This window comes from Nocardioides mangrovicus, assembly GCF_003674065.1.
GTDB lineage: Bacteria > Actinomycetota > Actinomycetes > Propionibacteriales > Nocardioidaceae > Marmoricola > Marmoricola mangrovicus.
The window spans coordinates 31,829-87,834 of sequence record NZ_RDBE01000002.1 but is presented as its reverse complement, the minus strand read 5'-3'; the positions used below and the strand labels follow the sequence as shown (position 1 = coordinate 87,834).

The window sequence follows — 56,006 nt, the reverse complement described above, 5'->3', positions numbered from 1 at the left end:
CGAGGCGCAACGACTCCAAGAAGAGCACGACGCTGGCGGCTACCGATCGGTGCGAGACGTCGTTGAGCACGTCGTGACGACCGCCCTCGACGGCCCGCACCCGTACGTGGTCGGCGTCGAGGAAGGGCGTCAGGGCGGCGGCGACCGGCGTGACCGGGTCGGCGGTGCCGTGCAGCACCAGCGCGGGCACCGCGACGGCGAGGTCGACCTCGGCCCAGGGCAGCGCGTCGGCGAGCCGGCCGCGCTCGAAGCCGGCGTCGGCGCCGATGACCGAACGGTGCACCGGACAGGCCGAGCGCGCCTCGATCTCGGCCTCCCAGGACTGCGGCGCGTCCGAGTCCGGCACCAGTCCAGGCAGGGCCAGGCCGGCGAGCACCACGGCGTCCACGCCCGCGACACCCGAGAGCAGCGCGGCCAGGGTGGCGCCGCTGTCGGCGCCCACCAGCACCTTCGGCGAGGGCAGCGACTCGTCGGCCAGCACCGCCTCGATCTGCGCGCGGGTGGCGTCGAGGTCGGCCAGGTCGACGGGGACCAGGCGCACCTTGTAGGCGTCGCCGGAGAGCCGGCGGCCGAAGCGCTCGTAGGCGACGACCGTCTCGCCGCGGCCCGGCAGCACGATGAGCGTGCCGCGGGCGGTGGCGCCGGCGGGCTCGTCCCAGGTGGCGATGGAGGTCGTCATCGGGTTGCTCCTTCGACGGTGGTGGGAGCGGGCGCCCAGCTGGAGGTGCACCAGTGGACGGCGCCGGTGCTCGGGTCGTAGGAGCGGCGCGGCAGCGTGCCGATGTCGGCGCCGTAGACGTGGAGGCCGACGACCGGGTGGTCGCCGCCGCAGCGGACCTGGTGCACGTCGTCGTCGGTGGTGCAGCAGATGGTCACCTGCCCGGCCGACCACTCCTCGGTGCCCAGCGCCAGCAGGGGTACGTCGGGCTCGGCGGGCTTGGCGAAGCGGGTCTCCACCTCGACGCCGGAGTGGATGCCCACCACGCCCCAGGTCTCGTGCCCGTGCACCGGGGTGCCCTGACCGACGTCCCACACGGCGCTGGCGATCGAGAACGAGCCGTCCTCGGCCACGTGCAGCGGATACATCACGTAGCGCTCCGGGTCGGGCCGGGTGGCCCACGCGGGCAGGTCGATCCCCTCGGCCAGGGCGGCGCTGAGCGCGTCGCGTACGGCTGTGGTGACGGCGACCTCGTCGGCGCTCTCGCGCACGATGGCCTCGAGGCTGTCGGTGAGGCGGGCGAGCTGGGTCATGCGGTCTCCTTCAACGAGGCGGCGTGGGCGGCGACGCGGTCGCGCAGGCCGGGAACGGCCAACGAGCGGGCCAGGGCGGCCAGGGCGGCGTCGGGGTCGACGGCGCGGGCCGAGCGGGCGGCACCGAGCAGGGCAGGACGGGCGGCGGGGTCGGTGCGAGCCCAGTCGCGCAGCACCCGCTCGAGCCGGTCGGGCGTGCCGGTGACCAGGCCGCCGGCCTCGGTGGCCGGCACGCGGCGCCCGCCGCAGAGCGCGGGTCCGCCGGTCAGAGCGGCCAGTCGTGCGGTGCCCAGCACCACGCCGAACCGCGAGCCCGGGAAGGCGAACGTGGCACCCGGCGCGGCGAGGCGGTGGTCGCAGGCGGCCACCAGGTCGGCGCCGGCGCCCACCGCGACCCCCTCGACGACGGCGACGGTGAGGAAGGGGGCGGCGGCCACCCGCTCGAGCAGCAGACCCAGCCGCAGGAACCGCAGCGCCAGCGAGGCGTCGGACTCGGTAGCGAGCTCGGAGAGGTCGAACCCGGCGGCGAAGTGGCGCTCGTTGCCGCGCAGCACCACCGCGACGGGCCGGACCGACTCGGCCTCGGCCAGGGCGTCGCGCAGCGCCTCGACCAGCCCGGCGGACAACGCGTTGGCCCGCTCGGGGCGGTCGAGGGTGAGCGTCCAGACCTCGCCCCGCTCGACGCGCAGGCTCACGCGACACCCCACTCGGCGTAGACGTCGGCGTCGGCGCCCAGGCGTGGGGCACCGCGGTCCAGGCGGGCGTCCTGGCCCTCGATGCGGGCCGGGAAGACGACGGTGGGGGTGGGCCCGGCGACCGGTACGTCCACGGTGCCGACCAGTCCGGTGGCCTCGACGTGGGCGTCGTCGAGGATCTCGCCGAAGGTGTTGACCGGCCCGCAGGGCACTCCGCGGGCGCGCAGCTCGGTGAGCCAGTGGTCGCGCTTCTCCCGGCCGAACCGCTCCTGCAGCAGCGCCTGCAGCTCGTGCTGGTGGGCCACGCGGTCGAGCTGGGCGACGAAGCGCGGGTCGGCGACCAGCTCGGGTCGGCCGACCACCTCGGCCACCGCCGCCCAGAGCCGGTCGTTGCCGGCGGCCACGGTGAAGTCGGCGTCGGCGGCCGAGAACCCCTGGTACGGGGCGTTGCGCGGGTGGGCGGTGCCCAGCCGCTGCGGCTCGCACCCAGATCCCCAGTACTCGCTGGTCTGCAGGGCCGAGATGCCGAGCAGGCAGTCGAGCATCGGGCAGTCCACGCGCACCGACGTGCCGCTCCCGCGCACCTGCGGCAGCAGCGCCGCCACGGTGTACGCGGCGTAGAGGCCGGCGGCGAAGTCACCGACCGGCACCCCGGCCTTCACCGGTCCGCCGTCGGGTTCGCCGGTGACGCTCATCAGCCCCGACATGGCCTGGATGACCACGTCGTAGGCGCCGTGGTCGGCGTAGGGGCTGGTCAGCCCGTAGCCCGAGATCGAGCAGTAGACCAGCCCGCGGTGGCCCTCGCGCACCGACTCATAACCCAGGCCCAGCCGGTCGAGCACGCCCGGTCGGTAGTTCTCCACGACGATGTCGGCCGCGGCCACGAGCCCATGCACCCGCGCCAGGTCGTCGGCGTCCTTGAGGTCGGCCACCACCGAGCGCTTGTTGCGGTTCACCGAGGCGAAGTTGTGGCTGAACCGCTCCTCGCCGTCGTCGGCGAAGGGTGGCCAGGCTCGCATCTGGTCGCCGGCCGGCGGCTCGACCTTGACGACGTCGGCGCCGAGGTCGGCGAGCAGCATGCCGGCGAACGGGCCGGCGGCGACGTGGGCGAGCTCGACGACGCGGACCCCGTGGAGAGGTCGCATCCTCAGCCGGCCACGCTCGCGGCCGGGGTGCGCCGGGTCGCGGCGCGGTGGGCCAGCTCCTGGCGCACCAGCGGCAGCAGGTCGCGGCCGTAGTCGATGGCGTCCTGCAGCGGGTCGTAGCCGCGGATCAGCACCGTGTCGACGCCGATCTCGACGTAGTCCAGGATCGCCGCGGCCACCGTCTCGGGCGAGCCGACCAGTGCGGTGGAGTTGCCGCCGCCGCCCACCGCCTTCGTGGTGGGGGTCCACAGGCAGCGGTCGTGCAGCTCGCCCTTGTCGGCCACGGCGAGCAGCCGCTGCGAGCCGGCGTTCTCGGGGGCCTTGCCCTCGGGGTGCAGCCGGCTGTGCCGGTCCTTGAACTGCTGGCCCACGGCGCCGTTGATCGTGTCGAGGATGCCGTGGGCGCGCTCCCAGGCCTCGGCGTCGGTGCGGCCCAGCACGGGGCGGAACGAGACCGAGACCCGCGGCCGCTGCGCACGGCCGGCAGCACCGGCCTGCTCGGCGATGGTGTCGATCTGGCCGCTGGTCTCGGCCAGCGGCTCGCCCCAGAGCATGTAGGTGTCGGCGTGCTTGGCGCCCACGACGTACGCCGCCGGCGAGCTGCCGCCGAAGAACAGCTCGAGGTGCCGGTCCTGGTAGGGGAACACCTGCGGGGTCGCGCCCTCGAAGCGGTAGTAGGAGCCCTCGAAGTCACGCGGCCCCGTGGTGTCCCAGGCCGAGCGGAGGATCTGCAGGTACTCGTCGGTGCGGGCGTAGCGCTCGTCGTGGGGCACGTAGTCGCCCTCGCGGCGCTGCTCGGCGTTCGTGCTGCCGGTGACGATGTTGAGCGCCACGCGGCCGTGGCTGAACTGGTCGAGGGTGGTGAAGGTGCGCGCGGCCAGCGTCGGGTGCACGACGCCGGGACGGTGCGCCACCAACAGCCCGAGGCGCTCGGTGTGCGCCGCCGCGAAGGCCGCCACCTGGGTGCCCTCGGCCCAGCCGGAGCCGTAGCCGATGAGCACGCGGTCGAAGCCGCCCTCCTCGTGGGCGCGGGCGAAGCGGGCGGTGTACTCGGGGTCGATCACGGGTCCGCTGGCGGGGCGGATCTCCGAGGCATCGGCGGTGCCGATCATGCCGAGGATCTCGACGTCGTCGTAGCTCATGGGTGGCTCTCCTTCGTAGGTGGTCGGGTCAGGCCGGCTGGGTCGACTGGGTCGACTGGGGCTGGGTCGGCTGGGTCGGCTGGGTCGGCTGGGCCGGCTGGTCCCAGCGGCCGGCGACGTAGCAGGCGGCGGTACGGGTGGGTCCGAGCGGCAGGACGTCCGGCTGCACGCGGCAGGCGTCGTGGGCGAAGCGGCACCGCGCGGCGAAGACGCAGCCGCCGTCGGCGGTCCAGGCCGCGCGCTCGTCGTCCACCGGCACGCATACGTCGTCGGGCCGCAGCCGGTGGTGCCGCGTGACGCTGGGGGCCGAGGCGGTCAGCAGCGCGGTGTAGGGGTGGGCCGGACTCTCGAGCACCTCGCGGATCGGGCCCTGCTCCACCAGCCGGCTGCGGTAGAAGACCGCCACCCGGTCGGCGATGCCGGCCAGCGAGGACAGGTCGTGGGCGATGATCACCACCGCGAGGTCGAGGTCGCGGCGCAGCCGGTCGAGCAGGTTGAGCACCAGGTTGCGGTTGGAGACGTCCAGGGCGCTGACCGGCTCGTCGCACAGCAGCAGGTCGGGGCGGGTCACGATCGCGCGGGCCAGCGCCACGCGCTGTCGCTGGCCGCCGGAGAGCTGCCCCGGCCGGCGCCGTAGGACGGCGCCGGGCTCCAGGCCCACCTCCTGCAGCGCCTCGTCGACGCGCTGCGAGCGATCGGCCGCCGACAGCCCGCCGGCGATGTCGAGCGGCTCGGCCACCAGGGCGGCCACGTCGAGGTCGGGGTCGAGCGAGCGCAGCGAGTCCTGGAAGACCAGCTGCACCCGGCCGCGACGCCGGAAGTCGCGCAGGGCGCGACCTCGCAGCGAGCCCAGGTCGGTGCCGTCGAACTCGATGGTGCCGCGCGCGGGGCTCACCAGGCCGACGGTGGCGCGAGCCAGCGTGGTCTTGCCCGAGCCGGTCTCGCCGACGATGCCGACGATCTCGCCGCGGCGCACCTCGAGCTCCGCGCCGTCGAGCGCGGCTCCGGTGCCCAGGTGCGTACCCCGGCGGGGCGCGGCGTAGCTGACGGCGAGATCGGTGATGCGCAGCAGCGGCGCGGTGTCGGTGGTAGCGGGGCTCGTCGTAACGCTCATGCCGGCACCGCCACCTTCACGCACCGGGCGGCACGCTGGTCCCCCAGCTCGACCACGGGCACCGGCGCGGCCGTGCACTCCGCGGCGGCCAGCGGGCAGCGCGGCGCGAAGCGGCACCCGGGCAGCTCCTCGCCGGGCGCCGGCGGCTGGCCCGCGATGGTCTCCAGCGTGCGGCGCGACCAGTCGCCGATCGAGGCCACCCGCATCAACGCCTGCGTGTAGGGGTGCTGCGGGTCGTTGAGCACCTGCTCGGTGGGGCCGCTCTCGACGATCTCACCGCCGTACATCACCAGCACCCGGTCGCAGCTCTCGGCCACCACGGCCAGGTCGTGGGTCACCAGCAGCAGGCTCAGCCGGTGGCTGCGGCGCAACCGGCCGACCAGGTCGAGGATCTCGGCCTGCACCACGGTGTCGAGCGCGGTGGTGGCCTCGTCGGCGATGAGGAGGTCGGGGTTCAGCGAGACGGCGATGGCGATGAGGACGCGCTGCAACATGCCGCCGGAGAGCTGGAAGGGGTACTGGTGGTAGACGGTGGCGGCGTCGTGGATGCCCACCTCGAGCAGCAGCTCGAGGGTGCGGGTGCGGGCCTCGGCGCGGGCCAGGCCGCCGCGCACGCGCAGCTGCTCGTCGACCTGGTGGCCGATGGTCAGCGAGGGGTTGAGGTAGGAGGCGGGGTCCTGGAACACCGCCGCCAGCCGCGTGCCCCGCACCTGGTTCCAGGTACGCCGCCCGGCACCGGTGAGCTCGACCGCGGTCGGGCCCTCGCCGAGCTCTACTCGCCCGGCCTCGACCCGCACCCCGCCGGGCAGCAGCCCGAGCACGGCGCGGCAGGTCAGCGTCTTGCCCGAGCCGGACTCCCCGACCAGGCCGACCGACTCGCCGGGGGCGATGTCGAAGGAGACGTCGCGCACGGCGGTCTGCCCGTGGGCGACGCTCACGCGCAGGTCGGTGACGCCCAGGGTCGACCCGGTGGTCTCAGGCTGCGGCACGGCCGGCCTCCTCGTCGCGATCGGGGGCCGGGTCGGCGCCGCCGAGCAGGCCGAAGGGCGCTCGGGGGCGGCCCGGCAGGGCTCGCGCCGCGAGGCCGCGGCGACGCCGGACCTCGCCGGTGCTCGCCTCGCGGATGCAGTCGGCCAGGATGTTGAGGGAGCCGACGGTGAGCATCATCAGCACGCCCGGGAAGAGCGGCGCCCAGGCCTGCTGCTGCAAGAAGCCGAGGTCGGCCGACAACATGCCGCCCCACGTGGGCGTGGGCGGGATGATGCCCAGCCCGAGGAAGGCGAGCGCGGCCACCACCAGCAGCGCCGAGCCCATCGCCTGCGCCGAGGCGACCGCGATGTTGGGCACCACCTTCGACCAGACGTGGGTCCGCAGCACCCACAGCCGCGAGGCGCCCATCAGCTCGGCGGACTCGACGTACTGGGTGCGCCGCAGGCCCAGCGCAACGGCGCGGGTGATGCGGAAGAACACCGGGCTGGTGAGCACGCCGACGGCGCCCATGGCCTGGTGCAGGCCGTTGCCCAGGGTGCCCGCCACCGCGATCGCGAAGACCGTGAAGGGCAGGATCATCAGCGTCTCGGAGGCCCGCAGCGCGAGCCACTCGCCCAGCCGGCCGGCCCATACCGAGGCCAGGCCCGTGGGCACGCCGAGCACGAGCCCGATGAGCACCGCCTCGAGCGCGCCCACCACCGAGAGCCGGGTGCCGGCCAGCAGCCGGCTGAGCACGTCGCGGCCCACGTAGTCGGTGCCGAGCAGGTGGTGGCCGCTGGGGCCGGCGAGCACGTCGCCGAACTGGTGCAGCGGGTCGTAGGGGGCCAGCTGGCCGCCCAGCACGGCGAGCAGCGCGACCACCGCGAGGATGCCCAGGGCCACCCGGGCGGCGGGGATGCGGACGAGGTTGCGCAGCAGTCTCATGCTCGGCTCCCCGAGGCGGCGCCGCGCCGGGCGGCGGGGTCGAGCAGCACCTGCGCCGCGTTGATCACCAGGCTGCCGGCCAGCACCAGCACGGCGGTGATCAGCAGCGTCCCGAGCACCACCGGCACGTCGCCGCGCTGGGCGGACTGCAGCGCCAGCTGGGCGATGCCGGGCAGGTTGAACAGCTTCTCGGTCATCACCGCGCCGCCGACGATGAGGGGCAGCGCCATGCCGATGACCGCAAGGGTGGGGGCCACGGCGTTGCGCAGCACGTGGCCGAACAGCACGCGTCGGCGCGAGTAGCCGCGCATCTGGGCGCCCACCGCGTAGTTCTCCTCCAACGCGGCGACCAGCGTCGTGCGCAGCTGACGGGCGATGTTGGCCGCCACCTCCAGGCTCAGCGCCAGGGCGGGCAGGATCGAGAACCGCAGCCACTGCACCGGGTCGCTGCCGAACGACACGTAGCCGCCGGCCGGCAGCAGCCGGGCCTTCACCGAGAGCAGCACGATCAGGCCGATGCCGATGACGAAGGGGGGCAGCGTGGCCAGCACCGAGCAGACGACGGTGACCGCGCGGTCGAAGAGCCCGCCGGCGCGCACCGCCGCCCCGATGCCGGCCGCCGTGCCGATGCCGACGGCCAGCACCAGCGCCAGCGCCGCGATCGACAGGTCCACCGGCAGCGCCTGCCGCACCGAGCTCGAGACCGGCACCGTGGTGAACCAGGAGCGACCGAGGTCGCCGTGCAGCGCGTCGCCCAGCCAGGCCAGGTAGCGCGGCACCAGCGGCCGGTCGAGACCGAACTGGTGGTTCAGCGTGGCGATGTCCTTCGCGGTGGCGGTCTCCCCCAGCACCGCCGCGGCCGGGTTGCTCTTGCTCAGCGCGCCGAGACCGAAGGTGATGACCGAGGCCAGGAACAGCACCACCCCGGTGGTGAGCACCAGCCGGCCCAGCGGGGCGGCCGCTGCGAGCAGCCGACCCGACGCGGGCCGCGCCGGCGACCGCGTGAGCGCGGGTGAGGTGGTGGCGGTCGCCATCAAGCGGAGATCCCCTCGAAGCGTCGCAGGCTCGGGTGCTGCTTGAGGGCCGTGACCCTCTTCCGGCGGGCGATCACGAACGGCGCCTCGTAGAGGAAGGTGTTCGGGTAGGTCGTGACCGCGGTCTTCGTCGCGGCCTGCAGCAGCGCCGGGTAGGACGGGTCGTCGGTGGGCGTCGCCTTCACCTTGGCGATCTGGGCCTGCAGGCTCTCGTCGTCCTGGCGGGCCGGGTTCATCAGGCCGGTGCTGCTGAAGAGCACCTGGAAGGCCTGCACCGGCGACTCGCGGCCGGCGAACCCGTCGTAGCCCAGCGCCTTGGAGTGGTTGAGGTACACGACCTGGGTCCAGGTGCTGGCCGGGATGGTCTCGATCGTCAGGTCGATGCCGATGGCCTTGAGCTGGGCCTGGATCTGCTCCACCGCCGGCGCGGCCGGCGCCGGCACGGTGAAGGTGCCCTTGACGCCGCCCGAGAGGCCGGCGTCGGCGAGGATCTTCTTCGCCTTGGCGGGGTCGTAGGAGTAGAGGTTCTCCAGCTCCTCGTTGTAGCCGACGTAGCCCTTCGGGAACGGCTGGTAGCAGACGTCGCCGACGCCGAAGTTGGAGACCTTCTTGATCGTCTCGCGGTCGATGCCGTACTTCATGGCCTCCACCACGGCCGGCTTGTCGAAGGGCGCCATCGAGGCGTTCACGTCGAGCACGCTGACGAAGGTGGAGTCGAGCACCTGCACCTCGAGGCCGGCCGCCTTGGCCGCCTTGATGTCCGAGGCCGGGATCCGCACGATGTTGTACTGCCCCGACGTGGCCGAGGCGACCGCCGTGGTCGGGTCGGGCTGCGGGTAGAGCTTGAAGCTGCCCACCTCGATCTGGTCGGCGAGGTGGAAGTGCGGGTTCTTCTTCAGCTCGGCGTGGTCGTTCTGCACGTACGAGGTGAGCGAGAACGGCCCGGAGCCGGCGGGCTTGGTGGCCAGCGCGTCGGCGTCCTTCTCGAACGCCTTCGGGTTGACCACCATGCCGGTCTTGCCGGCGAAGAGCAGCGGGTACTGGTAGTTGGTGCCGCTGAGCTGCACGACGACGTCGAGGTCCCCGTCGGCGGTGACCTTGGTGATGTCGGTCATCTGGGGTGCGATGAGCGAGCCGGTCTGTGTGCGGCCGCGGTCGATGGACTTCGCCACGGCGGCGGCGTCCAGCGCCGAGCCGTCGGAGAAGGTCAGCCCCTTGCGCAGCGTGAAAGTGACCTGGTCGCCCTTGTCGTTGTAGGCCCACTTCTCGGCCAGCCAGCCGACGGCGTTGCCGGAGTCGTCGAGGGCGGTGAGCGCGTCGTAGGTCAGCGCCAGCATCTGCACGTCGGAGCCGGCCGAGGAGGTCACCGGGTCCCAGGTGGTGGGCAGCTGCCAGGCCCAGGTGATGGTGCCGGCGCCGCCTCCGCCGCCGAAGCTGGGGTCGGCACCGCCGGTGCCGCAGGCCTCCAGCACGAAGAGGGCGCCGGCCCCGAGCCCGATCCCGAGCAGGTGGCGGCGGGAGAGGGCGACGGGACGGGCGGAGTCCGAACGCTGGGTCCAGATGGGCGCGCTGGGCATGGTGGGGCCTCGGTCTTCTCGAGCGGGTGGGCGGATGGGTCAGCCGGCGGTGGCCGCAGCGGCGGCGTACCGGTTGGCGGGGACGGGCAGCCCGAGATGGCCACGCAGGGTGGTGGAGTCGTAGTCGGTGCGGAACGCGCCGCGCTCCTGCAGCGCAGGCACGAGCTCGTCGACGACGCGGCGGAAGTTGGCCGGGTGGTCGATGCCGATGTTGAAGCCGTCGCAGGCGCGCGCCTGCCACCACTCGACCAGGGCGTCGGCCACCGTGCTCGCGGTGCCCACGAACGGGCTCTTGCGGAACTGCCGGGTGGCCTCGACGGCCTGGCGCAGCGTCCAGCCGCTGGCCTGCGCCCGCTCGGTGATCTCCTTGGCGCGGGTGTAGAACGAGCGCTCGCCGTAGCGCAGCGCCTCGGCCGGGAACGGCGCGTCGAGGTCGTAGCGGGTGAAGTCGTGCCAGCCGAACGGACGGCCGAACTCCTCCAGCGCGGCGGTGAAGGTGTGGTCGCGCTCGTTGTCGGTGGCCTCGATCTCGCGGGCCTCCTCGTCGGTGTCGCCGAGCACGACCTTGATGCCCGGCATGATCACCAGGTGGTCGGGGTTGCGGCCGAACCTGCGCTGCGCGCGGGTCTTGATGTCGTCGTAGAAGGCCTGGCCGCTGGGGATGTCGGGGGCATGGGTGAAGATCCCCTCGCCGACGCTGGCGCCCAGGTCGCGGCCCTGGTCGGAGTCGCCGGCCTGGAAGACCACCGGGTGCCCCTGCGGCGAGCGCTGCAGGTTGAGCGGGCCGCGCACCTTGAAGTAGGTGCCCTCGTGGTCGAGCACGTGCTGCTTGCTGCGGTCGAAGAAGACCCCGCTCTCACGGTCGCGCACGAACGCGTCGTCCTCGTAGGAGTCCCACAGCGCCCGGGCCAGCTCGACGTACTCCTGCGCGCGCCCGTAGCGGGTGTCGTAGTCGAAGTGCTCGTCGAGCCCGTAGTTGCCGGCCGTGCCGGCGTCGCCGGTGGTGACGACGTTCCACCCGGCGCGGCCGTGGCTGATCAGGTCCAGGCTGCCCAGCCGCCGCACCAGGTTGAACGGGCTGTTGAAGGAGGTCGTGGCCGTGCCCACCAGGCCGATGCGGCTGGTCTGGGTGGCCAGCGCGCTGAGCAGGGTCAGCGGCTCGAGGCGGTTGAGGTAATGGGGCGGGGAGTAGGGAGTGATGAACTGGCTGTCGACGATGAAGACCAGGTCGAACAGCCCGCGCTCGGCCAGCTGGGCCATCTCGACGAACCAGTCGACGTCCACGCTGGCGTCACCGGGGATCTCCGGGTCCAACCACAGGGTGTGGCTGCCCGGGCCGCCGGTGCCGTAGGGCACCGCGCCCAAGTGCATCTGGCGCTGCTGGGTCTGGCGCTGGTGGGTCTGGCGCGGCGAGCCCATCGATCCCTCTTCCCGGTTGCCGTGCTTGCCTATGTCCAGCAACTTACAAGACTTAGCCGTCCAGACTCCAACGCCGCTTTCTGATGAGACCCATCGCGCCGCGTGATCGCTCGTCGGGTTAAGTGCACTAACCTGATCGACATGAGCAAGGTGTTGGACATCGCGCCGCTGCGCAGCCTGGTGGCCGTGGCCGACTGCGGTGGGTTCCAGCGGGCGGCCACCTCGCTGCACCTGAGCCAGGCCGGCGTCAGCCAGCACATCCGGCGCCTCGAGGCCGCCACCGGCCGGGCGCTGGTCGAGCGCCACGGCCGCGGCTCACGGTTCACCGCCGACGGCGACCGGCTCCTGGTGCAGGCGCGCCGGATCCTGGACCTGCACGACGACACCCTGCGCAGCTTCGCCGCCCCGGCCGAGCCGACGGTGACCATCGGGTCCACCGAGCACGCCGCCTCGCAGCTGCTGCCCGCCCTGGCCGCCGCGCTCGAGGTCAGCGCCCCCGGCCACCGCTTCCGGTTCCGCATCGACCGCGGCACCCGGCTGCGCGAGGCACTGGCCGCCGGCACTCTCGACCTCGCCCTGCTGCTGCACCCCGGCGATCCCGCCGCCGCGCCCGTGGGCGAGCTGGCGCTGACCTGGTTCTCCTCCCCCACCTGGAGCCCTCCGACCGGCCCGGCGCCGGTGCCGGTGGTCGCCTTCGACGAGCCGTGCGCGCTGCGCAGCCGCGCCCTGGAGACGCTGTCGGACCACGCGATCGCGGCCGTCGTGGGAGCCGAGGCCACCCAGCTGGCCGGCGTCCAGGCCGGCGTCGGCGCCGGACTCGGCGTGGCACTGATGGCCACGATGGGCCAGACCCCGCAGGGACTCGTGCCCCGCACCGACCTGCCCGAGGCCGCGCCGCTGCCGCTCTACGTCTGCGCCCGGCCGGGGTTCGACGAGCGCGTGCGCCGGCTCACCGCAAAGACCGTGGCCCCACTGCTGCCCCGCCGGCTGGCCACGATGGAGGCGGCGTCGTGAACCAGGAGCAACCAGCCGGCACCGACGGCACACCGGACGGCACACCGGATGGCATGGTGCGCACCGCGAGCGGAGTGCTCGTGCCGGCCGACATCGACCCCTTCCACCGGGTGCTGCACCACGTGGCCCCGGCCGGGCTGGTCGGCGACACCACCCAGACCAGCGGCATGCGGCGGCTGGAGGCCATCAGCGGCAAGACCGTCGGCTCCTCGTCGCTGTGGATGGGTCAGACCCACGTGCCCGCGGAGACGGCCTCGGCCAACCACCACCACGGTGCGTCGGAGACCGCCATCTACGTCGTCTCGGGCCACCCGGTGTTCGTCTTCCTCGAGGTCGACGGCGACCAGCCCGTCGAGACCCACGTCGAGACCTCCCCGGGCGACTACGTCTTCGTACCGCCGTGGGTCCCGCACCGCGAGGAGAACCCCGACCCCGCCGACGAGGCGGTGGTGGTGATCGCCCGCACCACCCAGGAGGCGATCGTGGTCAACCTGGCCGGCCTGGACTGGCGCGAGGTCGAGCGCACGCGTCGCTGATCGGAGGTCACCGGCGCCCTGAGAGAGTGGCGCCCGTGGAGGTGTGGCCGCTCGACCGCGAGCCCGACGAGCGCTACCGGCCGCTGCCCGAGCTGGTGGCGGGCGGGCTGGCCGAGCGGATCTGCGGGCGGCTCGGCGGCGCGCCGCTGCGGGTGGGGCAGTCGGCGGTGGTGATGGGCGTGGCCTCGCGGCTGTGGTCGGTGCTGCTGGTGCCGGCCGCCCGCGACGGCGTGCTCGTCGACGTCGCGGACCTGGTGGCCCGCGACGACGACGGCGCGCTGGTGCTGGGGATGAGTCGGTGGCGCACCCGGGCGGCCCCGAGCGTCGACGACGTCGACGCCGCCGCGCGCTCGGTGCTGGCACCGGTAGTGGACCTGCTGCCGCTCGCACCACGGCTGCTGTGGGCCAACGCCGCGGCCAGCCTGCGGGCGGTGCCTCGAGTGCACGAGCTCCCCGAGGCCGAGCCGCTGGTGGCCGCGCTGCTCGCGCGGCCCCCGTATGCGGGCGAGCTCGACCCCGACGGCCGACGCCGGACCTGCTGCCTGTTCTACGAGGTGACCGGCGCGGGGCTCTGCGGCGACTGCGTCTTCGACGCGGTGCCCGGGGGCTGAAGCAGCCGCTCGGCCAGGGGCGCGAACACCAGTCCGATGGTGGTCCACAAGATCAGCTGCGCGCCGACCGAGTAGAGCCGGAACCGGTAGAGCAGGTCCGCGTTGAAGCCGGGGAACACGATCCGGCCGGTGCCGTCGCGCAGTGGCAGCGGCGTCTCGGTGCGGTGGCGGCCGTACTCGACCACGTTGTCGTGCAGGTGACCCAGCGGGGGCAGCACGAGCATCACCACCGCCATCAGCACGACGAACCCTGCGCCGGCGAGCAGGGTGGCCCGCCAGCTGCCCCACCTCGCGGCCAGCTTCTGGCCGACGTAGACGGCCAGGAAGCCGAAGAGCACCGAGCAGAACACGGTGACGATGTAGAGCTCGCTGCGCGCCCGGATGGTCTCTTCGTGCCCGATGGCCGGCGGGTTGGCCGGGTACTTCACGAACGGCACGAGGTAGAGCAGCACGAACCCGGCGGCGGCCACCAGCAGCGCCAGCTGACGCGGCCGCACCCGGCCGGTGCGGCCCAGGCACACGGCATAAGCGACCGCGAAGAGCGCCCCCATGGCCGCGCCGAAGAGCACCAGGCCGGCGCCGATGCCGACCCAGCCCTGGATCGTGCGCGTGAAGATCTCGTGGCCCTCGTGGGCCACCGGGAGGCCTTGGGCGAGGTCGAGCTTGTGCTGAGCGGCGTCGCGGCCGCTCTCGTAGTCGATCGCCTGGCCGATCACCGGTTCGGCGAAGATGCGGGCGAAGACGTAGGCCAGTAGTCCGCCGAGGGCTCCTGCGAGCACACCTCGGCCGATGAGCTTGAGCTCCATCAGCTGCAGGTCAGCAGGTGATCAGTGGCAGGGGAAGCCGAGGAAGTGGCGGCCGTCGTGGAAGAACTCGTGGATGACCATGCTCTTGCCGAACACCGACCAGGCGCCCTGGTCGATGCCGATGAAGTAGTAGACGCCGAAGGCGATCAGCGCGGTGGCGAGCAGGATGGCGATCGACTTGGTCTGGGCCGTGACGACCGGGACCGTGACGGCCTGGGGGTGGGTCTGGGCGGCGGCGTTGCTCATGTGAACTCCTCCGGGAATCTCGCGTTCCCTGTGTGCGGATGGACGACGCCGGCCGATGACCTGACTCGCAGCTCGCGCTGCTCACAGTGGCGGGACCGTGCTGGAGTTGCACCAGCTTCCTCGCTCCGACGTCGGGTCGGACTCTAGTACGTGCCGCGCACCGGCGCAGCCCCTCGGCCGTAGGCTGATCGCCACAGGTCGCACGGTGCAGGAACCCGGTGCCAGCACACCCGCTGAAGTCCGGGGCGGTTCCGCCACTGTGAGGCGTCGACGAGGAACTGTCGGCGCCCAGCCAGACACTGGCCGTGCGACACCCACCGACGAGGGGCGCGAACCCCGAGGAGGACCCCCATGACCCGCATCGCGCTGTTGTCGACGTCCGACACCGACCTGCTCTCCGCCCGCGCCTGCGGCGCGGACTACCTGTTCGCCAACCCCGCCCGCCCCGGGCACCAGTCGATGGCCGAGGCGATCGAGGCCGCCGACCTCGTGGTCGGTCGTATCCTCGGCTCGCCGCAGGACCTGTGCGAGGGCTTCCGGCGGATCCGCGCCACCGGCAAGCCGATGGTGGTGCTGGGCGGCGAGCAGCAGCCCAGCGCCGAGCTGATGGAGCTCTCCAGCGTGCCCATCGGCATCGCGGCCGAGGCCCACCGCTACCTGGCCGAGGGCGGCCCGGGCAACCTCGCCCAGCTGCACGCGTTCCTCTCCGACACCGTCCTGCTCACCGGCGAGGGCTTCGAGCCGCCGGCCCAGGTGCCGGCCTGGGGTTGGGCGGAGCGTGACGCGGTGGAGGGCGACCTCCCTCGCGTGGGCGTGCTGTTCTACCGGGCGCACCAGATGAGCGGCAACGACGCCTTCGCCCATGCCCTGGCCGACGCCATCGACGCCACCGGCCAGGCGGTCGGCCGGCCGATCTTCAGCTCCTCGCTGCGCTCGGCCCCCGACGACCTCTACGACGCGCTCGGCACCCTCGACGCGCTGGTGGTCACCGTGCTCGCCGCGGGAGGCAGCACACCGGCCGGCGCGAGCGCCGGCGGCGACGACGAGGCGTGGGACGTCGAGCGCATGGCCGCCCTCGACATCCCTGTGCTGCAAGGGCTCTGCCTCACCAGCAGCCGCGCCGAGTGGGAGGCCTCCGACGACGGAGTCACCCCGCTCGACTCGGCCACCCAGATCGCCATCCCCGAGTTCGACGGCCGGATCATCACCGCGCCGTTCTCGTTCAAGGAGGTCGACGCCGACGGTCTGCCCCGCTACGTGGCCGACCCCGAGCGCTGCGCACGCGTGGCCGGCATCGCGGTGGCCCACGCCCGGTTGCGGCGTACGCAGCCCGCCGAGCGGCGCGTGGCCCTGATGCTCAGCGCCTACCCCACCAAGCACTCCCGCGTGGGCAACGCGGTCGGTCTCGACACCCCCGTCTCCACGGTCCGACTGCTGCGCCGGATGCGCGAGGCGGGCTACGACCTCGGCGCACCGGGTGAGATCCCGGGCCTGGACCTTGCGGACGACACCGAGGCCGGCGACGCGCTCATCCACGCCCTCATCGACGCCGGCGGCCAGGACGAGGAGTGGCTCACCCAGGCGCAGCTCACCGACGCGCACGTGCGCATCACCCGGGAGCAGTACCTCGACTGGACCGCGGGGCTGCCCGCCGAGCTGACCGACGCCGTCCGCGAGGCGTGGGGCGAGGCGCCGGGGTCGCTCTTCGTCAACGAGGCCCAGGAGCTGGTGCTGGCCACGATCCGCGCCGGCAACGTGGTGCTGCTGATCCAGCCGCCGCGCGGGTTCGGCGAGAACCCGGTGGCGATCTACCACGACCCCGACCTGGCGCCGTCGCACCACTACCTGGGGGCCTACCGCTGGATCGAGGGCTCGACCGACTCCGGCGGCTTCGGCGCGCACGCGGTGGTGCACCTGGGCAAGCACGGCTCGATGGAGTGGCTGCCGGGCAAGAACGCGGCGCTCTCGGCCTCCTGCGGCGCCGATGCGGCCATCGGCAACCTGCCGCTGGTCTACCCGTTCCTGGTCAACGACCCCGGCGAGGGTGCGCAGGCCAAGCGTCGGGCGCACGCGACGATCGTCGACCACCTCATCCCGCCGATGGCGCGGGCCGAGACCTACGGCGACATCGCGCGCCTGGAGCAGCTGCTCGACGAGCACGCCAACATCGCGGCCATGGACCCCGCCAAGCTGCCGGCCGTCCGCGCGGAGATCTGGACCCTCATGCACGCCGCGGAGATGCACCGCGACCTCGGGCTCGAGGAACGGCCGGACGACGAGGAGTTCGACGACTTCATCCTCCACGTCGACGGCTGGCTGTGCGAGATCAAGGACGCCCAGATCCGCGACGGGCTGCACGTGCTGGGTCAGGCACCCGACGGCGAGGCCCGCGTCAACCTGGTGCTGGCGATCCTGCGCGCGGCCCAGGTGTGGGGCGGCCAGCAGGCGGCGGTGCCGGGGCTGCGTGCGGCGCTGGGCCTCAAGGAGGGCGCCGAGGCCGCCACGGCCGTCGACGACGCCGAGCGCCAGGCGCGGGCGCTGGTGGAGGGCATGGAGGCGGCCGGCTGGTCGCCCGCGGCGGCGACCACGCTGCACGACGACCCGCAGGTGCAGCGCGTGCTGGCCTTCGCCGCCGAGCAGGTGGTGCCGCGGCTGGGCCGCACCACCGACGAGCTCGACGCCGTGCTCCACGCGCTCGACGGCGGCTTCGTACCGGCCGGGCCGTCGGGCTCGCCGCTGCGCGGTCTGGTCAACGTGCTGCCCACCGGCCGCAACTTCTACACCGTCGACCCGCGGGCGGTGCCGTCGCGGCTGGCCTGGGAGACCGGCCAGGCGATGGCCGACTCGCTGGTGCAGCGCTACCTCGACGACACCGGCGACTACCCGGCGTCGGTGGGGCTGAGCGTGTGGGGCACCAGCGCGATGCGCACCTCGGGCGACGACGTCGCCGAGGTGCTGGCCCTGCTCGGCGTCCGGCCCGAGTGGGACGAGGCCTCGCGCCGCGTGCAGCAGCTGCACGTGGTGCCGCTCGAGGAGCTCGGGCGCCCGCGGATCGACGTGACGGTGCGGATCTCGGGGTTCTTCCGCGACGCCTTCCCGCACGTGGTCGCCATGCTCGACGACGCGGTGCGGCTGGTGGCCGACCTCGAGGAGCCCGACGAGCAGAACTTCGTGCGCGCCCACACCCGCGCCGAGCTGGCCGCGCACGGCGACCAGCGTCGCGCCACCACGCGGATCTTCGGCTCCAAGCCGGGCTCGTACGGTGCGGGGATCCTGCAGGCGGTCGAGTCGGGCAGCTGGCGCGACGACCAGGACCTGGCCGAGGTCTACACCGCCTGGGGCGGCTTCGCCTACGGCCGCGACCTCGACGGCGTCGCCGCGGCCGACGACATGCGCTCGAACTACCGGCGCATCAAGGTGGCGGCCAAGAACATCGACACCCGCGAGCACGACATCGCCGACTCCGACGACTACTACCAGTACCACGGCGGCATGGTCGCCACCGTGCGCGCGCTGACCGGCGCCGACCCGCAGGCCTACGTCGGCGACTCCACCACGCCCGACGCCGTGCGCACCCGGACGCTGCAGGAGGAGACCAACCGCGTCTTCCGCGCCCGCGTGGTCAACCCGCGGTGGATCGGCGCGATGCAGCGGCACGGCTACAAGGGCGCCTTCGAGCTCGCCGCCACGGTGGACTACCTGTTCGGCTTCGACGCCACGACCGGCGTGGTGCACGACTGGATGTACGAGAAGCTCGCGCAGGAGTACGTGCTCGACGAGACCAACCAGGAGTTCATGAAGAAGTCGAACCCCTGGGCGCTGCGCGGCATCGTCGAGAAGCTCCACGAGGCCGTCGACCGCGGCTTGTGGGCCGAGCCCGACGCCGACACGCTCGCCGCCATGCAGCAGGTCTACCTCGACACCGAGGGCGACCTCGAGGACCGCAACGGTGGTTGAGGAGGGCGCCCCGCCCACCCCTGAGGTTGAGGAGGTTGCGCAGCAACCGTCTCGAAACCCCCCGGCCACCCCGGAACCCCCTCGCCGCGTCTGGCTCATCGGAGTCGGCCCCGGCGATCCCGAGCAGGTGACGCTCGAGGCGGTGGCCGCGATGCGGGCGGTGGCCTTCTTCGTGGTCAGCGACAAGTCGCCGCGAGGTGGCATGCCTGACCCGCTGGTCAACGCTCGCGAACGACTGCTGGAGCGCCACCTCGACCGCGAGCCGGTCGTGGTGCGGGTCGAGGACCCCGAGCGCGAGCGGCGTCCGGACCGCACGGCGTCGCAGGCCGAGTACGAGGCGGTGGTGGCGTCCTGGCACGAGGCCCGGGCGGTGGCGTTCGAGCAGGCACTGCTGACCCACGAGGGCGACGCCGGGTTCCTGGTGTGGGGCGATCCCGCCTTCTACGACTCCACGATCCGCGTGGTGGAGCAGGTGTGCGAGCGCGGGAACGTCGCGTTCGAGGTGCGCGTCGTGCCCGGCATCTCCAGCCTCCAGCTGCTGGCCGCTCGGCACGGTGTGGTGCTCCACGAGGTCGGCCAGGCGCTGCACGTGACCACCGGCCGCCGGCTGCGCGAGGCGGTCGAGGCCGGCCAGGACAACATCGTGGTCATGCTCAACCGCACCCTCGACCTGGCCGAGATGGCGGACTGGTCGATCTGGTGGGGGGCCAACCTGGGCACGGCCTCCGAGGAGCTCGTGGCCGGACGAGTGGGTGACGTGCTGGCGCAGATCGAGTCGGCCCGCGTGCGCGCCAAGGAGCGTGCGGGCTGGGTGATGGACGTGTTCCTGGTGCGCAGGTGAGCGCGCTCCTGGTGGCCGGGACCACCTCCGACGCCGGCAAGTCGGTCGTGACCACCGGGCTGTGCCGGGCGGCGTCGCGCCGCGGCATCGCGGTGGCGCCGTTCAAGGCGCAGAACATGTCGAACAACTCGATGGTGGTGCCGTCCGGCTGGGCTGGTGGGGCCGAGATCGGCCGCGCGCAGTGGATCCAGGCCCGGGCGGCGAGGGCCGAGCCCGAGGTCGCGATGAACCCGGTGCTGCTCAAGCCCGGCAGCGACCGGCGCAGCCACGTGGTGCTGATGGGGCAGCCCGCCGGATCGGTCTCGGCCACCGACTTCGTGACCGGTCGGCGCCACCTGGCCGAGGCGGCGTACGCGGCCTTCGACGATCTGCGCAGCCGCTTCGAGCTGGTGGTCGCCGAGGGCGCCGGCAGCCCGGCCGAGATCAACCTGCGGGCTTCCGACTACGTGAACCTGGGGCTCGCCCGGCACGGCGACGTGCCCACCGTCGTGGTCGGCGACATCGACCGCGGCGGGGTGTTCGCGGCGTTCTTCGGCACGGTCGCGCTGCTGGAGCCCGAGGACCAGCGGCTGGTGGCGGGGTTCGTGGTCAACAAGTTCCGGGGCGAGGAGTCGCTGCTGAAGCCCGGGCTCGACCGGCTGGGCGAGCTGACCGGACGCCCGGTCTACGGCGTGCTGCCCTGGCACCCCGACGTCTGGCTGGACTCCGAGGACGCGCTTGACCTGGAGTCGCGCCGCTCCGGCGACGGCACGCTGCGGGTGGCGGTGGTCCGGCTGCCGCGGATCTCCAACTTCACCGACGTCGACGCGCTGGGGCTGGAGCCCTCGCTCGACGTCGTCTTCGCCACCAACCCGCGCGGCATCTCCGACGCCGACCTCGTGGTGCTGCCGGGCACCCGCGCCACGATCGCCGACCTGGCCTGGCTGCGCTCGCGCGGGCTCGACCGGGCGATCCTCGCCCACGCCGAGGCGGGACGTCCGGTGCTCGGCATCTGCGGCGGCTGTCAGATGCTGGGTCGCACCATCGCCGACCCCGCGGGCGTCGAGGGCGCACCGGCGCAGATCGAGGGGCTGGGGCTGCTCGATCTGGTCACCGAGTTCACCGCCGAGAAGGTGCTGCGCACCCACGAGCCGGCCGGCTACGAGATCCACCACGGCCGGGTGAGCGGCACGCGGGTGTCGGGCGCGGTGACCGGCACGATGGTGCACGGTTCGCTCGAGGACGACGCGGCCCGCGACGCCTTCCTGCGCTCGGCCCTGGGGGTCGGCGCTCAGGCGTCGTTCCCGGCGGCGCGCGAGCGGCGGCTCGATCTCCTGGCCGACCTGGTGGAGCAGCACCTCGACGTCGACGCGCTGCTCGGCCTCGCCGAACGGGGCGTGCCCGACCTGCCGGTGCTGGCGGTCGGACCGTGAGCGTACTGGTGCTGGGCGGCACCGGGGAGGCGCGGCAGCTGGCCACGCGACTGGTGGCCGCCGGGCTCGACCCGGTCTCCTCGCTGGCCGGGCGGGTCGCCCGGCCCCGGCTGCCCGAGGGGCGCGTGCGCATCGGCGGCTTCGGCGGGCCGGCCGGGCTGGCGGCGTACCTGCGCAAGGAGCGGCCCGACGCGGTGGTGGACGCGACCCACCCGTTCTCGCCGACGATCTCGGCCCACGCCGCCGCCGCGTGCGCCGAGGTGGGCGTGCGGTCGCTGCGGCTGCAACGCCCCGGTTGGACGCCACGGACGGGCTGGCGCTGGGCCGAGGACCACCACGAGGCGGCGCGGCTGGCGGCCTCGGTCGGCACGCGGCCCTTCCTGACGGTGGGCCGGCAACCGCTGGCGGCCTTCGTCGGACCGCTGGCCGAGGCGGCCGCCCTGGTGCGAGTCGTCGACCCGCCCGACCTGGACCTGCCGGCGACCTGGACGCTGCTCACCAGCCGCGGCCCCTACGACCTGGCCGGCGAGACCGCGACGATGCGCGGGGCCGACGTGCTGGTCACCAAGGACTCCGGCGGCGGGCACACCGTGGCCAAGCTCGACGCCGCCGAGGCCCTGGGCGTGCCCGTCGTGGTGGTGCGACGACCGGCCCCGCCGGCCGGGGTCGCCTGCGTCAGCGACGTCGACGCCGTGCTGCGATGGCTGCGCACGTGAGCACCGCGGCGACGTCCACCCGCCACGCCAGGGCCGTCGCCCGCCGGACGTCCTCGCGCGCGGGCGCGCGGCCGTCGCCGAGCACGGCGCGGTCCTCCACGCCGCTGGCGTAGACGTTGCGGCCGCCCAGCCGCACGCCGAGCGCCCCGGCGAAGGCGGCCTCGACCGGCCCGGCGTTCGGGCTCGGGTGGAGGCGGGCGTCGCGACGCCACGCCCGCCACGCTCCCCGGGGGTCGTCGCCGAGCAGCACCACGAGGGTCGCCGTGAGGCGGGAGCCCGGCAGGTTGAGCACGTCGTCGAGCCGCGCCGAGGCCCAGCCGAACTCGCGGTAGCGCTCGGTACGGTGACCCACCATCGCGTCGAGGGTGTTCGCGGCGCGGTAGGCCAGCAGCCCGGGCACGCCGAGCAGCGCGCCCCACACCAGCGGCGCCACCACGGCGTCGGAGGTGTTCTCGGCCACCGACTCCACCACGGCGCGGGCGACCTCGGCCTCGTCGAGCCGACTGGTGTCGCGCCCGACCAGGTGGGTGAGCCGCTGCCGGGCGGCCGGCAGGTCGTCTGCCTCGAGCAGCTCGGCCACCGCCAGCGCCTCGCGCTCCAGCGACCGGCCCCCGAGCACCACCCAGGTGGCGGCTGCGGTGCCGACGGCGCCGAAACCCCGCACTTGCGCAGTTCTGCGCTCGAACGAACGCCCCACGAGGGCACATAGCGTGACGAGAGTGCACGCAAGTGTGCAGCCGGCGCGTCGGGAGTCGGCGTACAGCACCCGCTCCAGCCGCCCGGCCAGCCACCCGAAACCGGCCACCGGGTGCCATCGGGCAGGATCGCCGCACACCCGGTCGGCGAGGAAGCCGAGCAGCAGTCCCAGCCATCTCATGGGAGGTCCCGATGAAGACCCTCGTCACCGGCGGTGTCCGGTCCGGCAAGTCCCAGCACGCCGAGCAGCTGCTCGACCAGCACCCGCAGGTCACCTACGTCGTGCCCGGCCTGGCCCCGCACGACGACGCCGAGTGGGCCGCGCGCGTGGCCGCGCACCAGGCCCGGCGCCCGCAGCACTGGACGACGCTGGAGACCCCCGACCTGGCGATGGCGGTCATCGAGGCGCCCGGCGCAGTGCTGGTCGACTGCTTGGGCACCTGGGTCACCCGGCTGCTCGACGACGCCGGCGCCTGGCCCGACCGGGAGCAGGCCACCGCGATCGTCGAGGAGCGCACCGACTCCCTCGTCGACGCCCTGGAGACCACCGACGGCGAGTTCGTGCTGGTCACCAACGAGGTCGGGCTGGGCATCGTGCCCGAGCACGCGTCGGGGCGGCTGTTCCGCGACCTGGTCGGCGTGGTCAACCAGCGGGTGGCGGCGGTGTGCCAGGAGGTGCACCTGGTGGTCGTCGGTCGGGTGCTGCATCTCTAACCGAGCCGTACATAGCTGCCGACGTAGACCGTGTTCAGACCACCGGCCAGACCGGCCAGGACGATCGCGAGGCAGACCTCGATCGCGGCGCCGTAGACGTCGCCGGTGACTCCGCCGAACCTCCGGCGCGCGCGCAGGACCAGCAGCCCCACCGCGATCACCGCCAGCACGGCCGTCAGGGCACCACGTCCGACCGAGCCGCCGAGCCACCGCGCGAGCACCACGACCACCACGACCACCACGACGGGCATCGCGACGGCGACCGGTCGAGGCACCGAGCCCACGAAAGGCGTCCCCAGACCGTCGGCCCGCGCACCCGGCACGCCGGCGGCGCAGGTCAACCAGAGCGCCGTGCGCGAGAGGCACACCGCCGCGCCGGCCACGACCGGTCCGTGCGGCAGCTCGAGCAGCTGGCCCGCCGCGAGCACCTGCAGCAGCAGCACCAGCACGACGGCGGCCACGCCGGCCGGGCCCGACGTACCCGACTTCATCACCGCGAGCGAACGCTCGCGGTCGTAGGAGGAGGCGAGGCCGTCGGCGGTGTCGGCCAGACCGTCGAGGTGGAAGGCCCGGGTCCCGAGCACCACCACCGCGATGGCCGCCACCCCCGTGGCCGGTGAGCCGGCGTCGAAGCGCTGGAACAGCCAGCCCACCAGCCACACCGCGACACCCAGCGGCAGCACCGCGACCGGCGCGAGCAGCATCGCCCCGCGCGCCGTACGCCGGTCGACGCTCGCCGGCGGCCGGACCGGCAGCGCCGTCAGCGTGCCGACGGCGAGCCGCCAGGCGTCGAGGATCACGGCATCAGCTCGCTGAGCAGCGCGACGTCGCTCATCACGGCGATGGCCTCGCGCAGCACCGGCACGGCGGCCACGGCGCCGCTGCCCTCGCCCAGCCGCAGGCCGAGGTCGAGCACGGGCTCCAGGCCGAGCTTGGCCAGCGCCAGGGTCTGGGCCGGCTCGGTGGAGCGGTGGCCGGCGGCGAACCAGGCCGCACAGCCCGGCTCGATCCGGTCGGCGGTGACCGCGCAGGCGACCGAGATCAGTCCGTCGAGCAGCACGGGCACGCCGGAGCGCGCGGCCTCGAGCAGGTAGCCGACGGTGGCGGCGAGGTCGGCGCTGCCGAGCGCGGTCAGGGTGTCGACCGGGTCGTCGGTGCGGGCCCCGGCCCGCGCCAGGGCGGAGTCGATGACGCTCTCCTTGCGGCGCAGGCCCTCGTCGTCCACCCCGGTGCCGCGACCGACCACCTCGGAGGCGGGCAGCCCCAGGGCGGCCGCGACCAGCGCCGCACTGGGCGTGGTGTTGCCGATGCCCATGTCGCCGGAGAGCAGCAGCTGGGCGCCGTCGGCGATCGCCTGGCCCGCGACGGCGGCACCGACCTCCAGCGCGCGGGCGGTCTCCTCGCCGGTGAGAGCGTCCTCGAGGTGGATGGCCCCCGACCCGCGCCGCACCTTGTGGGCGGTGACCTCGGCGGGGACGCCGGCCAGGTCGTCGTCGACGCCGAGGTCGAGCACGCGGACGTCGACGCCGTTCGCCGCGGCGAGCGCGCTGACACCGGCGCGACCGGTGAGGAAGGTGCGGACCATGGCGGGCGTGATCTCGGCCGGGTAGGCCGAGACGCCGTGCGCGGCGACGCCGTGGTCGCCGGCGAAGATCACCAGCCGCACGTCGGTGAGCGGCGCGGGCGGCACCTGTCCCTGCACGGCACACAGCCATACGCCGAGGTCGCCGAGGCGACCGAGCGCACCGGCCGGCGTGGCCAGCGCGGCGAGTCGCTCGCGGGCCTCGGTCTGGATCTGCTGCGAGGGCAGGGCGATGGTCATCGGATCTCCTTCAGGGCGGTGAGCAGGCGGTGGGTGACGTCGGGCGGGCGGGCGGCGATGCGCACCCAGTCGGGGCCGAGGCCCGGGAACGTGTCGCAGCGGCGCACGGCGATCCCGGCGCGACGCAGGCTCGCGTGGACGCCGTCGCCCACGCGGGCGAGCACGAAGGGGGCCGACGACGACACGACCTCGACGCCGAGGTCCGCCAGCCCCTTCTCCAGCGCCTCGCGCCAGGCCCGCTGCTCGATCGCCCGCTCGGTCGGATCGGCGCTCGCGCACGCGAGCAGCGCGGCCGCGGCGACGCCGGAGACCGACCACAGCGGCTGCGTGCGACGCAGCTCGGCGACGAGGTCGTCGGGCCCGACCAGATAGCCGGCGCGCACACCCGGGATCCCCCAGATCTTGGTGAGGCTGCGCGTCACGACCACGCCGGGCTCGCCGGTCAGGGTCTCAGGCTCGTGGGGGACGGCGTCCATGAACGCCTCGTCGACCACCACCGTGCGCCCCGGCCGCGCGAGAGCAGTGATCTCAGCGCGAGGATGGAGCACGCCGGTCGGGTTGGTGGGGTTGCCGACGACGACCAGGTCGGCGTCGTCGGGCACCGCGGGCAGTCCGAACCCGTCGCCGCAGAGCACGGTGGTGACGTCGTGGCCGGCCTCTCGCAGGGCGGCGTGCGGCTCGGTGAACTGCGGGTGCACCACCACCGGCCGCCGCCACGGCCGCCGGGCCAGCAGCGTGAACGCCTCCGCCGCCCCGGCCGTGGCGAGCACCTCGCCCGGTGCGCGACCGTGCCGGACCGCGAGCGCCCGCTCGGCGGCGGTCGGGTCGGGATAGCTGCCGCTCGCGTCGAGCGCGGCGTGCATCGCCTCGCTCAGCCACCCCGGCGGCGGACCGGGGAACACGTTGACCGCTAGGTCGAGCAGGCCGCGTGCCTCGACGTCGCCGTGGTGGGCCAGCGGGTCGGCCGGTCCCGGCCTCACCCGTGCACCGCCTCGGCGAACCGCTGGGCGAGCTGGGGGTGCCCAGCCCAGTGGGTGTGGAGGTACGAGGCGTGCAGGGTGGGCCCGGCGTAGCCACTGGGCTCGCCGTCGACCAGCCAGGCGGGCGTCGGGCCGGCGGGCGGGGTGGTGACGGTGCGGTGGAACTCGTGGCCGGTGACCATCTCGCCGCGGCGGCCCAGCAGCGAGTCGGCGGCCGCGGTGGCCGCCGGGTAGCGCAGGGTCAGGCGCGGGGCCATCGCCGCCTCGGCGTCGACGGCACCCACCATCGGCACGCCGTCGAGGCTGCGCGCGAGGTAGAGCAGCCCGGCGCACTCCGCGACGGTGGGCACCCCGTCGGCGACGGCGTCGCGCAGCTCCTTGAGCAGGCGGTCGTTGCCGGCCAGGTCGGCGGCGTGCACCTCGGGGAAGCCGCCGCCGAGGTAGACGCCGGCGGTGCCGGTGGGCAGCGGGTCGGTGACCGGGTCGAAGGTGACCACCTCGCATCCGGCGGCGCGCAGGAGCTCCTCGGTCTCGGCGTAGCGGAACGTGAACGCCCGGCCCCCGGCCATCGCCACCACCGGCCGGCGCGGGCCGGGCACGGTCACCTCGTGCGTCGGGTCCCACGGGTCGTCGGTCAGCGGCGGCGCCTGGCGGGCGACGTCGAGCACGGCGTCGAGGTCGACGTGCTCGGCGACGATCTCGGCCAGCCGGTCCAGCGCGTGCGCGGCCTCGCCCCGCTCGGCGGCGGGCACCAGCCCGAGGTGGCGGCTGGGGACGGCGACGTCCTCGTCGCGCGGCAGCACGCCGAGCACCGGCAGGTCGATCACCGAGCGCACCTCGGCCACGTGACGCGGCGAGCCCGCCTGGTTGAGGATCACGCCCCGGATGTCGGCGCCGCCGCGGAAACTCGCCATGCCGTGCACCACCGCGCCGATGCTGCGCGAGGCGCGCGAGATGTCGACCACCAGCACCACCGGGCTCCGCGTCAGCGCGGCGACGTGGGCGGTGGAGGCGAACCCGTCGTCGCCCACACGGCCGTCGTAGAGACCCATCACGCCCTCGACGATCGCGACGTCGGCGCCCGCGGCACCATGGCGCAGCAGCGGCACCACGCGCTCCTCGCCGACCAGGTGCGGGTCGAGGTTGCGGCCGGGCCGCCCGCAGGCCAGCGCGTGGTAGCCGGGGTCGATGTAGTCGGGACCGACCTTGTGGCCGCTGACCACGTGGCCGGCGCGCGTGAGCGCGGCCATCAGCCCGGTGGCGACGGTCGTCTTGCCCTGGCCGGTGGCCGGTGCCGCGACGACCAGCCGCGCTACCACTCGATCCCCTTCTGGCCCTTCTGCCCCCGGTCCATCTGGTGCTTGACCTTCGTCATCTCGGTCACCAGGTCGGCGGCCTCGACCAGCGCCGGGTGGGCGCGGCGGCCGGTGACGACGACGTACTGGCGTCCGGGGCGGTGGGCGAGCGTCGAGACGACGTCGTCGACGTCGACCCAGCCCCACTCCATCGGGTAGGTGAACTCGTCGAGCACCAGCAGGTCGTGGGTCTCATCGGCGATGCGGCGCTTGACCTCCGCCCACCCCTCGGCGGCCTCGGCCGCGTGGTCCTCGGCGCTGCCCTCCTTGCGCGACCACGACCAGCCGGCGCCCATCTTGTGCCACTCCACGGGTCCGCCCTCGCCGGTCTGCAGGTGCAGCTCGCCCAGCCGCTCGAGCACGGTCTGCTCGCCGATGCGCCACTTGGCCGACTTCACGAACTGGAAGACCCCGACGTTCCAACCCTGATTCCAGGCCCGCAACGCCAGCCCGAACGCGGCGGTCGACTTCCCCTTGCCGTCGCCGGTGTGAACCATCAGCAGCGGCTGGTGGCGGCGCTGGTTGGTGGTGAGTCCGTCGTCGGGGACGACGCTCGGACGCCCCTCAGGCGGCACCTTGACCCCTCTCCTGTACCGCCCGGGTGAGGGCGGTGGCGCTGATCTCGCCGACGGGCACGTGCTCGGCCAGCAGCTGCTCGGCCAGCCCGCGGGCCAGACCGAGTCGCATCGCGCCGGCCTCGCAGTCCACGACGAGCGAGGCGACGCCGGCCTCCCGCAGCAGTCCGGCGGCGCGCAGGGAGCGCGGCACGGCGTCGCGGCCGTGCGTGGCGCGGCCGTCGGTGACCACCACCAGCAGCGGCCGCCGCCGCGGGTCGCGCACCCGCTCCAGACCCAGCACGCGGTGCGCCTCGAGCAGCCCCTCGGCCAGCGGCGTCCTCCCGCCCGCGGGCAGCTCGGCCAGCCGCCGGGCGGCGACGTCGACGGAGTGCGTCGGTGGCAGCGCGAGGTCGGCCTGCTGGCCACGGAAGGTGACCAGGCCGACCTTGTCGCGCCGCTGGTAGGCGTCGAGCAGCAGGCTGAGGATCGCGGTCTTCACCGCCTCCATCCGCCGCCTCGCCGCCATCGACCCCGAGGCGTCGACGCAGAACAGCACCAGGTTCGACTCCTGGCCCTCGCGCTCGGCGAGCCGTAGGTCGCTGGGACGGAACCGCAGCGGCCCGGTCGTGCGGCCGCGCGTCTGCTGGAAGGCGGCGGCCGCCCGGATCGTCTCGGTCAGGTCGATGCTGCCGTGCGCGCCGGCCGACGAGCCGACCCGACGCCCGGTCTCGGTCACCGCACGCGAGCGGCGACCGGCCTCCCCGGCCCCGGTGCCGCGGACGGTGAAGAGCTTGGGGCGGTAGGGGGTGTCCATCGTGGCGACGTTGGTGTCGGTGGTGGCGTCGTCGGGGGTGCGCCCATCGCGCACGTGCGAAGGTGGCGCGTCGTTTCCGGCCGTTTCCTCGTGCCCGGTGCGCACGTGCGCAGTTGGCGCATCCCCGGAGTCACCAGAGTCCCCAGAGTCCCCAGAGTCCCCAGAGTCCCCAGAGTCACTGCCCTCGCCGGACCCGGGCGACGGCGGCTGGGGGTCGGGATCCGGGTCGGGGTCCGGGTCGGGGTCCGGCTCGGGGTCATTGCCGAGGACGTCGTCGAGCAGGTCCTCGTCGAGACCGGGGGCGTCGAAGGGGTTGCGGCGGCGGCGGTGCGGGAGGGCGAGCCGGGCGGCCACGCGGACGTCGTCGGTGGTGACGGCGGTGCGCTCCTGCCACGCAGCGTGGGCGACGGCGGCACGGGCGGTGACGATGTCGGCGCGCATGCCGTCGACGTCGAACGCCGCGCAGACCTCGGCGATCTGGCGCAGCGCGGCTTCGCCCAGCTCGACCTCGGCGACGCGCTTCTGGGCCGCCTGGATCCGGTCGGTCAGCGCCTGCTCGGCGTCGGCGAAGCGGGCGGTGAACGCCTCGGGGTCGGCGTCGAAGGCCAGCCGGCGGCGGACCACCTCCACGCGGGCGTCGGGGTCGCGCGGTGCGGCCACCTCGACGGTGAGGCCGAACCGGTCGAGCAGCTGCGGGCGCAGCTCGCCCTCCTCGGGGTTCATGGTGCCCACCAGCACGAACCGGGCCGCGTGCTCCACGGAGACGCCGTCGCGCTCCACGGTCGAGCGGCCCATCGCGGCGGCGTCGAGCAGCAGGTCGACGAGGTGGTCGTGGAGCAGGTTGACCTCGTCGACGTAGAGGATCCCGCGGTGCGCGCGGGCCAGCAGTCCGGGCTCGTACTCGGCCTTGCCCTCCGACAGCGCGCGCTCGAGGTGCAGCGAGCCGAGCACCCGGTCCTCGGTGGCGCCCACCGGCAGCTCGACCAGCCGCACCGGACGGACCTCGGTCGGGGCGTCGGCGCGCAGGCCGTCGGGCGAGGTCTCGCCCGGAGCGCTGGAGAACCGGTCGCCGGCGACGACCGTGATCGGCGGCAGCACGGCCGCGAGCGCGCGCACGATCGTCGACTTGGCCGTGCCCTTCTCGCCGCGCACCAGCACGCCGCCGACCTCGGGCGAGATCGTGGTGAGCACAAGGGCCAGCGCCATGTCGTCGGAGCCGACGACGGCGCTGAAGGGGTACTGCTTCGGCATGTGAGGCTCCCGCTCGTGTGCCAGTGGACAGCTGGCGACGAGGCCGGTCTTCGGACTTCACGCGTTCCGCGTGTCACCGCAGCGGGCCTGTGCCGGACTTCCACCGGCTTCCCCGGGCTCTCGTGCCGCGCTCAGGCTAAGGCATCGAGCCAGCGCGCCGCGTCGGCCCTGCTGCGCAACCGGACGACGACCAGCTCCGGCGCCGTCGCTGCCACCGCCGGCACGAGGTCGTCGTACCTGTGCCGCGTCGACACCGACCACCGCACCACGTGCTCGGGGTCGACCAGGAACCGCCACAGCGGCCCCTCGCGGTTGCCGTTCCACAACACCTCCCGCCGCAACCGGCGACGCAGGGTTCGACGGACGACACGGAACAACGTGATCCGAAAGGGCAGGTCGAGCCAGACCATCACCTCCGCCCGGGCGGCGACCTTCGGCCGGGCGGAGGCGTAGTGCCACTCCGTCACCCACGCCGGCCGCGCCACGAGTGCGTCGACATCGCGGTCGAACGACGGGCGCGGCACCCAGTTCTCGCCGTGGTAGAGCGCGTCGATCTCCACGTGCGGGATCGCGAGCCGTGCCGCGATCGCCTGTGCGTACGTCGTCTTCCCGGCGCCGCTCACCCCCGCGACCACCACGCGCGAGGGCCGCGCCGGCAACGGGTCGCCGGCTCCGAGCACCCGCCCGAGGCTACTGTTCGCCGCGTGCCCGAGCCCCTCGTGACCGTCGTCGGCATCGGCGCCGAAGGCTGGTCGAGCGTGCCGGAGGTGGCGCGCGAGGCGATCGTCCGCGCGGACGTGCTGATCGGCAGCAGCCGGCAGCTCGGTCTGCTGCAGGAGGGCGGGCAGGTCCGGGTGCCGTGGCCCTCCCCGCTGCGCGAGGGACTGCCGGCGCTGCTGGCCGAGCACGCCGGCCGCCGCGTGGTGGCCCTGGCCAGCGGCGACCCGATGCTGCACGGCGTCGGCACGACGCTGGTCGAGCTGCTCGGCGCCGACCGGGTGACGGTGCACCCGGCGGTCTCGTCGGTGGCGCTGGCCTGCGCGCGGCTGGGGTGGTCGACCGACTCGACGGTGGTGCTGCGCGACCACCGCACCCTGCCCCGCGAGCTCGCCCCCGGCCGCCGGATCCTCGTGCTCTCGGCCGACGAGACCACCCCGGCCGAGGTGGCCCGGATCCTGCAGGACGCGAGCGCCGGCGACAGCGTCGTCACGGTGCTCGCCGACCTCGGGTCGGCCGGCGAGTCCCGGATCGCCAAAACTCCACACTTGCGGTTCTCAGAGTGGCCAGAGGTGCCGAGATTGAACGTTGTGGCGGTTGAGGTTGGCACAACTGCGCAAGTGTGGAGTTTCGGCGCCGCAGGCCTCCCCGACGCCGCCTACGAGCACGACGGCCAGCTGACCAAGCGCGACGTGCGGGCCAGCGCCCTGGCCCGGCTCGCGCCGATGCCCGGACAGCTGTTGTGGGACGTCGGCGCGGGGGCGGGGTCCGTGGGCATCGAGTGGCTGCGCGCGCACCCGAGCTGCCGCGCGGTCGCGGTGGAGGCCGACCCCGAGCGAGCCGATCGCATCGGCCGCAACGCCGCACGCCTCGGCGTCCCGGTGCTGCGCGTGGTCACCGGCACCGCGCCGGAGGCCCTCGATGGACTACCCACCCCCGACGCGGTCTTCGTCGGCGGTGGCGCGACCCGTGAGGTGGTGGACGCGTGCCTGGGCGCGCGGCGGATCGTGGTTCACGGCGTGACGCTGGAGACCGAGCGGCTGCTCGCCGAGCTCCACGCCGAGCACGGCGGCGAGCTCACCCGGCTCTCGGTGGAGCACGCGGCGCCGCTCGGGTCCTACACCGGGTGGACGCCGGCGCGCACGGTGACGCAGTGGAGCCTGGAGCGGAGCTGGGAGCGATGACCGTCCACTTCGTCGGTGCCGGCCCCGGCGCGGCCGACCTACTCACGTTGCGCGCGGCCGCGCTGCTGGGCGCTGCCGGCACCGTGCTCTACCCCGGCACCTATCTCGACGACGCCGTCCTCGGCCACTGCCCGCAGGCCCGGCTGGTCGACACCCAGGGCCTCGACCTCGACCAGATCGTCGCCACCATCGCCGAGGCGCACGCCGCGGCCCACGACGTCGTGCGGCTCACCAGCGGCGACCCGTCGGTCTACTCGGCGCTCCACGAGCAGACCGCGCGCCTCGACGCCCTCGGCATCGACTGGGACGTCACCCCCGGCGTCCCCGCGTACGCCGCCGCGGCCGCGCTGGTCGGCCGCGAGCTGACCGTGCCGCTGGTGGCGCAGTCGGTGGTGCTCACCCGGGTGCAGGCCCGCTCGACCAAGATGCCCGAGACCGAGTCGCTGGCCGCGTTCGCCGCCACGCGGGCCACCCTGGTGCTGCACCTGGCCGTCACGCGTACGCGTGCTCTGGCCGAGGAGCTCGCCCCCCACTACGGCGCCGACTGCCCGGCGATGGTCGTCTTCCGCGCCTCCCAGCCCGGCGAGCTCGTGATCACCGGCACGCTGGCCGACATCGCCGACGCCGTCGAGGCGGCCGGCCTGCGCCAGGCCGCGGTGATCCTGGTCGGCCGCGCCCTGGCGAGCGGCGACGAGTCCGCGGGTGCCGGGGAGTCCTACCTCTACGACGCTCGTCGCGACCGCGGCGCCAAGCGCAGGCCCCCCGAGGAGACGAGATGATCGAGCTGACCGCACCCATCGAGAACGACGGCGCCTACGCGACGTGCGTGACGCTGCCCGACTCGCACGAGGTGCTGGGCACGAGTCGACCGGTCAAGGTCGCCGGCACCGTCGACGGCCACGCCTTGGAGGCGACGTCGATGCCGTCCGGCGAGGGGCCCCACTGGCTGCCGCTGCGCAAGTCGATCTGCGACGCCATCGGCAAGAGCGCGGCCGGCGAGCAGGTCGCGGTGCGGCTCGACCGTCGTGAGGGAAAGGCTCAGGGCCGCTCGACCGCCGTCGGGTTGGGGTAGGGGACCAGCCCGGCGTCCCCGACGGCTCGCGCCAGCGCGACCAGCGGCTCGGTGACGGCAACGGCTTGCTGCCGGGCTTCTTCGCTGAGCGCCGCCTCGGCAACGGCGTGCGTTCGCGCCTCGACGTCGGCGCGAGCGACGCGCCCCGACTCGGTCAGCGTGTCGTCCCGGTCGACCCAGCCGCGGCCGCGCAGCCGCTCGAGACCCTGCTCCCACTCCGCCTCGCTCCAGCCGCGCACCTCGCGCAGCCTGGCGGGCGCCAGCCCGGCGGCCACGGCCCAGGCGTTCGCGGCACACCCGTCGACGCGATCGCCAAGCAGCACAGCGATGTGGGCGTCGCCATGTAGCTCGCGCAGCACCGTGACGGCGTGCCAGAGCCGCTCCGTCTGCGAGGTCGGCGCCGGCAACGCCAGGTGCGCGGCCGCAAGCGGCTTGCCGCCCAGGTCGAGCCCGTCGAGCAGTGCGACGACCTCGTCGGCGATCGTCGGCTCCTGCGGCCAGGCCGTCGCCAGCGTCGACGCGGCCAGCCGGCTGCGCGCGGCGAGCACCGCCTCGCGGTCGGCCAGGGCCCACACGTCGGGCACGGCGCGCGCCACCATGCCGGGCGCGAAGCCGTAGAACGTCGCCGTCACCAGCTCCGGACCGGGCGTACCCAGCGCCGCCGCACGGCTGGCGAAGTAGCCGCGCCAGAACCCGCGCAGCCCGAGCCCGGCGTAGGAGTCGTCGGGCGCGAAGTAGACGACCGAGTGGATCGCCTCCACCGCCCGCCAGAACTCCTCGGGCACCTTGCTCACGTGACCGACCGCGGCGTCCAGACCCGGCCGCCGGTCACGCGCGTGGCCGAGGCCCCCACGATCAGCAGGCACTTCATGTCGACGCTCGCCGGGTCCAGCTCGGCCAGCGTCGTCACGTGCAGCGACTCCTCGGCGCGGCCGACGTCGCGGCCCACCACCACCACGGTGTCGGCCGAGCGGTGCTCGAGCAGGATCTTCTGCGCCTCACCGACCTGCTCGGTGCGCGATCGCGAGGCCGGGTTGTAGATCGCGAGCACGAGGTCGGCCTCGGCCACCGCGCGCAGCCGCCGCTCGACCACCGACCACGGCTTGAGCCGGTCCGAGAGCGAGAGCACCGCGAAATCGGCGCCGACGGGCGCCCCTGCGCGCGCCGCCACCGCCTGCACCGCGGAGACGCCGGGCAGCACCCGCACCTCCACCTCGGGGAACTCATCGGCCACCTCGAAGACCGCCGCCGCCATGCCGAAGACACCCGCGTCGCCACCCGAGACCACGGCCACGCGCTCGCCGCGACGGGCCAGGTCGAGCGCGAACCGCGCTCGGTCGACCTCGACGGTGTTGCCGCTGGCGTGACGCTGCAGCCCCGGTCGCTGCGGCACGCGCTCCACGTAGGGGCCGTAGCCCACCACGTGATCGACACCCGCCAGCGCCTCGGCCACCTCGCCGGTCAGCCAGCGGTTCGGCCCCGGTCCGAGCCCCACCACGAGCAGCTCGGCCGGCGCCCGGTCGGGCACCGGCGTCGCCGCGGCGGCCTCGTGCCGCGAGCGGACCAGCACCAACGAGAAGTAGGGCACCGACGCCGGGTCCACGTCGCGCACCGGTAGCACCCGCTCCTCGTCCTGCGAGGCGCGCTCGACGTAGACCGCGTCGTCGAGCCGGCCGGCCGCCTCGAGCGCCCGCACCACGGCGGGGAACGTCCTGCCCAGCTTCATGATCAGCGCGCCGTCGGTGTCGGCCAGCCGCCGCGCCAGCTCGGGCTCGGGCAGCGTCCCGGGCAGCACCGTCAAGACGTCGGACTGGCGCACCATCGCCACGCCGGAGGCGGCCTCGGCCGCCGCGAACGCCGGGATGCCGGGCACGACGTCGGTCGGGTACGCCTCGCGCAGCCGGTCGTGCATGTACATCGAGGAGCCGTAGAACAGCGGGTCGCCCTCGGAGACCAGCACCACGTGCCGGCCGGCGTCGAGGTGCGTGCGCAGCCGCTGCTCGGTCTCGTCGTAGAAGTCGGCCATCGCGCCGGCGTAGCCGCCCGGGTGGTCGGTGGTGCCGGTGGTGACCGGGTAGCGCAGCTCCTCCTCCACCACCGCCTCCGGCAGGTAGGCGTCGGCGATGCGGCGCGCGTGCGAGCTGCGGCTGACGCCCGCGTGGTAGGCGACGACGTCGGCCTCGCCGATCACCCGTACCGCCTTCAGGGTCAGCAGGTCCGGGTCTCCCGGGCCCAGCCCGACGACGGTGAAGCGGCCGCCGCTCACTCCGCCTCCTGCGCCAGGGCGTTGACCGCCGAGGAGGTCATCGCCGAACCGCCGCGGCGCCCCCGCACGGTGACGTAGGGGACGTCGATCCCGGTCTCGCCGGCGAAGTCGACCAGCGCCTGCTTCGACTCCGCGGCCCCGATGAAGCCCACCGGGCAGCCGATGACCGCCGCCGGTCGCGGGGCGCCGTCGGCCAGCATCTCCAGCAGGTGGAACAGCGCGGTCGGAGCGTTGCCGATCGCGACGACGGCGCCGTCCAGGTGCGGCTCCCACAGCGAGACGGCGGCCGCGGTGCGCGTCGTCCGCCACTCACGCGCGAGGCCGGGAACCCTGTCCTCGTTGAGGAAGCAGCACACCTCGTTGCCGCTCGGCAGCCGCCCCGCGGTGACCCCGACGGCCACCATGCGCGCGTCGCACAGGATCGGTGCCCCGGCCGCGAGCGCCGTGCGCGCCGACGACACCAGCGCCGGGTGCACCACCAGGTCGTCGACCAGGTCGGTCTGACCGGTGCCGTGGATCATCCGCACGGCGAGCTTCTCGGCGTCGGCCGGCACCCGGGACAGGTCGCTCTCGCGCCGGATGGTCGCGAAGGAGTCCAGGTAGATCGCCGGTCCGTCCTTGACGTAGGCGTACCGCGACGTCGGCGGTCTCACCGGATCACCACCCCGCGCCAAGGCGTGACCACCAGCAGATCGTGGGCGCCCAGCTCGGCCGCCTGTTCGGGGGTGAGGACGCCGTCCGGCACGGCCACGTGGCGTTCGTCGTAGGGCAGCGGACCGGTGGCCACCGGCACCCGCGGGTCGGCCTCGTACGCCGGCATCAGCGGCGCACCCAGCTCGGCCACGTGCCACGCGGCGTCGGCACCGTCGCCGCGGGCGCGCAGGAACTCCTGGGCCAGCACCACCAGCAGCCGGGCGGCGTTGGCCAGCGACGTCGACTCGCCCCACACCCCGCCCACGCGCACCTGCACCGAGGAGTCGTCGAGCGCCACCGCCGTGAGGTCGGCACGCTGGTCGAGCAGGTCGCCGCGCCCGTCGTCGAGGGCGAAGAGGAACTTGCCCGGCAGCCCGGCCAGTCGCGGGTCGGCGAGCAGCAGCCGCTCCAGCTCCACCGCGACGGGCCACGCGTCGACCCGGCCGGCCGTCATACCGGCGACCAGACCCGTGAGCGGGGAGACCATCACGTTGCGCACCAGGTCGTGGCTGCGGCTGGGCAGCAGCCCCAGCTCCTCGATCCGGTCCACCACGCGCGCGTCGAGCGCACCACCGGACGCCGGCAGCCCGCGGACCTGCAGGTTCGCGCGGCTGGTCAGGTGCAGGTCGCCGTCGCCGTGCTCACCGGCCAGCTCGCTGAGCCCTCGCAGCTGCGCGCCGCTGATCCGCCCGCCCAGCAGCCGGACGCGCACGAGCGCCCCGTCCTCGGCGGGCCAGGGTCGCAGCACGCCCGGGCACAGGTCCCGGCGTTCGCGGACCGTGGATCTCGACACGCACGGAAGGCTAGCCGTCGCGCTCCGGGCCCTCGTCCGCACCGCCACGGCGGCGACGCCGGGTGGCGGCCGAGCGCGGCGGGCCGGCGCGCATGTGCTGGAGCACCGGCTCCAGCAACGTGGCCAGGGCGGCCACGTCGGCACCGTTGAGCTGGGCGAAGAGCAGCTCGCGCAGGACGTCGACGTGCCCGGGGAGCACCCGCGCCAGCCGCTCCCGCCCGGCATCGGTGATGGTGACCAGCACGCCACGGTCGTCGTCCGGCGAGGGACCGCGCTCGAGCAGCCCCGCCTTCTCCATCAGGCCGGCCTGGTAGGTCAGGCCGCTGCGGCTGAAGACCACCCGGTCGGCGAGCTCGGTCATCCGCAGGCTGCCGGTCGGGGAGTCCAGACCCAGGATGGCCAGCAGCTGGAACTGCACGAACGTGAGGTCACCGGCCTCGCGCAGCTGGTGCTCGACGCCGTGCCGCAGCAGCGCGGCGACGTCGGTCAGGGCGAAGTAGGCCCGCAGCTGGGTCCGGTCGAGCGGGCGCCCGGTCGGCTCGGTCGCTGTCACCTCCGCATGCTAACAAATGATTCGTAGTCGAAACACTTGCTTCGAGTTCGAACTATTGCTACGGTCGCCACGCGTTTCGAATCCGAAGCACTTGTCCATTAGAGGAGACGGTCATGCGAGCAGTGCGATTCCACGAGTACGGCGGTCCGGAGGTCCTGCGCCTGGAGGAGGTGGACCTGCCGGTCCCCGCTGCGGGCCAGGTGCGGGTCCGGGTCGCCGCCACGTCGTTCAACGGCGTCGACGCCAACATCAGGGCCGGCCTGATGCAGGGTCCGATGCCGATGGACCTGCCCCACGTGCCCGGTCTGGACGTGGCCGGCACCGTCGACGAGGTCGGCGCCGGCGTGAGCGGGCTCGCCGTCGGCGATGAGGTGATCGGCTTCCTCCCGTTCGGTGCCGACGGCGCCGCGGCCGAGTACACGCTGGCGGCGGCCGACACCCTCGTGGCGGCCCCGACGAGCATCCCGCTGACCGAGGCGGCCGCCCTCCCGCTGGTCGGGCTCACCGCCTGGCAGGCCCTCGACGAGCACGCCGGACTGCGAGCGGGCCAACGCATCCTGGTCAACGGCGCCGACGGCGCGGTCGGCGGCTACGCCGTGCAGCTGGCCAAGCACCTCGGCGCCCGCGTCGTCGCCACCGCCACGCCGCGCACGCGAGCACAGGTCGGGGCCCACGGCGCCGACGAAGTCGTCGACCGCACCGAGGGCGACGTCGCCGCCCAGCTCGGCGAGCCGGTCGACGTGCTGCTCAACCTGGCTCCCATCACACCGGAGGAGTTCGCCGCCCTCGCCGCCCGCGTCGTCGACGGCGGGGTCGTGGTCAGTACCACGGTCTGGATGCCCGCTCCGGGCGACGAGGCACGGGGCGTGCGCGGCATCGACCTGTTCGTGCGCAGCGACTCCGCCCAGCTGCGCGACCTGGTCGCGCTCGTCGACCGCGGCGAGCTCAGCGTCGACGTCGCCGATTACGTGTCCATCGAGGAGCTCGCCGACCTCCACACCCGAGCCGCCGCCGGAGGCGTGCACGGCAAGGTGGTCGTCGTCCCGACGCCGCAGGGATGAGGCTCACCTGGTGGCAGCGCCGGCCGAGCACCGGACGAGCGCTGCCGCCGCGGGGCTAGGTGACGATGATCTTGGCGGTGCTCTGCGGGTAGATCGGGTCGTTGTAGAAGAACTCCCCGGCGCGGTCGAAGGTGTGCTGGAAGCTCTGCCCCGGCATCAGGGTGCCGGTGTCGAACTCGTACTCGAAGAACGCGACGGCGCCGTGAGCCGTGGCGTTGTCGGCCGGGTTGACGAAGGTGATGGTGGTGCCCTTCGGCACGGTCAGGTGCTGGGGCGACATCGCGTTCTGGGCCACCAGGTTCTCCGTCGTCCCCGGCTTGCCGGTGGCGGTGTCCCACACCCGACCCAGCGTCACGGTGTTGCCGGCCGCGGCCGCGGTCACCGGCGCGGTGCGGACCTGGTTGCGCTTCGAGGGCGGCGTCGGGGTGGCGGCCTCGCTCACCCGGCCGCCGAGCTTGAAGGCCCACAGGTGGTCCCCGCGCGGAATGTCGGGGTAGGGCAGCGAGTTGCCGCCGGCGAAGACCGCCAGGTACTGCTCGCCGTCGACCTCGTAGGCGATGGGGCTGGTGTGGACGCCGGCACCGCACTGGAAGCTCCACAGCACGTCGGCGGTGCGGTCGTCCATGGCGTGCAAGAGGCCGTCGGGGCCGCCTTGGAACATCACACCGCCGCCGGTGGTGAGGATGCCGTTGCCGTGCGCGAGCGACCACTCCTTCTCGATGCTCCACACCACGGTGTTGTCGCGCGGGTCGACCGCGGCGATCCCGCCGCCGAAGTACTCGCCCAGCGGCCGCGCGGTGTTGACCCGGCCGCCCACGGTGTTGGAGTAGGCGGAGTTGATCAGGCCGTAGCCCACGTAGATCCACCCGGTCTCGGGGTTGAACGACACGTGGCCCCAGTCGGCGCCGCCGCCGGCACCGGGGAAGATGATCGTGGCGCGGTCCCAGAAGGTGTCGAAGACGCCGCCCACCGGGTAGAACGGCACCGGCCGGGTGGCGTTGTCGAAGCGCGGCTTCTGCGGCAGGAACGACTCACCGGCCGGCTCGGGCTGGGTGGGGGCGGTCTTCTGCCGCGGGTCCTGCGGCACGGCACGCTCGGTGACGCCCTGGATGGGCTTGCCGTTGGTGCGGTCGAGGACGAAGTACTTGCCCACCTTGCTGCCGTAGACGACCACCTTGCGCAGCCGGCCCTTCACACGCACGTCGGCCAGCACCGGCGCCATGACGTTGTCGTAGTCCCAGATGTCGTGGTGCACCGACTGGAAGTGCCACTTGCGCCGGCCGGTCTTGGCGTCCAGGGCCACCAGGCAGTTGGCGAACAGGTTGTCGCCGCCACGGGTGGAGCCGTTGGTGCGCGGGTAGGGGTTGCCGAAGGTCCACAGCACGGTGCCGGTGTCGGGATCCAGGGCCGGGTGAATCCACGGCACCGCTCCCCCGGTCTTCCAGCTGTCGCCCTCCCAGGTGTCGTGGCCGTACTCACCGGGTCCCGGCGCGGACCAGAACGTCCAGGCGAGCTCGCCGGTGTCGGCGTGCAGGGCGTACGCGCGACCACGCGCGCCCGCGGTGCTGCCCTGCATGCCGACGTAGATCAGCCCGTCCCAGTAGACGACGGCGCCGGCCAGCGAGCCGACCGAGCCGCCGCACTGGCCGTTGGTGGGGTCGCACCCGCCGGTGTCGCCGGTGCCGGCGTCCTCGGTGAGCAGCAGCGTCTTCCACACCACCGCCCCGGTCTGCTTGTCCAGGGCGTAGACGTTGTTCTCCCCCGAGATGGTGAACACGTGGTGCTCGTCGAGCGCGACGCCGCGCATGTTGGTGGTCTCGGTGCCGACGCTGGCGCGCCACTTCTCCTCGCCGGTGCGGCCGTCGACGGCGACGACGTGCTGCTGGGTGGTCTGCACGTAGAGCACCCCGTGCTCGGCCACCACCGTGCTCTGCTGGGGCGAGGCGGTCGAGCCGCCCTCGAGGTTGACGTGCCAGGCCCCGCCGAGCCGGTGCACGTTGCGCCGGTCGATCCGCGCCAGTGGCGTGTGGTTCTGGTTGCCATAGTCGCCGCCGACCTTCGGGAAGTCGCGACCCACCCGGCCGAAGCTGCGCGGCTGGCGAGGAGCCCGGGCCGGCGCGGGCTTCCCGGTCAACGCCTCGGGCGCCGCGGCGGCCAGCGCCGGGTCGGGAGTCACGACGCCCGCCACCAGGGCGGCGCCGGTGGCCGTGGAGCCGGCCAGGAACGTACGACGGTGCATGAGAGCCTCCGAGAAACCACTAGGCGGTCTGAATGAACCGCTGAGCAGGACGCTAGCCCTGTGACGCTGCTCACCACAACCCCTTGTGCCGGCCGAAGATCGGGGACTAAGGTCCGGCGAATCCTCGGGTTTCGGCTCGAACGGACCGCCTGGCGGAACGGTGCGTCGCCTCGGTCCGTCGCCCCTCGCACCGGCTCGGAAACGGAGCTGCTCGTGCCCACCAGACTGCGCAAGATCGCGCTCGGCGCCGGATCGCTCGTCGCCACCGCCGCCCTCTCGGTGGCGGTAACCACCGCCGCCACGGCCCACCCCCGACCACCCGCGCGCGGCGCGACCGAGCTCGGCGATCCCGACTACGGCGTGTGCCGGGGCACCAACCCGGCGTGCTACCACGACTGGGGGAACTTCAACAGCTCAGCCGGCATCAAGGTGCTCGTCTACACCCACACCGCCGGGCCGCGCCACGCCAACCTCGGGTCCGCGCTCGGCCCGGGTCTCGACCCGCCGCTGACCGACGCCAACGCCGCCCAGCAGGGCATGATCGCGCTGGGCAAGAAGTACGACTTCACCGTCGACTGGACCGAGGACCCGGCCCAGCTGGCCACGCCTGCGCAGCTGTTCAAGTACAACGCCGTGGTCTTCCTCTCCACCAGCCGCGACGCCCTCGACGACGCCGCCCAGACCTCGCTGCGCCAGTACATGCGCGGCGGCGGCGGCTTCGTGGCCATCCACAACGCCTTCGGCACCGAGTACAACTGGCCCTGGTACGAGGGTCTGCTGGGCGGTGCCAACTTCTACGACCACGGCTCCTACCAGGCGGGCACGGTCGAGACCGTCGACCGCCGCGACGCCGCCACCGGCACGCTCCCGCGGCGCTGGAACTTCACCGACGAGTGGTACAACCTCGTGCCGTTCCCGAGCAAGGTGCGCGTGCTGGCCGAGGTCGACGAGAAGACCCTGGCCCAAGGCGTCACGGGCAACTACCACCACCCCGGCCACGGCGACCACCACCCGGTGGCCTGGTGCCAGTACTACGACGGCGGCCGCGCCTTCATGACGACGCTGGGTCACGGCCAGACCGACTTCGACCCCGCCTCCACCGACACCGGCGTGCAGTACTTCCAGCAGCTGGTCGTCAACGGGATCAAGGAGGTCTCCGGGGTCGAGCCGTTCTGCCGCTGAGGCCGATCAGGGCACCTCGGGCAGCGGCGCTGGGCGCAGCACCAGCGCGACGCCGGCGGCGGTGAGCACCACGCCGCCGGCGTCGGACCACCCCACGGGCTCGCCGAGCAGCACCGCGCTCCACACCACCCCGGAGACCGGCACCACGAGGTTGACGACGGCGGTCCGCACCGGCCCCTCGTGCTCGATGAGCCAGTAGAACAGCAGGTAGGCCACGCCGCTGCCGAGCACCCCGAGGAGCAGCAGGGCCACCACGGCGTGGGCCGTCGGGTGCGGGCGAGGCGCCAGCCCGGATCCCACGAGCAGCAGCGCCGCGGGCACCAGCAGTGCAGCGGCACCGAGCTGCTGGCCCGCGGCGACGACGAGCACCGGCATCCCGGCGAACCGGCAGGCGGCCACGAAGCCGCCGACGGCGAAGACCAGCGCGCCGATCACGCCGGCGACCAGTCCGACCTGCCAGCCCGGTCCCAGGCCGACTCCGCGCGAGGACATCACCACCGCGATGCCGCCCAGCGCCATCGTCATGCCCAGCAGGCCCGTGGCCGTGGGACGGCGCCGGTCCAGCACCGATCCCACGAGCAGCGCGAACACCGGCGAGGAGGCGTTGACGACCGCCGACGTGCCGGCGTCCAAGCGGGCTGTGGCCAGCGCGATCAGCGACCACGGCACCGCGGCCGAGACCGCCCCCAGCCCGACGTACGCCCAGCCGATCCGGTGCAGGTGCAGGCCCCGGGCGGTGGCGACCGCCCACAGCAGTCCGCCGCCGACCACGGTGCGGACGGCGGTGACGCCGACCGGTCCCACCGACGGCGCGGCCACCCGCACGAAGACGTAGGACAGCCCGAACAAGGCGCCGCACCCGAGCAGGGCCAGCAGCGACCGCGCCCTCACAGCCCCAGGTAGAGACGCCGCACGGCCGGGTCGTGACGCAGGTCGGCCGACCGGCCGGTCATCACGACCTCGCCGTTCTGCATGACCAGGCAGCGCTCGGTGGCCTCGAAGGTGAGCCAGGCGTTCTGCTCCACCAGCAGCATCGCCAGCCCACGCCCGCGCAGCACCTGCAGCACGTCGAGCACCTCGCCCACCAGCTTCGGGGAGAGCCCCATCGAGGGCTCGTCGAGGAGCAGCAGCCGTGGTCGCGACATGAGCGCGCGCCCGATGGCGAGCATCTGCTGCTGCCCGCCCGAGAGGGCCCCGGCCAGCCGCTCGCGCATGTCGCGGAGCACGGGGAACAGCGTGTAGACCTCCTCGAGCGTGGCCTTGGCCTGGTCGTCCCACCGACGGCTGTGGGCACCCAGCTCGAGGTTCGTGCGCACCGAGAGACCGCCGAAGACGTGGCGCCCCTCGGGCACGTAGCCGATGCCGTGGCGTACCACGTGCCGCGCCTTGACCCGGGCGAGGTCGACCTCGCCGAGCCGCAGCGCGTCGGCCGTGCGGGGGGCCAGGCCCATCAGCGCCTTGAGCGTGGAGGTCTTGCCCGCGCCGTTGGCGCCGATGATGCCCACGCACTCCCCCGGCGCCACCTCGAAGCTGGAGCCCTCGACGGCGGTGACACCGCCGTAGCGCACGCCGAGGTTCTGCACCTGCAGCGTGCCGGCGGCCACCGCCCGATCGGTGTCGGTGCTCACGCCCTGACCTCCTCGGCGTCGTCGCCCGCCGCCTCGCGGATGGTCCGCTGGTCGGGCACCAGGTCGCGCAGCTGGGAGGAGTCGCCGAGGTAGGCCTCGACGACGGCGGGGTCGGCCACCACCTGCTCCGGCGTGCCGTCGGCGATCACAGACCCGTTGGCCAGCACGGCCACCTCGTCGCACAGCGACATCACCAAGCCCATGTTGTGCTCGACCAGCACGACGGTGACGCCGCGGTCGCGGATGGTGCGCACGATCTGGGCCAATTGGGCCACCTCCTGGCCGTTGAGGCCGGCCGCGGGCTCATCGAGCAGCAGGATGCGCGGTCCGGTGGCCACCGCCCGCGCAAGCTCGACCCGCCGCTGGATGCCGTACGGCAGCGAGCGCGGTGCGAGGTCGGCGAAGTCGGCGATGCCGAACTCGGCGAGCAGCTCCTCGGCCTCGGCCCGCAGCCGCCGCTCGTCGCGCACGACGCCCACGGGCCAGACCAGGTACTCCGCGCTCGCGGCGCTACGGCTGCGGTCGAGCGCGAACAGCACGTTGTCACGCACCGTCAGGTCGGCGAAGAGCCGCAGGTTCTGGAACGTGCGTGCCACGCCGTGCCGGGAGAGTGCGGTGGGGCCCAGGGCCGTGGCGCGTACGCCGCCCACCGCGTACTCACCCGTGGAGGGCGTGTAGAGCCCGCTGACCACGTTGAGCAGCGTCGTCTTGCCCGATCCGTTGGGGCCGACGACGCCCTTGATGGCGCCGGCCGGCACGCTCAGCCGCACCTCGTGCAGTGCTCGCAGCCCGCGGAAGGTCTTGCCGATGCCCTCGACCTGCAGGTCGGCCGGACCGGCGTCGGAGACCGCGGCCGCCGTCGCGGGCCCGGGCACGAAGTCGTGCAGCGCCCCCCGCTCCGCGCCGTCGCGGCGACGACCCAGCCCGAGGCGGGCGGGCAGGCCGGCCAGTCCGGTGGGGGCGAACACCACCGCCAGCACCACGACCAGGCCGTAGCCCAGCTGGGCGTAGGTGGCGAAGTCGGTGAGCCACTCGCGGGCCAAGGAGAGCACCACCGCACCCAGGACGCAGCCGACGATGCTCTGCCGGCCGCCGATGACCACCATGGCCAACAGCAGGAACATCGTGGAGATGGTGAAGGAGTCCGGCGAGACGTAGCGGATCAAGCCGGCGTAGAGGATGCCCGCTACGCCGCCGTAGACGCTGGAGACCGTAAAGGCCAGCAGCCGCAGCACGCGGACGTCGGCCCCGAGCGCGCCGGCCGCGATGGCGTCGTCGCGCATGGCACGCATCCGGCGACCCAGCCGGGTGCGCACCACGAAGAGAGCGAACGCCAGGCCGGCGACGAAGACCACCAGCTCCAGGTAGTAGTAGAGGTACTCCGATGACAGGTCGACACCGAGCAGCGGCGGCACCGGGATGTTGGAGATGCCGTTGGCGCCTTGGGTGACCGAGGAGTTGGTCACCCAGCTGGTGAAGGCCAGCGCCAGCCCGAGCGTGACGATGCCGAGGTAGTGCGACTGCACCCGCAGCGCCGGCACCCCCACCGCCAGCCCGGCCACCACGCTGGCCAGCAGCGAGACGACCGCGGCGGCCCAGAAGCCCCAGCCGGCGTCGGTGGTGACGATGGCCAGGACGTAGGCCCCGATGCCGAAGAACGCGATCTGGGCCAGGTTGATCTGACCGGCCAGGCCGAGCGCCATGCCCAACCCGATGGCCAGCACGGCGAAGACCAGTGTGACGTCGACGACGTGGATGGGATAGGGGCCCACGGTGTAGGGCAGCGCCAGCAGGACGACACCGACCACGACCCACAGCGCCGGCCGGGCGATCGAGCGGGTGAGCGGGCGACGGCTCATGCGCGGTTCACCGTCCGCTCGCCGAAGATGCCCGTGGGCCGGACCATGATGAGCACGGCGAAGAGCAGGAACACCACCAGGTCGGAGTAGCCGCCGAAGCGACCGGCGGCGAAGGCGTCGAGCACACCGATCCCCAGCCCGCCGACGATGGCGCCGGTGATGTTGCCGAAGCCGCCCAGGATCGCCGCGGCGAAGCCCTTGATGCCGATGGTGGAGCCCAGCGTGGCGTTGACGTAGAGCATCGGGCCGGCCAGCCCGCCGGCCAGGGCCGCCAGGCCGGCCCCGATCGCGAAGGCGATGGCGTTGCTGCGGCCCACGTGGATGCCGACCGAGGTGGCCGCCTCGGGGTCCATCGCCACCGCCTGCATGGCCGCGCCGACGCGAGTCCTGTGCAGGAAGCCGACCAGCATCGCCGTGGTCACCAGGGCCACCACGAGCACCAGGAGGCTGTAGGTCTGGATCTTCAGCCCGGCCACGCTCAGCGGTGCGGTGTGCAGCGGCGAGGGCACCGCCCGGCCGGTGGCGCCCCACACGACGACCGCGAGCGCCTCGAGCATCACCCCGAAGCCGATGGTGCCGATGAGCATGAGGTCGAAGTCCTTGCCCTCCAGCGGTCGCAGCACCCGCTCGATCACCAGGCCGAGCACGGCGGTCACGACCACCGCGATGCCGATGGCCAGCACGAACGGCAGCTTCGCGGTCATGTAGAAGGTCGACATCGTGAAGGCGCCGATCATCGCCACCTGGCCGTGCGCGAAGTTGACCAGTCCCATCGTGCGGTAGACCAGGGAGAACCCCAGCGCGACCAGGGCGTAGATCGCGCCCAGGGTCAGTCCGCCGACGAGCGTCTGCAGCGTGACTTGCATGCCAGGGTCCTCCCTCGTCGCGTCGTCAGCTGGCCGGGCCGAGCTTGCCGCCCGAGATGACGCCGATCACGGTCTGGTGGATGCCGACGCCCTTGTCGTCGAAGTCGAAGCTGCCGAGCAGGCCGTCGTACTTCTCCGCCCGCACGGCGTCGGCCATCGCCAGACCGCCCTTGCCCTTCGTCTGCTTCAGCGCCGCGAGGAAGATCGAGGTGCCGTCGTAGGACTTGGCCCCGTGCAGCTCGGCGGTCTCGCCGAACGCCTTCTGATAGGCGGCGGCGAAGGCCTTCGAGGCCTCGGTGGCGTCGTTGCTCAGATAGGGGGTGCTCACCAGCGTGCCGTCAGCGACGTCGGCTCCCGCGGTCTGCACGTACACCGGCGTCGAGAGCGGCGCCGAGCCGGCGAACACCGCGGTGAGCCCGAGCTGACGGGCCTGCTTGGCGATCAGGCCGGCCTCGACCTCCTCGGTGCCGATGAACAGCACATCGGGCTTCTTGCTGCGGATCTTGGTCAGCACCGCGCTGAAGTCCTTCTGGTCGGGCGTCACCACGTCGTTGACGACGGGCTCGATGCCCGAGGCCTTCAGCGCCGCGGTGAACGCGTCGTGCTCGCCCACCCCGTAGCCGCCGTTGTTGGTGATCATGGCGAAGGTCTTGAAGCTCTTGGTCTTGGTCAGGTACTCCTCGAGCGTGTTGTCGTAGGTGGCGCTCGTGGGCCCGTTGAGGAACTGGTACGGACTGCCCAGCTCGGTGATCGCGGTGGCCTGGCCCGAGGTGATCGAGGGGATCTTGGCCGACTTCAGAATCGGGTTCATCGCTTGCGTCACCGCGCTCTCGGCGGTGCCGATCATCGCGGTGTAGCCGCCGCTGACGATCTTGCGGGCGATCGAGGTGCCGGTGGTCGGGTCGCCCTGGTCGTCGAAGACCGACAGCTTGACCTTGCGGCCGTCGATGCCTCCCTTCGCGTTGACCTGCTGCACGGCGAGCTTGGCGCCCTTGAGCTCCCACGCCCCCAGCGAGCTGAGCTGGCCGCTCTGGGCATCGACCACGGCGATCTTGATCGGGCCGGAGGAGGAGGACGAGCCGCTGTCGGAGCCGGGCGCCGCGCAGGCTGTGGCGGCCGCGAGCAGCGAGCCGGTCGCGAGGGCGACGAACCAGTGACGGGATGTGACCATGAGTGACCTGCTGCTTCCTGGGTGGGCTTGCTGGTGGGTGGGGAGCGACTCAGTCCGAGAACGTGCCGGCGTAGATGTCCTTGATGTTCCAGTGGCCCGGCGTGGGCACCGGCTCGTTGACCATCGCGACATCGACCACCGCGGGCCGGCGGGCGGCGACGGCTCGGCCCAGCTGCTCGGCGAACTCGGCGGCGCTGGTGGGCAGGTAGCCGTCGGCGCCGCACGCACGGGCGTACGCGGCGAAGTCGGGCGAGTACGGCCGGCCGTCGGGGCCGACGAACTCGCAGCCGTAGGACTGTCCGAAGCTGCCGGCCTGCAGATCGGCGATGGTGCCGTGCGCCCGGTTGTTCATCACGACGAACACCACGGGCAGCCCTCGCTCGACCGCCATCGGCACGGCCGGCAGCTGGGCGCTCATGCCGCCGTCGCCGACCAGCGCCACCACGACCCGGTCGGGCTGCGCCAGCTGCACCCCGAGCGCCGCGGCGGGACCGAAGCCCATGGTCGAGAGCCCACCGGGGGTGATGAAGCGGCCCTCCTCGGGCAGCGGGTAGCACTGGGCGACGCCGTTCTTGTTCCAGCCGACGTCGGTGACCAGCACCGCGTCGTCGGGCAGCGCCTCGCGCAGGTCGCGCAGGATCCGCTCGGGACGCAGCGGGAAGTCCTCGCTGGCGCCGCGCTGCTCGCTGGCGGAGAAGACCTCCTCGCGAGCAGCGACGATCTGCTCGCGGCGCCCCGGCACGGTGCGCGCCTGCGGCTCGGCCCGCTGCACGGCCGCGAGCACGGCGGTCATCGCCTTGGTGGCATCGGCCACCACGCCGATCTCGACGGGGTAGTTGCGCCCGATCTCGGCCGGGTCGAGGTCGATCTGCACCAGCCGCGTGGGCGGCATCCGCCACGTGTAGCGCTCGTCCCAGGAGCTGGCGTCGGTCTCGGCGAAGCGGGTGCCGACGGCCACCACGACGTCGGCCTCGCGGGCGTAGTCGTTGGTCAGCTCCAGCCCCCAGAAGCCGGGCATGCCCATCAGCAGCGGGTGCCGGTCGGGCAGGGTGCCCTTGGCCATCAGCGAGTGCACCACCGGCACGTCGAGGTGCTCGGCGAGCCCGATCACCGCCGCGCGGCCGGCGGCCGTGCGCAGCCCACCGCCCACGTAGAGCAACGGCCGCTCGGCCCCGATCAGCAGCTCGGCGATGCGCTCGGCGTCGGCGGGGTCGAGGTCGGGCGTGGTGGTGCTGGCGACGAGCGGGTAGCGCGTCGCCTCCTCGGCCGGTAGCGGCCGGGAGAAGTGGTCCATCGGCACGTTGACCAGTACCGCGCCGGGCCGCCCGGAGGTGGCGGTCCAGAACGCCCGCTCGACGAAGCGGGGCAGGTCGGCCACGCGGTGCACGTTCCACACGTGCTTGCAGAACGGGCGGAACATGGCCCCCTGCTCGGCCTCGCCGTGCAGGTTGACCTCCTGGTGGGGGTGGCGGCCGTAGTAGTAGGAGGGGATGTCGCCGGCGATGCAGACCAGCGGCACCGAGTCGAAGGCGGCGGTGGCCACGCCGGTGGTGGCGTTCATCAGGCCCGGTCCGACGTGCACCAGCACCACGCCGGGCTTGCCGGTCATCCGGGCGTAGCCGTCGGCGGCGTGGGCTGCGGCCTGCTCGTGCCGGGCGATGACGAACTCGATGGAGCTGCGGCCGATGGCATCGAGCAGGGCGATGTTGGTGTGCCCGCAGGTGCCGAAGACGTACTCGACGCCGTAGCTCTCCAGCTGGCGCACCAGTACCTCGGCGGCCGTGGTGCCGGTGGTGGCGCCGGGAGCGGTGCCGGCAGTGGCGTGGTCGGACTGGGTGGGCAGCACGGCGGTCATGCGCGGGTCTCCTTCGTGGGGGCGGGCGCGGGAGGGGCGGATTCGGTGCCCCAGACGGACAGGTCCTTGACGAGGAGCGTCTTGACCGACGTGTAGTCCTCGATCATGTGGCGCGGCGACTCCCGGCCGAAGCCGGAGTCCTTCACCCCGCCGAACGGCACGTGGTCGAGGCGGAAGTTCGAGGAGCCGTTGACCACGACCGCACCGACCTCCAGGTCGCGCCAGGCGCGCAGCACGGTGTCGAGCCGCTGGGTGAACAGACCCGCCTGCAGGCCGTAGCGGCTCGCGTTGCAGCGTTCGACGACCTCGTCGAAGTCCTCGAAGCGCATCACCACCACCACGGCGCCGAAGGCCTCGTGGCGCACGATGTCGGCGTCGTCGGGCGGGTCGACGACCAGACCGGGCGTGAGGGTGGCGCCGTCTCGGACGCCACCCGTTGCCAGCACCGCGCCCTGCGCGACGGCCGCCGCGATCCAGCCCTCCACGCGGCTGGCCGCGGCCTCGTCGACCATGGACCCGACCTCGGTCTGCGGCTGCTGGGGGTCGCCGACGACGAGCGCCTCGACCTCCTTGGTGAGCAGGGCGACGAACACGTCGGCGACGCTGGCGTGGGCGTACACCCGCTGCACCGAGATGCAGCTCTGCCCGGAGTTGGAGTAGCCGGTCGCCGCGCAGATGCGCGCGGCGCGGGAGAGGTCCGCGTCGTCGCAGACGATGGTGGCGGCGTTGCCGCCCAGCTCGAGCACCAGCCGCTTCGCGCCGGCGGCCCGGGCCACCGCTGCCCCGGTCTCGGCGCTGCCGGTGAAGCTGATGACGGCCACTTCGGGCAGCCCGCACAGCCGTGCGCCCAGCTCTCCGCCGCCGTGCATCAGCTGCACCGCGGCCGGCGGCATCCCGGCCTCGAGCAGCAGGGCCACCACCGCGGCGGTGACCGCCGGCGCCTGGGGCGGCGACTTGACCAGGGTGGTGTTGCCGGCGGCGAAGGAGGCGCCCAGCTTGTGGGCCAGCAGGTTGGCCGGGGCGTTGAACGGGGTGATGGCGAGCGCGACGCCGAGCGGCGCGCGCATCGTCATGGCCGTGTTGCCGACGCCGCTGGCGTAGCCGGCCACCGGCAGCACCTCGCCCCCGATGCGCCGGGTCTCATCGGCGCAGACGGTGAAGGTGTCGGCCACCCGGTCGACCTCCTTGCCGCCATCGCGCACCGGCTTGCCCAGCTCCAGGGCGATGAGGCGGGCCAGCCGGTCGCGGTGCACGACGGCCAGGTCGGCCGCGCGGGCGAGCACCTCGGCCCGTGACGCGGGCGAGAGCCGGGCGACTACCCGGGCGCCGTCGCGAGCCGCCTCACGGGCGGCCTCGACGACGTCGGCGTCGGCCTGCCAGGCGGTCGAGACGACCCGGCGCAGCCACGGCCCCACCCGGTCGTGGCGCTGGGTCGTGGTCGTCCAGCGACCAGCGATGAACGCCTTCGCGACGACTACCTCCTCGGCCTCGGCCTGCTCGAGCAGGCCGGCCAGCTCCGAGCCTCGACCGTCGTCGCTCATCGCACTCCTCGAACCGCTAGTCGGACCATCTGGACCGTTGTGTGGACCCTGTGTAACGTAGGGGGTGACAGCGGTCACGTGCAAGGGGTCGGGCGTCGGCGAGGCGGAAAACCCGCTCGGCGGCACGGTCGGGCCGATGATGGGGAACCAGCACCGTCGAGGGAGGACGAGACGACATGAGTGTCGAGACGAGCGCGACCCCAACCCCCGCATCGGACCCCGCCGAGCCGGCTCTCCCCGCGACGGCGGGTGCGGACGCCGGCGAGTCCGGCGGCGTGCGCAGCGTCCAGCGCGCGATCGAGATCTTGCAGCTGCTCGACGAGGAGCGCACCACGATCACCGTGCCCGAGATCGTGCGCGAGACCGGTCTGGCCAAGACCACGGTCGTTCGGCTGCTGCAGACCCTGGAGCGCAACGGGTTGACCTGGACCACCCCGCAGGGCGTCACCGCCGGTCCCGGATTGTGGCGGTGGGCGCACCTGGCGCGCCGCGCCTGGGAGCTGCCGGCTGAGACCCGCGAGCTGATGCGCGGTCTCTCGCTGCAGACCCGCGAGACGGTCAACCTCTACGTGCGCCGCGACATCCACCGCGTGTGCGTGGCCCAGCACCAGGGCACCCAGACCCTGCGTCACGTGGTGCAGGTGGGCGACGAGCTGCCGCTGTGGTCGGGTGCGTCGTCGAAGATTCTGCTCGACGGCGCGACGGGCAGCGTCCTGGAGCGGGTCGCAGCGGACTCCCCCGAGGGCAGCGTCGCGCTCGAGGCGCTGCGCGAGGACGTGCAGCGGGCCGGCGAGGACGGTTTCGCGGTGAGCCACGGCGAGCGCGAGGTCGGTGTCTCCGCCGTCGCGGTGCCGGTGCGCGACCGGCGCGGCACGGTGCTCGCCGCGCTGACCATCTCGGGGCCCACCGCGCGCTTCACCGAGGAGCGAGTCGTGGAGTTCGAGGCCGACCTGCGCTCGGTCTCCTCCCGCATGACCGAGCGGGGGCTCGCCCACCCCCTGGCTCACTGACCCATCCACTCCACCGAAGGAGCACGACCACCGTGGACCAGCGCCCGCTAGCCGGGGTCAGGGTGCTCGACCTCACCAACGTCCTCGCCGGCCCCTACTGCAGCTATCAGCTCTCGCTGATGGGGGCCGAGGTCGTCAAGATCGAGAAGCCGGGCACCGGCGACCTGGCGCGGCACCTCGGTCCCGACGCCGCGCTCAACGAGGCCGGGCTGGGCGCCTCCTTCCTCGCCCAGAACGCGGGCAAGAAGTCCATCGAGCTGGACCTCAAGGACGCCGCCGACCGGGTCAGCTTCGAGGCGATGGTGCGCAGCAGCGACGTGCTGCTGGAGAACTTCCGGGCCGGGGTCATGGACCGGCTCGGCTACGACTGGGAGACGCTGCGCCAGCTCAACCCCCGGCTGGTCTATTGCGCCATCTCCGGCTTCGGGCAGAACGGGCCGGCCAGTCAGTCCCCGGCCTACGACCAGGTGATCCAGGGGCTCTCGGGGATGATGGCCATCACCGGTACCGCCGAGACCGCGCCGCTGCGCATCGGCTTCCCGGTGTGCGACAGCGTGGGTGGGCTGATGGCCGCCTTCGCGGTGGCCAGCGCCCTGGCCGGGCGCGCTCGGTCGGGCCGCGGCGCGCACCTGGACCTCTCGATGCTGGAGGCGTCGGTCTCGGCGATGGGCTGGGCGGTGTCGAACTACCTCATCAGCGGGGTCGAGACGCTGCCGATGGGCGACCAGAACGCCACGGCTGCACCGTCGGGCACCTTCGACGCCGCCGACGGGCCGCTCAACATCGCCGCCAACCGCCAGGCCCAGTTCGTCAGCCTGTGCGAGCTCCTCGACCGGGCCGACCTGCTGCACGACCCTCGGTTCGCCACGCGTGAGGACCGCAAGCGGCACCGCGCCGAGCTCAACGTCGAGATCAACGCCGCCCTGTCGACGCGCGACGCGGCGGTGTGGGAGAAGGAGCTGTCGGCGGTCGGGGTGCCGGCCGCACGGATCCTCACCGTCGCCCAGGCCGTCGAGCAGGAGCAGCTGGCCCACCGGCGCTTCTTCCACGACGTGCCCTTCCCCGGCGACGCCGACCGCGTCGTGCGCACCAGCGGCAACGGCGTCCTGGTCGACGGCCGGCCGCTGCACCCGCAGGGGCCGCCGCCGACGCTGGGCGAGCACAACGACCAGATCCCGGGCCTGACCCGACAGCAGGACGGCGCGGCGTGAGCCTGACCGAGCGGTACGGCGAGCCGAGCGTGGGCGACGTCGCCGACTGGTGGCGCACCAGCGTCACCCGCATCGCGCCGGGCGTCGTCGAGCACCGAGGTGTGCCGGTGCAAGACCTCATCGGCCACACCGACCTGGTCAGCGCCGCGTGGCTGCTGGTGCGTGGCGACCGGCCGACCCCCGGGCAGGCGCGGCTGCTGGAGGCCGCCCTGGTGGGCTCGATGGACCACGGCCCGCAGGCGCCGTCCATCGCGGTGGCCCGGATGGCCGCCACCTGCGGGATCGGGATCAACAACGCGATGGCCAGCGCGGTCAACACCCTCGGCGACTCCCACGGCGGCGCCGGCGAGCAGTGCGTCGAGCTCCTCGCCGAGGTGGTCGCCGCCGGCGGGGCGCCGGCGGCCCGCGAGGTGGTGGCGGCCTGGCGCGAGCGCTCGCCCTACCTGCCCGGCTTCGGCCACCGCTTCCACCCTCGCGACCCCCGCCGCGACCCGCTGCTCGCGCTGGTGGCCCGGGCGTGCGACGCCGGGGACGTCGCCGGCGAGCACCTGGCCGCCGCCCTGGCCGTCGAGGACGCGCTGGCCGAGGGTCGCCCACGCCCGGTGCCGATGAACATCGACGGTGCGACCGCGGTGATCTACGCCGAGCTGGGCTTCCCGCCTCCGCTGGCCCGCGGCTTCTTCGTGCTCAGCCGCAGCATCGGGATCTTGGCCCACGCCTGGGAGGAGAGTGGCTCCGGGCGACGCAACAAGGGTCCGATGCCGCCCTCGATCCTGCCCAGCTACGGCGACCGGCCGTGATGCGGCTCGGCGTCCTGCAGGGCTCGAACCTGAACCGGCTGGGCCGGCGTGACCCGGCGAAGTACGGCACCACGACGCTGGCGCAGATCACCGAGGACATCGACGCCGCCGGGCGCCGGCTCGGCTTCGTCGCCGGTCACGTGCAGTCCAACCACGAGGGGGTGCTCGTGGACTGGCTTCACGAGCACGGCGACGACCTCGACGCGCTGGTGCTCAACCCCGCCGGGTTCACCTCCACCGGCTACCCGCTGCTCGACGCCTGCAAGGACTCCGGCCTGCCGCTGGCGGTCGTCCACATCTCGGCCTTCCCGGCCATCGACGGCCGCGAGCGCACCGACGTGTTCGCGCCCTACGCCACGGTCTACCTCACCGGCGCCGGCCCGCACGGCTACCGGCTGGCCGCCGAGGCGCTGCTGCTGCGACAGCCGACCCCGTGACGCGCGACGTCGTCGTCGTGGGGGCGGGGCTCGCCGGGCTGGCCACGGCCGTCCGGGCCACCGAGCTCGGCCTCTCGGTGCTGGTGCTGGAGAAGACCGACCGCCCCGGCGGCAGCAGCGCGATGAGCGGTGGCTGGTTCGCCTTCTCGGGCACGCCGGAGCAGCAACGGCTGGGCATCGAGGACGACGACGAGCGCTTCGTGCGCGACATGGTGCTGGCCGGCGGCGGACGACCGCGGCCGGAGCTGGTGCGGGCCTACGTCGCCCACCAGGGCGCGGCGTACGCGTGGTCGCGCGAGCTCGGCGCCGACTACGACGTGGTCAAGCTCAGCGCCGGCCAGTCGGTGCCACGCAGCCACCACACCGACGTCCTCGACCTCCTCGGCGAGCTGCGCCGGCGACTGGAGCAGGCCCCGGGCGCCGAGCTGCGGACCGCGAGCCCGGCCGCCCGGCTCGACGTCGGCGAGTCGGGGGTGCCCGGCGTGCCCGGTGTCACCGGCGTCGACGGCATCCGGGCCGGCCTCGGCGTGGTACTCGCCAGCGGCGGCTTCACCCGCTCACCGGAGTTGATCGAGCTCTTCGCACCGGCCCAGCTGGCCGCGCTGCCCTACGGCGGTCGCGGCAACACCGGCGACGGGTTGCGCATGGCGATGCGGCTGGGTGCGGGCCTGGCCGACACCGGGTACGTCTCGGGGACCTTCGGGTCGCACCCCGACACTGGCGAGGAGGAGCACGAGCTGCTGACGGCCTTCTACCTGGGCGCGGTGATCCTCAACCGCGCCGGGGAGCGCTTCGTCGACGAGTCGCTCACCTACAAGGAGCTGGGCCAGGCGGTGCTGCGCCAACCGGGGGCGATGGCGTTCGAGGTCTTCGACCAGCAGGTGCGCGACCGGTCCGAGCCGGGCGTGCCGCTCTCCGACATCGGGCACCTCGAGGACAAGGGTCGGCTGCTGGTCGCCGACTCGCTGCCGCAGCTGGCCGGGCGCATGGGCATCGCAGCGGAGCGCCTCGAGCACACGGTGGCCTCCTACAACCGCGCCGCCGTCGGTGAGGCCGCAGACCCCCTCGGGCGTACGCACCTGTGCAACGGCGTCGGCGACCTCGTGCCGCTGACCCGGCCGCCGTTCTTCGCCTACCCCGCGCGGACGCTGATGACCTCAACCTTCGGCGGCGTCCGGGTCGATGAGCACACCCGCGTGCTCGACCTCGACGGCGTACCCGTCCCGGGCCTGCACGCCGTCGGCGAGGTGAGCGGCGGTCTGCACGGCACCTCCTACGTCACCGGGACGGCGCTGGGCAAGGCCCTGATCGGCGGCCGCCTGGCCGCCGAGGTGCTGGAACGCTAGGACGAGCCCAGCTCAGTCGCCGGGCCACTCCCCGGTCCACCGCTCGAACGCCCGCGCGCCGCCCCTGCTAACCAGGGCCTTCACCACGGCGAAGATCGCTCCTTGCACGGCTGCGGCGAGGACCACCTCACGCAGCGAGTACTCCGACTCCAGCGCCTTCGGGGCGTCCTCCTGGTCGCCGGGAGCGGCGTGCTTCCAGATCTGCTTGAACACCTGACCGGCCACGACACCGGCCACGACGCTGCTGACCAGTCCCACGGGCTGGTAGAGCACCTTGGCCGACGTCGAGCTGTTCGATCGTTCTGGACCAGGCATGTCAATCATCCTCCTCGGGGTCGTCGTCGGCACCTCGACTCACGCGCAGCCGCCGCCCTCGGGCGACGTCCTCCTCGTGCTGGGCCGCCGCCTTCTCGGTGTTGCGGGTGTCGCGCGGGGGTAGCTGGACCGTCTCCTCGGCCGCGATGCCGGCCTGCAGCTCGCGCCCGCGTTCGAGTTCGGAGTCCAGCTCGGCACCGAACAGCAGGGCGAGGTTCGTCAACCACAGCCACAGCAGGAACGCGATGACACCGGCCAGGGAGCCATAGGTCTTGTTGTAGCTGGAGAACTGCGAGACGTACACCCCGAAGGCCGCCGACACGACGATCCAGACGACGATCGCGACCAGCGCTCCGGCCGAGACCCACCGGAACCTGGGTTGCTTCACGTTCGGCGTCACGTAGTAGAGGAGCGCCACGATCACCACGACGACGAGGAGCATCACCGGCCACTTGGCGATGTTCCAGGCGACGACGGCGGTGCGGCCGATGCCCAACTGGTCCCCGATCGCCTGGGCGGCAGGACCGGTGACGACGAGGGCACCGGCCACCAGTGCCGCGAGGACGACGGTGACCAGCGTGAGGAACA

General features: G+C 73.5%; 52 protein-coding genes, 1 pseudogene and 2 riboswitches (2 of these 55 running past the window's edge). Of the genes and pseudogenes, 18 read left to right on the top strand and 35 right to left on the bottom strand.

Annotated elements, in window-relative coordinates; all coding sequences use genetic code 11:
* The 11 genes in view from D9V37_RS04945 to D9V37_RS04895 are tightly spaced (at most 39 nt apart) and all read right to left on the bottom strand, a layout consistent with a single transcriptional unit that may run on beyond the window.
* On the bottom strand, window positions 1-679 hold the 5' portion of the coding sequence (locus D9V37_RS04945; protein ID WP_121805052.1) for an alpha/beta hydrolase. It extends 59 nt beyond the left edge of the window; 679 of the gene's 738 nt are visible here — the first part of the coding sequence; it begins with the start codon at window positions 677-679; its stop codon lies off the left edge, out of view.
* Window positions 676-1,251 carry a cysteine dioxygenase family protein gene (locus tag D9V37_RS04940; protein ID WP_121805051.1) on the bottom strand — a complete coding sequence of 192 codons (576 nt, stop codon included), beginning with the start codon at window positions 1,249-1,251 and terminating at the stop codon, window positions 676-678. The genes D9V37_RS04945 and D9V37_RS04940 overlap by 4 nt, the downstream gene beginning before the upstream one ends.
* Window positions 1,248-1,946: an enoyl-CoA hydratase/isomerase family protein gene (locus tag D9V37_RS04935; protein ID WP_198412381.1), complete on the bottom strand. Its 699-nt coding sequence runs from the start codon at window positions 1,944-1,946 to the stop codon at window positions 1,248-1,250. Before D9V37_RS04935 ends, D9V37_RS04940 begins: the two co-directional genes overlap by 4 nt.
* Complete coding sequence (locus D9V37_RS04930; RefSeq protein ID WP_121805049.1) at window positions 1,943-3,091, bottom strand: CaiB/BaiF CoA transferase family protein; 1,149 nt, start codon at window positions 3,089-3,091, stop codon at window positions 1,943-1,945. The genes D9V37_RS04935 and D9V37_RS04930 overlap by 4 nt, the downstream gene beginning before the upstream one ends.
* A 2-nt stretch (window positions 3,092-3,093) precedes the next feature.
* Window positions 3,094-4,233 (bottom strand): LLM class flavin-dependent oxidoreductase, encoded by a 1,140-nt coding sequence (locus D9V37_RS04925; RefSeq protein WP_121805048.1) that lies wholly within the window; start codon window positions 4,231-4,233, stop codon window positions 3,094-3,096.
* Between the two features lie 28 nt (window positions 4,234-4,261).
* Window positions 4,262-5,347, bottom strand: coding sequence for an ABC transporter ATP-binding protein (locus tag D9V37_RS04920; protein WP_121805047.1), 1,086 nt, complete (start codon window positions 5,345-5,347; stop codon window positions 4,262-4,264).
* A complete protein-coding gene (locus tag D9V37_RS04915; RefSeq protein ID WP_198412380.1) occupies window positions 5,344-6,336 on the bottom strand; it encodes an ABC transporter ATP-binding protein in 993 nt (330 codons plus the stop codon). Before D9V37_RS04915 ends, D9V37_RS04920 begins: the two co-directional genes overlap by 4 nt.
* A complete protein-coding gene (locus D9V37_RS04910) occupies window positions 6,323-7,261 on the bottom strand; it encodes an ABC transporter permease (RefSeq protein ID WP_121805045.1) in 939 nt (312 codons plus the stop codon). Before D9V37_RS04910 ends, D9V37_RS04915 begins: the two co-directional genes overlap by 14 nt.
* A complete protein-coding gene (locus tag D9V37_RS04905; RefSeq protein ID WP_121805044.1) occupies window positions 7,258-8,295 on the bottom strand; it encodes an ABC transporter permease in 1,038 nt (345 codons plus the stop codon). Before D9V37_RS04905 ends, D9V37_RS04910 begins: the two co-directional genes overlap by 4 nt.
* Window positions 8,295-9,872: an ABC transporter substrate-binding protein gene (locus tag D9V37_RS04900; RefSeq protein ID WP_121805043.1), complete on the bottom strand. Its 1,578-nt coding sequence runs from the start codon at window positions 9,870-9,872 to the stop codon at window positions 8,295-8,297. The genes D9V37_RS04905 and D9V37_RS04900 overlap by 1 nt, the downstream gene beginning before the upstream one ends.
* A 39-nt stretch (window positions 9,873-9,911) precedes the next feature.
* The gene (locus D9V37_RS04895) at window positions 9,912-11,291 is read right to left on the bottom strand and encodes an LLM class flavin-dependent oxidoreductase (RefSeq protein ID WP_121805042.1); all 1,380 of its coding nucleotides are present in this window, start codon (window positions 11,289-11,291) and stop codon (window positions 9,912-9,914) included.
* Between the two features lie 141 nt (window positions 11,292-11,432).
* On the opposite strand from D9V37_RS04895, the gene D9V37_RS04890 reads away from it, so the two are divergent.
* The 3 genes from D9V37_RS04890 to D9V37_RS04880 are packed head-to-tail and all read left to right on the top strand — an operon-like array spanning window position 11,433 to window position 13,452.
* The gene (locus tag D9V37_RS04890) at window positions 11,433-12,305 is read left to right on the top strand and encodes a LysR family transcriptional regulator (protein WP_121805041.1); all 873 of its coding nucleotides are present in this window, start codon (window positions 11,433-11,435) and stop codon (window positions 12,303-12,305) included.
* Entirely contained in the window at window positions 12,302-12,841 is a 540-nt protein-coding gene (locus tag D9V37_RS04885; RefSeq protein ID WP_232524750.1) for a cupin domain-containing protein, read from the top strand. Before D9V37_RS04890 ends, D9V37_RS04885 begins: the two co-directional genes overlap by 4 nt.
* 35 nt (window positions 12,842-12,876) lie before the next feature.
* Window positions 12,877-13,452 (top strand): (2Fe-2S)-binding protein, encoded by a 576-nt coding sequence (locus D9V37_RS04880; RefSeq protein WP_147455870.1) that lies wholly within the window; start codon window positions 12,877-12,879, stop codon window positions 13,450-13,452.
* Here the strand turns inward: D9V37_RS04880 and D9V37_RS04875 are convergent.
* Complete coding sequence (locus tag D9V37_RS04875; protein ID WP_121805039.1) at window positions 13,389-14,258, bottom strand: CbtA family protein; 870 nt, start codon at window positions 14,256-14,258, stop codon at window positions 13,389-13,391. The two genes, D9V37_RS04880 and D9V37_RS04875, sit on opposite strands and share 64 nt — an antisense overlap.
* Before the next feature lie 21 nt (window positions 14,259-14,279).
* Window positions 14,280-14,504, bottom strand: a complete 225-nt coding sequence (locus D9V37_RS04870; protein ID WP_121805038.1) for a CbtB domain-containing protein — start codon at window positions 14,502-14,504, stop codon at window positions 14,280-14,282.
* Window positions 14,505-14,537: 33 nt separating this feature from the next.
* Window positions 14,538-14,684, bottom strand: a riboswitch (cobalamin riboswitch).
* A gap of 171 nt (window positions 14,685-14,855) precedes the next feature.
* On the opposite strand from D9V37_RS04870, the gene cobN reads away from it, so the two are divergent.
* The 4 genes from cobN (at window position 14,856) to D9V37_RS04850 (ending at window position 21,430) form a co-directional block, all read left to right on the top strand.
* A complete protein-coding gene (cobN, locus tag D9V37_RS04865; protein ID WP_121805037.1) occupies window positions 14,856-18,461 on the top strand; it encodes a cobaltochelatase subunit CobN in 3,606 nt (1,201 codons plus the stop codon).
* A gap of 97 nt (window positions 18,462-18,558) precedes the next feature.
* Window positions 18,559-19,302, top strand: coding sequence for a precorrin-6A synthase (deacetylating) (gene cobF, locus D9V37_RS04860; RefSeq protein ID WP_269778363.1), 744 nt, complete (start codon window positions 18,559-18,561; stop codon window positions 19,300-19,302).
* Window positions 19,299-20,714: a cobyric acid synthase gene (locus tag D9V37_RS04855; protein WP_121805035.1), complete on the top strand. Its 1,416-nt coding sequence runs from the start codon at window positions 19,299-19,301 to the stop codon at window positions 20,712-20,714. Before cobF ends, D9V37_RS04855 begins: the two co-directional genes overlap by 4 nt.
* Window positions 20,711-21,430 (top strand): cobalt-precorrin-6A reductase, encoded by a 720-nt coding sequence (locus tag D9V37_RS04850; protein WP_121805034.1) that lies wholly within the window; start codon window positions 20,711-20,713, stop codon window positions 21,428-21,430. The genes D9V37_RS04855 and D9V37_RS04850 overlap by 4 nt, the downstream gene beginning before the upstream one ends.
* Here D9V37_RS04850 and D9V37_RS04845 read toward each other — a convergent pair.
* A complete protein-coding gene (locus D9V37_RS04845) occupies window positions 21,390-22,307 on the bottom strand; it encodes a cobalamin biosynthesis protein (protein ID WP_121805033.1) in 918 nt (305 codons plus the stop codon). The two genes, D9V37_RS04850 and D9V37_RS04845, sit on opposite strands and share 41 nt — an antisense overlap.
* Window positions 22,308-22,318: 11 nt before the next feature.
* Between D9V37_RS04845 and cobU the strand changes: the two genes are divergently transcribed.
* Window positions 22,319-22,840 (top strand): bifunctional adenosylcobinamide kinase/adenosylcobinamide-phosphate guanylyltransferase, encoded by a 522-nt coding sequence (gene cobU, locus D9V37_RS04840; RefSeq protein WP_121805032.1) that lies wholly within the window; start codon window positions 22,319-22,321, stop codon window positions 22,838-22,840.
* On the opposite strand, the gene D9V37_RS04835 is transcribed toward cobU, so the two are convergent.
* The 6 genes and pseudogenes from D9V37_RS04835 to D9V37_RS04810 all read right to left on the bottom strand — a co-directional run bounded on the left by D9V37_RS04835 (window position 22,837) and on the right by D9V37_RS04810 (window position 30,299).
* Complete coding sequence (locus D9V37_RS04835) at window positions 22,837-23,640, bottom strand: adenosylcobinamide-GDP ribazoletransferase (protein ID WP_232524748.1); 804 nt, start codon at window positions 23,638-23,640, stop codon at window positions 22,837-22,839. The two genes, cobU and D9V37_RS04835, sit on opposite strands and share 4 nt — an antisense overlap.
* Window positions 23,637-24,662, bottom strand: coding sequence for a nicotinate-nucleotide--dimethylbenzimidazole phosphoribosyltransferase (gene cobT / locus D9V37_RS04830; RefSeq protein ID WP_121805031.1), 1,026 nt, complete (start codon window positions 24,660-24,662; stop codon window positions 23,637-23,639). Before cobT ends, D9V37_RS04835 begins: the two co-directional genes overlap by 4 nt.
* Window positions 24,659-26,961, bottom strand: a pseudogene (locus tag D9V37_RS20975) (cobyrinate a,c-diamide synthase). The gene cobT and the pseudogene D9V37_RS20975 overlap by 4 nt, the downstream one beginning before the upstream one ends.
* Window positions 26,955-27,572: a cob(I)yrinic acid a,c-diamide adenosyltransferase gene (cobO, locus tag D9V37_RS04820; protein WP_121805030.1), complete on the bottom strand. Its 618-nt coding sequence runs from the start codon at window positions 27,570-27,572 to the stop codon at window positions 26,955-26,957. Before cobO ends, D9V37_RS20975 begins: the two are co-directional and overlap by 7 nt.
* Window positions 27,562-29,619 (bottom strand): VWA domain-containing protein, encoded by a 2,058-nt coding sequence (locus D9V37_RS04815; protein WP_121805029.1) that lies wholly within the window; start codon window positions 29,617-29,619, stop codon window positions 27,562-27,564. Before D9V37_RS04815 ends, cobO begins: the two co-directional genes overlap by 11 nt.
* A 45-nt stretch (window positions 29,620-29,664) precedes the next feature.
* Window positions 29,665-29,732, bottom strand: a riboswitch (cobalamin riboswitch).
* Between the two features lie 18 nt (window positions 29,733-29,750).
* The gene (locus D9V37_RS04810) at window positions 29,751-30,299 is read right to left on the bottom strand and encodes a P-loop NTPase family protein (protein WP_121805028.1); all 549 of its coding nucleotides are present in this window, start codon (window positions 30,297-30,299) and stop codon (window positions 29,751-29,753) included.
* Window positions 30,300-30,323: 24 nt separating this feature from the next.
* On the opposite strand from D9V37_RS04810, the gene cbiE reads away from it, so the two are divergent.
* From cbiE to D9V37_RS04795, 3 genes are read left to right on the top strand one after another with little or no spacing between them, the layout of a single operon-like run.
* Window positions 30,324-31,520, top strand: a complete 1,197-nt coding sequence (cbiE, locus tag D9V37_RS04805; RefSeq protein WP_121805027.1) for a precorrin-6y C5,15-methyltransferase (decarboxylating) subunit CbiE — start codon at window positions 30,324-30,326, stop codon at window positions 31,518-31,520.
* Window positions 31,517-32,299 carry a cobalt-precorrin-4/precorrin-4 C(11)-methyltransferase gene (locus tag D9V37_RS04800; RefSeq protein ID WP_121805026.1) on the top strand — a complete coding sequence of 261 codons (783 nt, stop codon included), beginning with the start codon at window positions 31,517-31,519 and terminating at the stop codon, window positions 32,297-32,299. The genes cbiE and D9V37_RS04800 overlap by 4 nt, the downstream gene beginning before the upstream one ends.
* Entirely contained in the window at window positions 32,296-32,592 is a 297-nt protein-coding gene (locus D9V37_RS04795; RefSeq protein ID WP_121805025.1) for a DUF1905 domain-containing protein, read from the top strand. The genes D9V37_RS04800 and D9V37_RS04795 overlap by 4 nt, the downstream gene beginning before the upstream one ends.
* On the opposite strand, the gene D9V37_RS04790 is transcribed toward D9V37_RS04795, so the two are convergent.
* The 5 genes from D9V37_RS04790 to D9V37_RS04770 are packed head-to-tail and all read right to left on the bottom strand — an operon-like array spanning window position 32,559 to window position 36,897.
* A complete protein-coding gene (locus D9V37_RS04790; RefSeq protein WP_121805024.1) occupies window positions 32,559-33,386 on the bottom strand; it encodes an SCO6745 family protein in 828 nt (275 codons plus the stop codon). The genes D9V37_RS04795 and D9V37_RS04790 overlap by 34 nt on opposite strands.
* Window positions 33,383-34,858 carry a precorrin-3B C(17)-methyltransferase gene (cobJ, locus tag D9V37_RS04785; RefSeq protein ID WP_121805023.1) on the bottom strand — a complete coding sequence of 492 codons (1,476 nt, stop codon included), beginning with the start codon at window positions 34,856-34,858 and terminating at the stop codon, window positions 33,383-33,385. Before cobJ ends, D9V37_RS04790 begins: the two co-directional genes overlap by 4 nt.
* Entirely contained in the window at window positions 34,855-35,511 is a 657-nt protein-coding gene (locus tag D9V37_RS04780; protein WP_121805022.1) for a precorrin-8X methylmutase, read from the bottom strand. The genes cobJ and D9V37_RS04780 overlap by 4 nt, the downstream gene beginning before the upstream one ends.
* Window positions 35,508-36,344, bottom strand: coding sequence for a nitrite reductase (locus tag D9V37_RS04775; protein WP_121805021.1), 837 nt, complete (start codon window positions 36,342-36,344; stop codon window positions 35,508-35,510). Before D9V37_RS04775 ends, D9V37_RS04780 begins: the two co-directional genes overlap by 4 nt.
* A 10-nt stretch (window positions 36,345-36,354) precedes the next feature.
* On the bottom strand, window positions 36,355-36,897 hold the full coding sequence (locus D9V37_RS04770; RefSeq protein ID WP_121805020.1) for a MarR family winged helix-turn-helix transcriptional regulator: 543 nt from the start codon (window positions 36,895-36,897) through the stop codon (window positions 36,355-36,357).
* A gap of 113 nt (window positions 36,898-37,010) precedes the next feature.
* On the opposite strand from D9V37_RS04770, the gene D9V37_RS04765 reads away from it, so the two are divergent.
* Window positions 37,011-37,958, top strand: coding sequence for an NADP-dependent oxidoreductase (locus D9V37_RS04765; protein WP_121805019.1), 948 nt, complete (start codon window positions 37,011-37,013; stop codon window positions 37,956-37,958).
* A 55-nt stretch (window positions 37,959-38,013) separates the two neighbouring features.
* Here the strand turns inward: D9V37_RS04765 and D9V37_RS04760 are convergent, their stop codons facing one another.
* Window positions 38,014-40,197 carry an outer membrane protein assembly factor BamB family protein gene (locus D9V37_RS04760; protein WP_121805018.1) on the bottom strand — a complete coding sequence of 728 codons (2,184 nt, stop codon included), beginning with the start codon at window positions 40,195-40,197 and terminating at the stop codon, window positions 38,014-38,016.
* Window positions 40,198-40,410: 213 nt separating this feature from the next.
* Between D9V37_RS04760 and D9V37_RS04755 the strand changes: the two genes are divergently transcribed.
* Window positions 40,411-41,379: a ThuA domain-containing protein gene (locus tag D9V37_RS04755; protein ID WP_198412379.1), complete on the top strand. Its 969-nt coding sequence runs from the start codon at window positions 40,411-40,413 to the stop codon at window positions 41,377-41,379.
* Between the two features lie 6 nt (window positions 41,380-41,385).
* Here the strand turns inward: D9V37_RS04755 and D9V37_RS20020 are convergent, their stop codons facing one another.
* The 7 genes from D9V37_RS20020 to D9V37_RS04715 are packed head-to-tail and all read right to left on the bottom strand — an operon-like array spanning window position 41,386 to window position 50,299.
* The gene (locus D9V37_RS20020) at window positions 41,386-42,270 is read right to left on the bottom strand and encodes a DMT family transporter (protein WP_158604378.1); all 885 of its coding nucleotides are present in this window, start codon (window positions 42,268-42,270) and stop codon (window positions 41,386-41,388) included.
* Complete coding sequence (locus D9V37_RS04740) at window positions 42,267-43,007, bottom strand: ABC transporter ATP-binding protein (protein ID WP_198412378.1); 741 nt, start codon at window positions 43,005-43,007, stop codon at window positions 42,267-42,269. The genes D9V37_RS20020 and D9V37_RS04740 overlap by 4 nt, the downstream gene beginning before the upstream one ends.
* Entirely contained in the window at window positions 43,004-44,866 is a 1,863-nt protein-coding gene (locus D9V37_RS04735; protein ID WP_121805016.1) for a branched-chain amino acid ABC transporter ATP-binding protein/permease, read from the bottom strand. Before D9V37_RS04735 ends, D9V37_RS04740 begins: the two co-directional genes overlap by 4 nt.
* Window positions 44,863-45,732, bottom strand: a complete 870-nt coding sequence (locus tag D9V37_RS04730) for a branched-chain amino acid ABC transporter permease (RefSeq protein ID WP_121805015.1) — start codon at window positions 45,730-45,732, stop codon at window positions 44,863-44,865. Before D9V37_RS04730 ends, D9V37_RS04735 begins: the two co-directional genes overlap by 4 nt.
* Before the next feature lie 25 nt (window positions 45,733-45,757).
* The gene (locus tag D9V37_RS04725) at window positions 45,758-46,903 is read right to left on the bottom strand and encodes an ABC transporter substrate-binding protein (protein ID WP_158604377.1); all 1,146 of its coding nucleotides are present in this window, start codon (window positions 46,901-46,903) and stop codon (window positions 45,758-45,760) included.
* Between the two features lie 49 nt (window positions 46,904-46,952).
* Complete coding sequence (locus D9V37_RS04720; protein ID WP_121805013.1) at window positions 46,953-48,758, bottom strand: thiamine pyrophosphate-binding protein; 1,806 nt, start codon at window positions 48,756-48,758, stop codon at window positions 46,953-46,955.
* Window positions 48,755-50,299, bottom strand: a complete 1,545-nt coding sequence (locus tag D9V37_RS04715; protein ID WP_158604376.1) for an aldehyde dehydrogenase family protein — start codon at window positions 50,297-50,299, stop codon at window positions 48,755-48,757. The genes D9V37_RS04720 and D9V37_RS04715 overlap by 4 nt, the downstream gene beginning before the upstream one ends.
* A 176-nt stretch (window positions 50,300-50,475) precedes the next feature.
* Here D9V37_RS04715 and D9V37_RS04710 point away from each other — a divergent pair, with 176 nt between their 5' ends.
* From D9V37_RS04710 to D9V37_RS04690, 5 genes are read left to right on the top strand one after another with little or no spacing between them, the layout of a single operon-like run.
* Entirely contained in the window at window positions 50,476-51,309 is an 834-nt protein-coding gene (locus D9V37_RS04710) for an IclR family transcriptional regulator (RefSeq protein ID WP_121805011.1), read from the top strand.
* A gap of 32 nt (window positions 51,310-51,341) precedes the next feature.
* Entirely contained in the window at window positions 51,342-52,520 is a 1,179-nt protein-coding gene (locus tag D9V37_RS04705) for a CaiB/BaiF CoA transferase family protein (protein ID WP_121805010.1), read from the top strand.
* Window positions 52,517-53,320 carry a citryl-CoA lyase gene (locus D9V37_RS04700; RefSeq protein WP_232524745.1) on the top strand — a complete coding sequence of 268 codons (804 nt, stop codon included), beginning with the start codon at window positions 52,517-52,519 and terminating at the stop codon, window positions 53,318-53,320. Before D9V37_RS04705 ends, D9V37_RS04700 begins: the two co-directional genes overlap by 4 nt.
* Window positions 53,320-53,757: a type II 3-dehydroquinate dehydratase gene (locus D9V37_RS04695; RefSeq protein WP_147455868.1), complete on the top strand. Its 438-nt coding sequence runs from the start codon at window positions 53,320-53,322 to the stop codon at window positions 53,755-53,757. The genes D9V37_RS04700 and D9V37_RS04695 overlap by 1 nt, the downstream gene beginning before the upstream one ends.
* Complete coding sequence (locus tag D9V37_RS04690) at window positions 53,754-55,103, top strand: FAD-dependent oxidoreductase (RefSeq protein ID WP_121805008.1); 1,350 nt, start codon at window positions 53,754-53,756, stop codon at window positions 55,101-55,103. The genes D9V37_RS04695 and D9V37_RS04690 overlap by 4 nt, the downstream gene beginning before the upstream one ends.
* A 12-nt stretch (window positions 55,104-55,115) precedes the next feature.
* Here D9V37_RS04690 and D9V37_RS04685 read toward each other — a convergent pair whose 3' ends face one another.
* Window positions 55,116-55,418, bottom strand: a complete 303-nt coding sequence (locus tag D9V37_RS04685; protein ID WP_121805007.1) for a DUF4235 domain-containing protein — start codon at window positions 55,416-55,418, stop codon at window positions 55,116-55,118.
* 1 nt (window position 55,419) lies between these two features.
* Window positions 55,420-56,006, bottom strand: the 3' portion of a protein-coding gene (locus tag D9V37_RS04680) for a YihY/virulence factor BrkB family protein (RefSeq protein WP_456299564.1). It continues 238 nt past the right edge of the window; 587 of the gene's 825 nt are visible here — the last part of the coding sequence; its start codon lies off the right edge, out of view — the gene reads right to left on this strand; it ends in the stop codon at window positions 55,420-55,422.

Excerpts from the sequence above, each read along its gene's own strand:
- D9V37_RS04940 (WP_121805051.1), bottom strand. The coding sequence starts at position 1,251 with ATGACCCAGCTCGCCCGCCTCACCGACAGCCTCGAGGCCATCGTGCGC.
- D9V37_RS04930 (WP_121805049.1), bottom strand. The coding sequence starts at position 3,091 with ATGCGACCTCTCCACGGGGTCCGCGTCGTCGAGCTCGCCCACGTCGCC.
- D9V37_RS04925 (WP_121805048.1), bottom strand. The coding sequence starts at position 4,233 with ATGAGCTACGACGACGTCGAGATCCTCGGCATGATCGGCACCGCCGAT.
- D9V37_RS04920 (WP_121805047.1), bottom strand. The coding sequence starts at position 5,347 with ATGAGCGTTACGACGAGCCCCGCTACCACCGACACCGCGCCGCTGCTG.
- D9V37_RS04910 (WP_121805045.1), bottom strand. The coding sequence starts at position 7,261 with ATGAGACTGCTGCGCAACCTCGTCCGCATCCCCGCCGCCCGGGTGGCC.
- D9V37_RS04905 (WP_121805044.1), bottom strand. The coding sequence starts at position 8,295 with ATGGCGACCGCCACCACCTCACCCGCGCTCACGCGGTCGCCGGCGCGG.
- D9V37_RS04900 (WP_121805043.1), bottom strand. The coding sequence starts at position 9,872 with ATGCCCAGCGCGCCCATCTGGACCCAGCGTTCGGACTCCGCCCGTCCC.
- D9V37_RS04895 (WP_121805042.1), bottom strand. The coding sequence starts at position 11,291 with ATGGGCTCGCCGCGCCAGACCCACCAGCGCCAGACCCAGCAGCGCCAG.
- D9V37_RS04890 (WP_121805041.1), top strand. The coding sequence starts at position 11,433 with ATGAGCAAGGTGTTGGACATCGCGCCGCTGCGCAGCCTGGTGGCCGTG.
- D9V37_RS04875 (WP_121805039.1), bottom strand. The coding sequence starts at position 14,258 with ATGGAGCTCAAGCTCATCGGCCGAGGTGTGCTCGCAGGAGCCCTCGGC.
- D9V37_RS04870 (WP_121805038.1), bottom strand. The coding sequence starts at position 14,504 with ATGAGCAACGCCGCCGCCCAGACCCACCCCCAGGCCGTCACGGTCCCG.
- cobN (WP_121805037.1), top strand. The coding sequence starts at position 14,856 with ATGACCCGCATCGCGCTGTTGTCGACGTCCGACACCGACCTGCTCTCC.
- D9V37_RS04845 (WP_121805033.1), bottom strand. The coding sequence starts at position 22,307 with ATGAGATGGCTGGGACTGCTGCTCGGCTTCCTCGCCGACCGGGTGTGC.
- cobU (WP_121805032.1), top strand. The coding sequence starts at position 22,319 with ATGAAGACCCTCGTCACCGGCGGTGTCCGGTCCGGCAAGTCCCAGCAC.
- cobT (WP_121805031.1), bottom strand. The coding sequence starts at position 24,662 with ATGACCATCGCCCTGCCCTCGCAGCAGATCCAGACCGAGGCCCGCGAG.
- D9V37_RS04815 (WP_121805029.1), bottom strand. The coding sequence starts at position 29,619 with ATGCCGAAGCAGTACCCCTTCAGCGCCGTCGTCGGCTCCGACGACATG.
- D9V37_RS04800 (WP_121805026.1), top strand. The coding sequence starts at position 31,517 with ATGACCGTCCACTTCGTCGGTGCCGGCCCCGGCGCGGCCGACCTACTC.
- D9V37_RS04795 (WP_121805025.1), top strand. The coding sequence starts at position 32,296 with ATGATCGAGCTGACCGCACCCATCGAGAACGACGGCGCCTACGCGACG.
- D9V37_RS04765 (WP_121805019.1), top strand. The coding sequence starts at position 37,011 with ATGCGAGCAGTGCGATTCCACGAGTACGGCGGTCCGGAGGTCCTGCGC.
- D9V37_RS04760 (WP_121805018.1), bottom strand. The coding sequence starts at position 40,197 with ATGCACCGTCGTACGTTCCTGGCCGGCTCCACGGCCACCGGCGCCGCC.
- D9V37_RS04735 (WP_121805016.1), bottom strand. The coding sequence starts at position 44,866 with ATGAGCCGTCGCCCGCTCACCCGCTCGATCGCCCGGCCGGCGCTGTGG.
- D9V37_RS04730 (WP_121805015.1), bottom strand. The coding sequence starts at position 45,732 with ATGCAAGTCACGCTGCAGACGCTCGTCGGCGGACTGACCCTGGGCGCG.
- D9V37_RS04725 (WP_158604377.1), bottom strand. The coding sequence starts at position 46,903 with ATGGTCACATCCCGTCACTGGTTCGTCGCCCTCGCGACCGGCTCGCTG.
- D9V37_RS04720 (WP_121805013.1), bottom strand. The coding sequence starts at position 48,758 with ATGACCGCCGTGCTGCCCACCCAGTCCGACCACGCCACTGCCGGCACC.
- D9V37_RS04715 (WP_158604376.1), bottom strand. The coding sequence starts at position 50,299 with ATGAGCGACGACGGTCGAGGCTCGGAGCTGGCCGGCCTGCTCGAGCAG.
- D9V37_RS04710 (WP_121805011.1), top strand. The coding sequence starts at position 50,476 with ATGAGTGTCGAGACGAGCGCGACCCCAACCCCCGCATCGGACCCCGCC.
- D9V37_RS04695 (WP_147455868.1), top strand. The coding sequence starts at position 53,320 with ATGCGGCTCGGCGTCCTGCAGGGCTCGAACCTGAACCGGCTGGGCCGG.
- D9V37_RS04685 (WP_121805007.1), bottom strand. The coding sequence starts at position 55,418 with ATGCCTGGTCCAGAACGATCGAACAGCTCGACGTCGGCCAAGGTGCTC.